Raw genomic sequence first — 57,671 nt, forward strand, 5'->3', positions numbered from 1 at the left:
ACGGAGCCGACCGAAAGCCCGTTGTTGGTCAACGTGCCGCTGTAATCGAAGACGCGGTAGATGCCGGGACCGAAGGTTCCGCCCGGCGAGACGGTGACATTGAGCGTGCCGGCGAGCGTCAGATTGCCGCCGACGGTGGTGAGGTCGTTGAGCGCTCCGCCGGCGACATTGGCCTGGCCGAAGCTGTAGTTGAGGATAGAGCCGCCCGAGAGCGAGAGGTTCCCTGCGATAGCCAGCGTGCCCGGCGTGCCGTCGGCCGATCCCGGCGACAGGGTGGCACCATCGGCTACCACCACATTGCCGCCGATAATGCCCTTGCCGCCAAGCGTGGCGCCGCTCCCGACCGAAGTTGGCCCCGTCGCCAGGCTGTTGTCGCCATCGACATAAAGCCCGCCTGCCACAACGGTGGTCGGCCCCGCATAGGCATTGGTGCCGGTCAGCGTCAGCGCCGCGCTGCCCGTCTTGGTGAAGCCGCCCGCGCCGCCGATTGCGCCGGAGAGCGTGAGATCGGCATCGGTCTGGAACGTGCCGCCGCCGGTTTTGAGCGTGACGTCACGTGCCGAGCCGAACGCAGCCGTATTTTGCAACGTCGCGCCATTGTCGAACGATAGTGCTCCCGCCGCGTCGCCGAGATTGGCATCGGCCGAGACGCGCAACGTGCCGCCATTGATCGCCGTGCCGCCCGAGTAGCTGTTGGCGCCGTCGAGCACCAGCGTGCCGAGATCGGCCTTCACCAGCTGGCTGGCGCCGGTGAGGTTCGAGGCAATCGTCGCCGTGTAGCCCGCGCCCGGCAAGGTGCCGTCGCCGACGCGAATCGTCGCCTGCGATCCAACCAGCGCGATGTCCTGTCCCTGGACGACATAGCCATCCGTGGCGAACTGCATGCCCGCGGCCTGAACCTGGCCGTTGGTGTTGTCGACCGTCACCGTCCCAGCGGTGCCTGCGAAGATGGCGAAGCTACCGTTCGAGAAGGCGGCATTTATGTCGCCGTCGGAGCCGGTCCAGTTGTTGTCGCCGGCCGCCCGCCAGGTGCCGTTGCCGCCGTCAACGCCATCATTGGCCTTCGGCCCGGCATCGCCGTCCCAGAAGTTGAGCGTCATCGCGCTGATATCGACAAGGTTCACCTGGCCTGCGACCGAGGTTTGCACGATGCGGTTGGGCGAGTTGCTGTCCAGCCCGTTGTCGGTGAGAGCGCCGTCATAGCTGATGACGCGGTAGATGCCCGGCCCAAAATTGCCGCCGGGGGTCTGCGTGACGTTGATCGAGCCGTCGAGCGTCAGGTTGCCATGCACGACCGTGAGGTCGTTATAGGCACCGCCAATGACGCCGGGGCGGCCGAACGAATAGTCGAGGTTCGAGCCGTCGGCCAGTTCGAGGTTACCGTTGATGGTGAGCGTGCCGGGCGCGGCGTGAAGGCCGCCGGGAGCGAGCCGGCCGGTCGCATCGACGAACACGTCGCCGCCGATGGTGCCGTAGCCGCCCAGCGTGCCGAAGTTGACATTGGTCAATCCAGTTGCGGCGCTCTGGTCGCCATAAATGTAGAGCCCGCCGCCCCCGGCAATCAGCGTCGTGCCAGTGTAAGTGTTGTCGGCCGTGAGCACGGTGTTGCCGGTGCCGTCCTGGGTGACGCCGCCGCTGCCGGAGATCGTGCCGCTGAACGGATAGAGGTCGGAACGGTTGAAGCTCAGCGTGCCGTTGTCGAGCACATCGCCCTGGATGGACCCGGTCGTTCCGCCGGTGCCCAGCATCAGGATACCGCTCGAGATCGTCGTGCCGCCGGCATAGCTGTTGTCGGCGCCGAGGATCAGCGCGCCGGGGCCGGTCTTGGTAAGCGCCCCTGCGCCGTCGATCGCGCCATCCCACTGCACAGTGCTGTCGAGCTGGAACGTTCCGCCGCCTGACTGAAGCGTCGCGTCGCGGCTGGTGATGAAGCTGGCCGGACCCTGTTGGTAGAGCGTGCCGCCATCGAAGGTGACCTTGCCGGCTGCATCGCCGAGATTGGCATCGGCCGTGATCTGGACGGTGCCGCCATTGATGAAAGTACCGCCCTGGTAGCTGTTGGCGCCGCTGAGCACCAGAGTACCGCCGCCCTCCTTGGTCAAAGGCCCGGCGCCGCTCATGGTGCCGTTCAATGCCAAGCTGGTCGCGCTATCGGTGTCGAAGGTGCCGCCGCCGGCATTGAGCGTCACGGCACGGGCAGAAGTGATATCGGCCGTCGTGTGCAGCGTGCCGCCGCCGAAGCTCAGGCCGCCCGCGGCAGCGCCTAGGTTGGCGTCCGACGCGATCTGCAGCGTGCCGCTGTTGATCGCCGTGCCGCCGCTGTAGCTGTTGGTTCCCGACAGTACCAGCGTGCCGAGATCGGTCTTCACCAATTGGCTGTTGCCGGTGAGGTTCGAGGTGATCGTCGCCACATAGGTTGCGCCGGCCGCAGTGCCGTCGCCGACGCGGATCGTCGATTGCGGCCCGACCAGGCCGATGTCGCCGCCCTGCACGAGATAGCCGCCGCTGGCGAATTGCATGCCTGCGGCCTGCACCGGGCCGTTGGTGTTGTCGACCGTGACGGTTCCGGCAGCGCCCTGGAAGATGGCGAAGCTGGCGTTGGCGAAAGGCGCGGCGAAGGTGCCGGTGGCGTCGGTCCAGTTCTGGTCGCCGGCGGCGCGCCAGGTGCCGTTGCCGCCATTGACGATGCTGTTGGAATGCGGACCGGCATTGCCGTCCCAGTAGCTGAGCTGCAGCCCGGCCGAATTGACCAGGTTGACCTGGTTGGCGACCGAGGTCTGCACGAAATAGTTGGGGTCGCTGACGTCGAGGGTATTGTTGGTCAGCGTACCGTTATAGTTCATGACGCGGTAGACGCCCGGTCCGAAGCTGCCGCCGGGCGATTGCGTGATGTTGAGTGTGCCGTCCAGCGTCAGGTTGCCGCCGACATTGATGAGGTCGTTGAACGCGCCGCCCGGCACATTCGCCTCGCCGAAGTTCACGTTTAGAATGGAATTGCCGAGCGCGAGATTCCCGTTGATGGTCAGCGTGCCCGGGATATTGCCTGCGCCGCCGGGCGCGAGCGTACCGCCATCGGCGACCGTGACGCTGCCGCCGATGATGCCGGTGCCGCCGAGCGTGGCGCCTGGAGCAACGGTGGTCGGACCTGACGCGGCGGTCTGGTTGCCGTTGATCAGCAGCGTACCGGCATTGACGTTCGTCGCGCCGCCATAGCTGTTGGCGCCGGTCAGCGTCGTGATGCCGGTGCCGAGCTTGTTGACCGAACCCGTGCCGGAGACGACGCCGTCGAAGACATAGTCGCTGTTCATGTTGAAAGCGAGCGTGCCGTTGTTGGCCACAGTCGGCGTGGTCAGCGCACCGGCGACTGCACCGTTGCCGATCTGCAGCGTGCCCCCGGAAACCGTCGTGCCGGCGCTATAGCTGTGATTGCCGGTGAGCGTCAGCGCGGCACTGCCCTGCTTGTTGAGGCTCTCGAAGCCGCTGACATTCACGCCGTCCAGCGTGCGGGCCGCATTGTTGTTGACCTGCAGCGTGTCGCCGGCGCCTGACTCGCCGCCGGTGCCGCCATTGACCGTTCCGGCGATCGCGCCGCCGTCATTGAGCGTCAGCGTGTCGTTGCCCGTGCCGAGGTTGAGCGCTCCGGCGCCCGTGTTCAACGTCCCGGTCAGGTTGAGGATGTCGCTGCCGCCGCCGAGGTCGCCAGCGGCCCTGAGCGTGCCTCCGCTTCCTACATTGATCGTCGAGGTGCCTGCGTCGCCGGCGAGCGCCGCGGCGGCGCCGCCTGCCGCACCGGCCATGCCGCTCACGCTCAGCGTCGAGCCGGCGTTCATGGCGATGGTCGGTGTCGTCAGCGTGCCGCTGGACGAGACCGCGAGCACGCCGGCATTGATCGTTGCCGAGCCGGTGGTCAATCCGCCGGCCACCTGCAACGTGCCGGCATCGACGCGCGTGACGTTGCCGATCGCGTTCGTGGCCGACGTCAGCACGGTGGTGCCCGGACCGATCTGGGCGATGCTGCCCGGGCCGCTCAATGTGCCGGCGAAATTGAATGTATCGCTGCGGTTGAAGGACAGCGTCGACGTCGGGTTGGCGACGATGACATTGCCGGTACCGGCATTGCCGCTGGTGCCGCCATTGCCGATCATCAGGTTGCCGTCGTTGATGACTGTGTTGCCGCTATAGCTGTTGTTGCCGGTCAGCACCCAGGTGCCGCTGTCGTTCTTGGCAAGCGTGGTCACGCCACCCGCCCCGTCGATGATGGTCCCGCCCATCGTGTTGAGGCCGGTGTTGGTGCCGCCGAGCGCCAGCGTGCGATTGCCGTTGCCGCTATAGGCGGCCGACCCCGTATTGCTGAAAACGATCGCGCCCGTGCCCGAGGATTCGATGAAGCTGGTGCCGGTCTGCAACGTGAACAGGCGGTCGGTGGTGTCGCCCGCGCCGGTATAGCGCAGGGTCGAGCCGCTGCCGATGATGAGGTTGGCCGCATCCTTGGCCGACATGCCGATCGAGCTCGCCTGGTTGCCATCGGCCAGCTTGTCGACGGCGAGGACGCCGCCCGAAATCGTCGTTTTACCCGTATAGGTGCTCGCCGCGTTCTTCAGTACCCAGGTGCCCGTCCCGGCCTTGGTGAGCGAGGTGATGCCGCCGGCGCCGTTGTCAGCGATCTGGGCCGACAGCGAATTATTGGCGGTGCTGATGCCGGTGAGAGTCAGCGTGCGGTTGCCGGCGCCTGTCAGCGTAATCGGCGCCGTGCTGGCGAAGTTGATCGCGCCGGTGCCGGAGGCATCGAAGCCGCCGCCGTTGGGGGCGAGCGTGAACTGCCGGTCCGTGCTGCCGCCCGCGCCTATATATTTTAGCGTGCCGCCGTTGAGGACGAGATTGGTCGCCGCGTTGCTCGAAGCGCCGATCGAACTGTTGCTGTTGCCATTGGCGAGGTTGGTCACGGCCAGGATGCCGCCGTTGACGGTTGTCGAGCCCGTATAGCTGTTGAGGCCCGACAGGGTCTGCGTCTGCGTGCCAGTACCGTTCTTCACCAGCCCGCCGCTGCCGCTGATCGTGCCGCTGAAGTTTTGGTTCACTCCGGGGTCCACGAATCGTGTGCTGACACCAGTCCTGAGTGTCAGGGTTCCGGAGCCGAGTGTGACCGTGCCGCTCCCATCTAGGCTCGCGACAGTATTGCTCAAATTGGCAAGGTCCAGCGTGGCACCCGCACCGACGGTCATCGAGCCGGTGCCGAAAGCGCTCGTCGATCCGGCCCGCAAGATGCCGGCCGAGACAGCCGTGCCAAGCGCATAGGTATTGGTGCCGGAGAGCACGAGCGTGCCGGGGCCAAGTTTTACAACCCCGCCTGCTCCGGTGACCGCTCCGCTGAAGGTCAGTGTGGTCTGGGCGTTCAGCACCCCGATGTTGCCATTGACGACCCCCGGCATCGAGAAGCCGCGATCGGTGGCGACGGTGCCACCCGTGTAGTTCAGCGTGCCATTGACCAAAAGGAGGTTGGACGGATCGCTGGTCGAGGCGCCGATGTCGCTCGCCTGGTTGCCATTGCGAAGACAGCCGACGGTCAGCGTACCGTTGATCCGCGTCACGCCCGTATAGCTGTTGCCACAACCGCTGAAGGTCTGGTTGGCGTTGGTGCCGACCCAGACGGTGCCGGCACCGCCGATCGTTCCTGAAAAGCTGGCGGCGGGGCCGCCTATCGTCAGCGTCGCGCCGCCCAGCAGCACATTGCCCGTGCCGTTGAGCCCTCCCACCGCATTGTCGAAGCCGGCGAGGTCCAGCGTCCCACCGGTGTTCACCGTCATCGGGCCCGGGTTGGCGGGGCCGAACACGCCGATGGCGCCCGCTCGCAAAATGCCGGCGTTCACGACAGTGCCGCCGGAATAGGGGTTGGCGCCCGACAGGATCAGCGTGCCCGCGCCGTTCTTGGTCAGGGAGCCGGCGCCCGTGGCCACACCGCTCATCGTCAGCGTCGTGGTGTTCTGCGCGACATCGATGGCGCCGCCGCCCGTGCCGAGCGTGAAGCCGCGATTGCTGGTCGCCGTGCCGCCGATATATTCGAGCTCGCCCCCGCCCTGCAGCACCAGGTTCGATGAAGCGCTCGACGCGGCGCCGATGCTGCTGTTGGCGCCGCCGTTGGTCAGCGTGCCGACGGCGAGCGTGCCCTGGCTGACGGTCGTGATGCCGGTATAGGTGTTGGCGGCGTTCGACAGGGTCAGCGTGCCCGCACCCGTCTTGGTCAGACCGGCATTGTCCGGGCTGGTCACGACGCCGGAGAACTGCAGGTTCGTTCCCGCCTGGGTCACGTCGATCGTGCCCGCCGTCACCGCGCCGTTGGTGGCCAGCATGAAGCCGCGATCGCTCGATGTGGTGGCGCCGGTATACTGCAGCGTCGCGCCCTGGATCACGAGGTTGGAGGAGGCATTGCTCGAGGCGCCGATCGCGCTGGGTGTCCCGCCGTTCGCGATGGTGTTGACGGCGAGCGTGCCGGCGCTCACGGTCGTCACGCCGGTATAGCTGTTGGCACCGGAGAGTGTGACGAGCCCGGTGCCCGCCTTGGTGAAGCCGGTCGCGCCGACATTGTCGACGATGGCCGAGGCGATCGCGAGGTTGCCCGTGCTGTTCTGCAGAACGCTGAGCGTGCCGCCGCCGGCGGGTCCGGTCAGCTGACCGCCCGTGATGGTGTCGGCGTTGTTGCCCACCGAGGCGGACACGATGATGGTGCCGTCGACGCCGAGCGTGTTGCCGGCCCCGATCGTCACCGTGCTCGGCCGCGCCACCGTATATTTGAGGCCGCCGAGCTGCACATTGCCGACGGTGCCGAAGTACTGCGTATTCGGCCCGACGCCACCTTCGTCGCTGACGACGTCGCCGCTCACCCAGGTGCCGGCATCATCCTTGTTCGCATAGGTGGTGCGCGCGATGATGTTGCCGGTGGCGTCGACCTGGGCATAGTCGGTCGTCGTGCCGCTGGTGACGGTCGCCCAGCCGCCCAGCACCGTGGTCGGCGTCGTCGTGATAGTGCCGCTGGTGGGCAGGACGAAATTGACGATGCCGCCGGTTCGGTTGATCGCACCGAGATTGACGGTGACGGTCCCCGCTCCCGTGATGGTGTTGCCGCCGGCGGTGATGTTGGTCGCCGCAAAGCCTTGCGTCTGGCCGGACGAACCGTTCACCGTCAGCGCGCCACCAGCCATGTTCAGGGTGGACGCGCTGGAGATAATGTTGCTCGCCGGGGCGCCGGCAGCCGTAAAGTCAAGCGCCAGCGTGCCGCCCCCCACCGTCGTAGCGCCGGTATAGGTGTTCTGGCCGGTCAGTCTCTGGGTCCCCGCGCCGAGCTTGGTGTATCCGCCCGAACCGGTGATGCTGCCGGCGAACACCGTCGTTCCGGATGCCGGACTGACCGTCAGGTTACCGCTCCCAAGCGCAACGGTTCCTCCGGTTCCGGCCAAACTTGTAGCCGCCAGATCGAAACCGTTGAGGTCGAGCGTGCCGCTGCTGATTGTGATCGCCGTGGTGGTGCCGAATGCCGAGGCGCTACCTGCACGTAGGGTGCCGCCATTGATTTGAATTGCCCCCGTGCGGGTGTTGGCACCGGTAAGCACCCAGGTGCCGTTGCCGCTGCTGGCGAGCGCGCCGGAACTGGAAATCGCGCCGGAGAACGTGTTGACGCCCGTATAGGTACCGCCGAAGGTCAATCGCGAATTGGCGTTGAATGTGGCGGCGCCGCTCAGGGTCAGCGCGCCGGTACCGTCGTTGTTGATGGTGGCGTCCCCGACCGACCAGGTCCGGTTGCTGGAGGCGCCGCCGCCCGTATAGCTCAGAATGCCACCGGCATTGATGGTCACGATCGTCCCGGCGCCCAGCGAACTGTTCACACCGGCGTTTGAGAGCGTAACCGCCTTGACGGTCACCGAGCTGATCGTCACGGGAGCATTGAAGCTGTTATTGTCGCCGAGCGTGATCGTGCGGGCGTTGCTGCTGCCTGTGAAAGACGCCCTGAGGATACTGCCGCTGGGCAGTCCTATCTGTCCTAGGAGCGCCATATCGGCGGAATCGGCCGAGAAGACGACAGCCGTGCCGGAGGTGCCAGCGAGCGCAATGTTTCCCCTCAGCGTCAGGGTTCCAGTGCCGCTGTTCGAGAACACCAAGTGGCCACCGGCAGCGGACAAAGCCCAGTTGCGGTTGGAGTCGTTCCCAGTCCCGGTGTACGCGAGATAGCTGGTGGAGCCGCCGGTGCGCTGGACGGAGATGGTTCCAAGCGTTGGATCACTGGCGGCTCCAAGCGCACTTGCTTCGCCGAGATTGCCGACCGAGCTGAAATTCAAGACCGTGTCAGGCGCGATTGAGAAGGTCGTCTGCCCGGTGTAGTCATTGGCGTTGTTGGTCAGCGATGCTCCGGACGCAATAAGGCCACCGGCGCCGGTATATTTTGCCGAACCCGCGCCCGTTCCGGTGATGGTGGTTTGCCCCCCACTGCCCAGCGACACGATGCGACTTGCAGCGAGTGCGCCGTTCGCCGTCAGGTTAGCGCCTGCGGTGGTCACGATACGATTGGCGGCCGCCCCGAGCGCCGCATCGTTGCCGACGGTAAGGGTTGCGCCGCTGGCGACGTTGACATCGCCGGTGAAGCTGCTGGCGCCATTCAGCGTCAATGTGCCGGCGCTGACGTTGATACCGCCCGAAAACGTGTTCGCGCCGCCCAGCGTCAGGGCGCCGGTGCCTGCCTTGGTGAGCCCCGCCGATCCGGCGATCGCCGAGTTGATCGTGGCGGTGAAGGGGGTGAAGGGAGCGGTGGATCCACTGCCAATCGAGATGGTCGGCGTCGTGCCGGTGAGCGTCAGCGTGCCGCCCGTGAGCGTATAGCCGTCGACATTGAACGTCAGATTATGGGCCGTGATCGGCCCGGCGAGATTCACCGTTCCAGCGCTGCCTTCAAAGATGGCATTGTCACCGGCAGCATTGTTCCAGGTGGAGAACGGACCGACCGCCGGATTGCCGCTCGAGTTCCAAAGGGCCGGCGTCGTGGTGTTCCAGGTTCCGGGACCGCCGATCTGGACCCCCGAGCCATCGGCGTCCCAGTAGAGATCGGCAGCGCCCGCAGGACCAGTAGCAAGGCCCATGAGGAGCGCTATGGCGGCGACGGCGGCATTCCGCTGACCGGCGAATGCCAAAGTGATCTGGGCAACATTTGGCGCATAGCTTGCCGCCTGGCCCTTCCACTTGGTCATGCGGCCGCCACGGACAAGGTGCGAACAGGCGCACGCCGAGCGGTTACCTCCCGCTTCGCTTTCCCGTCCACTTTTATTCGACTGGCGCTGGGTTCTGCTTGCCTTGTGCCCGGTCGCCTGCTGCATGGTCAATCGCCCCCCGTTGGCCTCACGGCCTGAACGGACTCCATATGAGAATGATGTTTGCTGACTCGCCATTACCGGGAAGGCACTCTGCCCAACTGGCCCCAGGCTTGCGCGATGGTAGAAAGGGAGTTGCCGCGGGACGCTTGTCCCGCTCGAAAGGCAGATTCGTCCTTTCGCATGACCATCCCCCGATTCACCGCTTGCGTAGGCATACCCCAAGAAGGCTAAATATCAATAAAAAAACATCGGACAGCGGTGTGTTTAGTTAGCGTATTCATAACGCCACAGCTCGACCTTTAGCTGAGACTCATTCTTCCCTGATCTAACATTAGCCAGAGCTGCTACAACCGAATGCCGACCGAATGCTTTTCAAGCTGAACCGATTGCCCGCGTTGAACATTTTGCGTAGCTAATACACTTCGCACCGCCGCTTGCCTCCAGTACGTCCATTTGGTGAAGCGACACGTTCAGAAAAGGTGCAGCACAGGGGTTGCCTCGCCGGCGTTCGGCGACATATTCGGACGGGCTTGCCACTCGGTTCGTAACGGGCATGCGAGCCATGAGACCTCGCTACAGGAAGGCTGAATGCACCATTCCGACAGCGCTTGATTGGTATGTGTCACTACGCGTCCGATCTTTGAAAAAGTGAGCTCAAAGGATTGGACAGATGAAGGGTCGGGGCTGGATCAGGAAACAGCGACTTGTCGATGCCCAAGAGGTCAGGGAACATATTGCCCGGCTTGAACAAGAGCTGATTGCAGCGCGCGCTCCCAACAAGCGCGCAAAGCTCCATGAAATCGGCCTTCAATTGCGGGCTCACAAGTCGCGGCTGGAGCGCTGCATCTCAGCGCTGCAACCTCCCCGATCGGCGCACGCGGAATGTCTGTTTTTGGGAACACTGAAAGAGAACCCAACGTCTAATATGAGGCGTTATCCAGACAGGCACCTTTTGCGGCATTCGGGCGCGCGAGCACCCGGGTCGGAGATGCGCTAGGGAAACTCAGCCGGCCCAGTTCGAAGACAGGATCGCGCTGCATATGTCGATGCGCCGGAAATGCGGATCCTTGAAAGCCAAAATGTCATCGTTGAAGGTGCCGAAGGTGGTCTCCGGGCGGTGCTTCATGCCCTCGTAGAACGCGTCTATGATGCCGAGCTTGAAGTTGGCTTCGCGCGGAAATGCAGCGGTCACGGCTTCGCGCTGTTCGATAGTGAACATATCGAAGTCGCGACCAGCCACGTCCATGCCGGCACCCGCCTGGACCAGCGCAATCTCGGGGCGCATGAATTCCGGAATGCCGGGTGTGGTGTGAAGTGCAATGGCATTCCAGACGGTGTCGACATCGCTATCCGAAATCCCACGCTGCCGCAGAAAGTCCCGTGCCGCGTTCGCACCATCGACTTCGAAACGCAAATGGCTGTGCCCATAATGCTGTGTGAGGCCGATATCGTGGAACATCGCAGCTGCGTAGAACAGCTCCGGATCGAAGCTCAGGCCCATCCGGTCCCCGGTCAGGGCACCCCAGAGATACACCCGCGCAGAGTGGTTGAAGAGGAGATCGCTCTCGGTATCGCGAATGAACTCGGTCACCTCGCGCGCGATCTTGCTGTCCGGGATCCGCACTCCCGAAATGATCGCGGCTGCGTTGATCTTGTCGGCCGTCACTTGAGCGATTCCGGCGTCTTGCGGAAGCTGATCGCCAAACGGTTATAGGCGTTGATCAGGCCGATCGCAATGGTCAGTTCGGTGAGCTGGCCCGGGTCGAAGACCTTGGCAGCGGCTTGGTAAGCGGCCTCCGGAACGCCGGTTTCGGCAACCCGCGTCACCGTCTCGGCCCAGGCGAGCGCAGCGCGCTCGGTCTCATCGAACAGGTTCCCGCCCTCATGCCAGGCGGGCACGAGTGCGATCTTCGCGGTACTGACCTTGTCCCCCATCAGATCGGCCGTATGCATGTCGATGCAGTAGGCGCAGCCATTGATCAGCGAGACGCAGAGGAAGAGCAGATCGATCAGTGTCTTGGAAAGGCCGCTCTGCAGGACATGGTTGTAGACGTTATCGACGGTCTTCATGCCCGCCGGGCTTGCCTGGTAAAAATCGATGCGTTCCATATTATCCTCGATGTGGAGAGGCACAGCTGATCGCCATTCCTGATCAGACTTTGTCGGCCCAGGGTGCATTCCGCATCAGGCTGCAGAAGTTCCGGCGGTGAAAATGAGGGACCTTGTCGGCAACGACGTCGGCGAGACCGGTGGCGTGCGTGCTGTCGTGCCTATGCGCCAAGCCGCCGTAGAGCGTGTCGAGGAATCGCTCGGTGAATCCGGGCGCATGCGGATAAGCGACCTCGACGGCATTCCGCTGCTCATCCGTGTAGCCTTCATAGCCGTAGCCGACGATGTCCATCATGACGCCTGCGGCCGTTAGCGTCCCAATAGGGTGAAGATGCTCCGGGATACCGGGAGTTGTATGGAGGGCGATCGCGAGCCAAACCTGTTCGGTGTCGGTCTGCGAGATGCCGTGATCCCGCAGGAAGTCGCGCGCGGCATTGGCGCCGTCAACCTCAAACCGAAGCTGGCTTTCGCGGAAGCCCTCCGTCAAGCCCAGGTCGTGGAAGAGCGAGGCGGTGTAGAAAAGCTCGGGATCGATGTTGAGGCCCAACCGCTCGCCCAGCAGCGCACCCCAGAGATAGACGCGAACAGAATGGTGGAAAAGGAACTCGGTCTCCCGGTCCCTGACGAACTCGGACGCCTCGCGCACCAGTTTGCTGTCCGGGATCTTGATCCCGGAGATCACGCTACCAATCATTGTTTTTACCCCATCAGTTCTCGAGGGCGGCCTGAGGCGTGTTCCGGAAGCTGATGGCCATGCGGTTGTAGCTGTTCATCAGGCTGATCGCGATCGTCAGGTCGACGATCTGCTTTTCATCGAAGACGGCGCGCGCGGCTTCATAGGCGGCATCCGGCACGCCGGTCTGAGCAACATTGGTCACGCTCTCCGCCCAGGCGAGCGCGGCCCGTTCGGTCTCGCCGAACAGGCTGCCGCCTTCCTTCCATGCCTGCACCAGCGCGATCTTCTCGATCTTCACGCCCTTCTTGACGAGGTCGCGGGTGTGCATGTCGAGACAATAGGCGCAGTTGTTGATCTGCGAGACCCGCAGAAAGACCAACTCGACCAATTCGACGGGCAAGCCGCTCTGAAGGACATAGCCGTAGACGGTGCCGAACGCCTTGGCGCCGTTCGGCGCGATTTGATTGTAATCCAGCCTCTTGGCCATTATTCCGATCCGTTCAATTGACAGGAGTAGTGAGGGCCTTGTCGTCAGAATCGACGACGAAGACCGCGAGCAGCTTCGCCGGCCTGGTCTTGCTGGCATTGCGGCTGACCGAATGGGTCGCGTTGGGCGGCTCCGACCAGCTCTCGCCGGCCTTGTAGATGCGGGCCTCGCCGTCATTCACCTTGGACTGGATCTCGCCCGAGACCACATAGGCGAAGATGAACGCGGATTTCGCGTGTCGGTGCGGCCGAGAGGCGGCACCCGGCGCGTAGTCAACCTCGACGACGAGCATCGATTTGCCGGGGATGTTCGGGATCACCTGCTCGAACTTCGGCGTGACCGTTTCTGAATGGCGGTCATGCGTCCAAGCCGGCCCGCTGATGGCCAGCGCGACGCAAGCGGTGGTGAGAATGGTGCAGATTTGTTTTGGCATTCGCATCTCCTTTGCACGGATAGATGCTCGGCGATCGGGTCAGAAAAAAGTACCGAGAACGCGAAGAAATCGTGTACCGTAGTGCCATGAGCAAACCGCTGAACCTGGATCTGAATCGCGCCGCGAAGATTCCTCTGGCGGAGCAAATTCGGAAGGGCGTGGCGGCTGCCATTGAAGAAGGCGTGCTGGAGCCCGGCGTGCGATTGCCTTCATGGCGGGATCTCGCGGCACAGCTGGGTGTTGCGCGCGGTACTGTCCGAACCGCCTATGAAAAGCTTGCGGCCGCGCAATTGATCGATGCAACGCCGGCTGCAGGCACGCGCGTCGCGCAGCGCCCCCGCGCCGTCGTGCGATCCGAGCCGGTGCCGGACGAAGGTTCTTTCATGCGGATCTACCAGGAGATGACGCAGGGACCGGGGATCTTCCAGATGGGGGTTCCGGCAAGCGACATCTTCCCCGCCACCTTGTTCGCGCGCATACGCGCGCACGCGATCCGTGCCGAAGCGATCGCGGCACCTCTGTACCCCGATCCTCGCGGTGAGCTCGAACTTAGGCGGGAAATCGCCGGCTATCTCGCTGTCGCGCGGGGGATTACCTGTCTGCCCTCGCAGGTTGTCATCACCGGAGGTTTCGGTGCGGGACTCGGCCTGGCGCTCTCCGTCCTGAAGCTGGCAGGGCAGACCGGCTGGATCGAGGAGCCCAGCTTCCCATGGACCCGAAAGGGGCTCGAACTCGCCGGTTTGTCCCTCGCTCCTATCCCGGTCGATTGCAACGGGTTCGATCTGGACGAGGCGCTGCGCCATCATCCGGCAGCGAAGCTAGCGCTTGTGACGCCGGGCCAACATGCGCCGCTCGGCCCGACTTTGTCGCTCGAGCGCCGCCTGCGCCTGCTCGAATGGGCAGCGGCTAACCAGGCCTGGGTGATCGAAGACGATTATCTGAGCGAGCTGCAGCTGACGGGCAGGGCCGCGCCGGCGCTTGCGTCGCTCGACCGCCTTGGACGCGTCATTCACATTGGGTCCTTCAGCAAGACGATTAGCCCGACACTTCGGCTGGGGTTCGTGATCGTGCCGACCGACCTTGTCTGTCGCTTCGCGGAAGTCGCAGCTTGCCTGGCCCCGGCCCCGGGACCGGCGGTGCAACTCGCGATCGCCGAATTCATGCGGGAGGGTCATTATATTCGCCATCTCCGCCGCACGAAGCGCGCCTATATCGCAAGACGCGAGGCGCTGATCGAGCAGCTTGAAGCGAGGGTTAACGCCGAACAGATCGCAACGCCGGGTTTGGCCGTGCTGCTGAAGCTGCCCAGAGAAACATCGGACATCGCAGTGGCGCGCGAGGTCTCCGCCTTCGGTATGTCTCCCGCACCGCTCTCCGCATGGTACGCTTCGCCAGCCAGGGCCGAGACCGGCCTCTTGCTCGGAATCGCCACCGCGCCGAGCAAGAACCTGGGAAAATCCTGTGACCGGCTCTTCGAGGTCCTCCGTCGGCTCGAAGGCCGGGGCCGATCTGCACCCATCCTCGCTAAGCGACGGCGCTCGACAACTTGAGCGCCCCCTGAACCAGGCCATCTATGGTCACGCGTATCTTCGCCGGCAGCGTCCTCGTGTGCGGCCAAAGAATATTGATCGGCAACTCGCCGCCTGACAGCCCATCCAGGACGATCTCCAAAGCGCGGCCGCGGACATCGTCCTCGACCATCCATGATGGGAGCTGGGTTAGGCCGTGTCCTGCTTTCACGGCCATCAGCACCGTCTCGAAATCCTGCAGTTCATGCTTGACGGGGACAGGCTGCCGGGCAGTCGAGCCGTCCGGTTGTCGCATCAGCCAGGCGATGCGATTGCCCTCCCGTCGTCCGACGATGCAATCATGTTGAGCAAGATCGCTCCAGGAACGAGGAACGCCGTGCCGCGCGAGATAGCTGGGCGCTCCAACGATCACCATATGCTGGACGCCGATCTGGCGCGCGAGCAAGTCGGTCGAATCGTCTAGGTTGCCGATGCGCACGGCGAGGTCGATATTTTCGCCAATTAAGTCGACCCGGCGGTCGGTGAAGCTGACGTTGAGGTTCAACGCCGGATAGCGTTCCGCCACATCGAGCAGCACAGGCATGATGTGCAGCCGGCCGAACGCCGTCGGCAGATCGATGCGGACTTCGCCGCCGGGTGTGTCCCGCGCCAGCGTCAGAGCGCTCTCGCCGCGCTCGAGTTCGTCGAGCGCCGCGATGCAGTGTTCGAGCCAGGCCTCTCCGGCAGGCGTCAAGGTCAGGCGGCGAGTGGTCCGGTGCAGGAGCTTTGAGCCTAAGCGCGCCTCCAGCCGCGACACCGCTCGGCCGATCGCGGATTTGGCCATCCCCATTTGCGCAGCGACCGCCGTGAAGCTACCGAGCCGCGTCACGGCGACAAATTCTGCGATGCCATCGAAACGGGTGCCCATCCGCTTGTTGTAGCTCCAGACGCACCAGTGAGTCTACTCGTTGGGCACTAATTGGCCTCATCGCGCCGGTTTATATGCTTTGAAGCGTAAATTCTCCACAGGAGCCCTCCCATGCCTTCTCTATTCGATTCCTTCGATCTAGGCCCCGTCCACCTCACAAGCCGCATCGTCATGCCGCCGATGACGCGCACCCGCACCTCCGAAGGCCCTCTTCGGACCGACGGCGACCTCCCCAACGAACTGACAGTCAAATATTACGGCCAGCGCGCGAGCGCCGGTCTGATTATATCCGAAGTCAACGACGTGGATCAGTCCAGTCACGGCTACGCGCGGATCCCCGGGATTCACTCCGAGGCTCAGAAGCAGGCCTGGCGCCCGGTGACCGAAGAGGTTCATCGTCAGGGCGGCACCATCTTCATGCAGCTGTGGCATGTCGGCCGACTGGCGCATTCCTCGCTTCTGCCGAACGGCCAGGCGCCAGTGGGCGTGACCGCGGAACAGGCCGTCGGCTCAGAGGTGTTCGCCCATGGCCCGGACGGCCGGTTGCGCTTCATGGCGGCAGAGATGCCGAGGCCGCTCAGCACCGAGGAAGTGACGGCCATGGTGGGAACCTTCGCCAAAGCCGCCGCCAACGCCCGGGAGGTCGGGTTCGACGGCGTCGAGATTCATGCCGCCAACGGCTACCTGATCGAGCAGTTCATGAACTCGGTCCTCAATACCCGCACCGACCGCTATGGTGGCGGCAGCATGGAAGATCGCACACGGTTCCTGATGGAAGTCGTGGAGGCGGTGGTGGCTGAATTCGGCCCAGGACGCGTCGGTGTTCGCCTCTCGCCATTCGGCAAATATGGTTCAATGCCTGCGGACCCGCTTGTCGAGGAGACGTTCCTGTACGTCGTCGAGCAGCTCGGGCGCCGCGGCGTCGCCTATATCCATCTGCTTTACGAGCTGCTGCCCGACGGCAACATGGAATCCGCCACGTTCGAGGCGCGCCATCTCGACCACGACATGCTCGCCACGGCTCGGGCTTCGTTCCCCGGCGCTTTCATCTGGTGTGGTGGCTTCGATGACGTCGAGCGAGCCCAGGCCTCTCTTGATACCGGCCTGGTAGACCTGATTGCCTATGGCAGGCCGTATATCGGCAACCCAGACCTCGTCGAGCGCCTCAGGAACGGCTGGCCTTTGGCCGTAGCTGACCGGTCCGTCTACTACACCCGCAATGGAGAAGTGGGATACACGGACTTCCCCGCATATTCGGACGATAGCGCCGCAAGCAGAGCCGCTTGATACGACAAAGGCCGAATAGGAGTCCGAGACCCGAATGCCGGACTCCTACCGGTCGAGTAGCCTGCCCGGCATCCGGTGAAGTCGCCCACTCCCGCAACATCCCGGGTCACGTGGGCTGGCGGTTCTTCCACAACAGTAGAGCATTATGACAAAGCGAACATTTCTCGTCACCGGAGCCAGCAAGGGCATCGGCCGCGCGCTTTCAACGCGGCTCGCCGCCGCCGGCCATCACGTGGTCGGCATCGCTCGCGGTGCGGATCCGAGCTTTCCAGGCACGCTGGTGCCGATCGACCTCTTTGATAGCAAGGCCGCGGCGGAAGCCCTTGCCGATCTCGCTCAACGCTATTCTTTCGATGGCGTCGTCAACAACCTCGGTATGATCAAGATGCATGCGTTGGGCGAGATCGATCTCGCAGATGTGGATGATATCATGCCGGGCAACATCCATCCGACGATTGCGGCAGTGCAGGCGGTCCTGCCGGCTATGCGTGAGAAGGGCTGGGGCCGCATCGTCAACCTCTCCAGCATCGTCGTCGTGGGCATTGCGCGTCGTAGCGCCTATGCGGCAGCCAAGGCGGCGATCGACAGCTTGACACGAACGTGGGCGCTGGAGCTGGCCCAAACCGGCATCACGGTCAACGAGGTCGCGCCGGGCCCGGTGGAAACAGAGATGTTTCGCGAGAATACGCCGGCGGGCAGCGAGGCAGAGACGCGCTTCCTTTCGATGATCCCGATGCGTCGCCTCGGCAAGCCGGAGGAACTCGCCGCTGCCATCGCCTTTTTGCTCTCGGAAGAAGCCGGGTACATCACCGGGCAGACATTGTTCGTCGATGGTGGCGGATCGACCGGCCGAATCGCCATTTGATTCGAAGAGACTGGCGATCAAAGCCGCAGCGACGGCCCTATCGCAGCCCGGTCGTTCTCGCAGCGAGCCGTTGCTCGATATCGGGAGCATCGTGGAATGCTATGGCTTCCGTTTATGAGGAGCGCTTCCCTGTTCCCCGTTCGATGAACCGGCCACGCCCGGGCTTGCCCACGAACGACCCGCCATCTGCGACGACCTCGCCGCGGCTGATCGTCATTTGCGGATATCCACGCACCGATATGCCGTCGTAGGAGCTGTAATCGATGTCGGAATGGAGCGTCTCGGCCGAGAACGTGAATTCCTTGTTCGGATCGAACACCACCACATCCGCGTCGTAGCCGGGCAGGAGCTGACCCTTTTTGGGGAGGCCGAAGATTTTCGCAGGGTTGGTGCAGCACACCTCGACCCACCTGTTGAGGCTGAGCCTGCCTGCGTTCACGCCGAAATGATGAATCAGCGCCAGACGGGCCTCGATACCCGATATCCCATGGGCGGGTTGGCCCGGGGGCCGCTTGCGCGGACCATGGTCGGTGGACACGATGTCGAGAGTGCCATCCGCGAGAGCCTGCCAAAGCGCATCTTGATGGCGCTTCTCCCGTATCGGCGGGCTGGTCTGGATGGAGAAACCGTTGGCCAGGGTTCGCTCATAGTCGTCGCTGGTGTAAACCAGATAGGCCACGCAGACCTCGCCATACACGCTCTGACCACGTGCTTTGGCGTGCCTGATCTCGCGCACGCCTTCCTCGCAGGTCTGGTGATAGAGGATCAGGCGGGCGCCGGTGTGCGCCGCGAAGGCTATCACGCGATGGACGGCCTCGCCTTCGGTCGCGGAAGGAAGTGCCGACAGATACCACTCCGTGCCGGTCTTGCCTTCCTTCGCCAGACGGGCCTTCAGCATCCTGATGATGTCGTCGTTTTCGGCGTGGACCACCGCGAGGCCGTCGCGTTCGGCGATGACTTCCATCGCGCTGAAGATGGTGGCGTCGTTCAGCCGGTAGCCGTCATAGGCCATGAACATCTTGATGGAGGTGACCCCGCGATCGAAGATGTCGTGCAATTCTCCAATTCGCGACGGGTCGGTGTCGCGTATCGTGAGGTTGAACGCATAGTCGATCACCGCCTCGCCTTCGGCCTCCTTTTGCCGGACATCCAATTCCTTGACGAGATTGACGCCGGCATAGGGCGACGCGAAATCGACGAATGTCGTCACGCCGCCGATCGCAGCGGCCCTGCTGCCGACCCCGAACGAATCCGCACCCGGCGTATAGAGCGGGGCGTAGCGCGGGTCGGTCAGATGCACATGCGCATCGATGGCTCCGGGAAGCACATAACGACCCCGCGCGTCGATTTCCCTCTGCCCGACCAACCCCTGCCCAATGGCAGCGATCTGTTCGCCGTTTATGGCCACATCGGCAAGAAACGTATCATTGGGGGTGATCACCGTGCCGTTTTTGATAACCAGATCGTAGCTCATGGAGTTTCCACCTTCAGCTTGGTGAGAATTCAGAGGGGCGCACCGCGTGATGCGACGCCGATAGGGGCAAGGTCCCTGCCCTCCCAGAGATTTCGGGAGGGCGTGAACCGTCTTCCAGTCGACGGCGAGCCGGCGCTGTCTAGGCCGCCACGACTGCGTAATCCTTGGCGAAGATGAACTCCGACGGGTGCTTCTCGAAGCCCTTCACCTTCTTGTCCATCACGGTCTGCTGGTCGCGCCAGTAAGGCTGGATGATCGGGCTTTCGTCCTGCAGGATCAGCTCGATCTTCTCCATCACCTTGGAGCGCTCCTTCGGATCGAGGATGCCCTCGGCTTGGGTCAGCAGCTTGTCGAATTCGGCGTTGGAGAAATGCGACTCGTTCCATGCCACGTTCGAGCGGTAGGCCAACCCCAGCGTCATGATGCCGAGCGGCCGATGGCTCCATCCCGTGATAGAGAACGGAACCTTGGTCCATATGTCCCAATATTGGGCATTCGGCAGGGTCTTGATGTTGATCTTCACGCCGATGTCCTTGAACTGCTCGACCAGCGTCTGAGCCATGGCGACCTCATAGGCCGGTTCGGAGCGCGTGATCATGTCGTGCTCGAACCCATCCGGGAATCCGGCGTCGGCCAGAAGCTTCTTCGCTTTCTCGACGTCTCGATCGATCTTGGGCAACGGAGCATACTCCGGATGCGACGGGGCGACGTGGTGATCCTCCCCTTCCGCTCCACCGCCGAGCAGGGCCAATTGAATGATCTTGTTGCGATCCACGGCGAGCCTCATCGCCTGGCGCACGCGCTTGTCGGCGAACGGACCTTCCGGGTGCATGCGCGCGACCGTCGTCTGGGCCGACGGGACGCTGTAGACGGCAATATGCGGGAAACTCTTCATCGAGTTGATTTCGACGCGATCCGCAGTCGACAGGCCATCGACCTGTTTCGAGGCCATGGCGGCGATGCCGGCCCCGGCGCCGTCACCAAGATCGACGAAGGCGAACGTGTCGAGGTACGGGCCTCCGCCCCAATAGTCCGTCCTGGCCTTGAACTTGGCGTTCTTTCCGATGTTGTACTCGATGAGTTCGAACGGCCCGGTTCCGTTCGTGCCGACGCCGAACGCACCATTGTCGTTGGGATCGATGATCGGCATCGCGTAGTGGAAGAAATGTTCCGCCACCGCCACCTGGGGCGACTTGCAATTCAGCCTGACAGTATGATCGTCGACCTTCTCGATGGCATTGTCGGACCACAGGCGGCTCGACATCTTTGCTTTGCCCTTGTCGTCCTTCTCGCCGGTATCGTACTGTTCGACGAGGTAACCCGTCATCAGGCCCAGCATCGAAGAGCCGACCTTGGGATCGCAGACACGCTTGAGGTTCCATACGACGTCGTCGGCGGTGAAGTCCCTGCCGTCGTGCCATTTCACGCCCTTGCGAACATGCAGCGTCCAGGTTTTCAGGTCGTCGCTGACATCCCATTTCTCCAGAAGGTAAGGACGAGTGATGTTATCGCGATCGGTGAAGGTCAGAAATTCGCAAACCTGGCGGATGACGTTGGACTTCTCGTAGAAGTCGATGGTGTGGGGATCCTTGATCTCCTGGCAACGCATGCCGATCCGCAGATTTCCACCTTTCGGCCTATCCTCGGCGCGAGCCTGGGACATAGGCTCGGGCAGCCCCGCCATGGCATAGGCGGCCGTCGCCGAAAGCCCAAGGAGCGTTGCCTTCCTGAGAAAGTCGCGGCGGCCGATCCGGCCGTCCTTCATCTGGTCGAGAAGCGTAGGAATATAGGGATGCGATGCTTTTTCCACGGTAGTACCTCCCAGTTGCCGCAGGTCTAGATCATGCGATAACCCTTTGGCGCGCCACGATTTTCATAATCAGGCCCGCAGTCTCTTGCCATCGGGGTCGAAAGGCGGCCGGTCGAGCAACACGGCCTTGTGCGGGTGGCCGAGGATCGCGACCGTGACCGCTTCTCCGGACTTGACGGAGCCCGCCTTCACGTAGCCAAGCGCCAGCGACATGCCGACATGGTAGCCATAGGCGCCGGACGTGACCTGGCCGACCGGCGTGCCGTCCGGCAGGAAGATCGGCTCGCCGCCCGTGGCATCGGCATCCTCCGCCTCGATCGAGATCATGATCAACTCGTCGCGCGCCGGCTTGGAGGCCAGCGCAGCATAGGCGCCCCGATTGAGGAAGTCGCCCTTGTCCATCTTGACCAGCCGGTCGAGCCTGACCTCCTGCGGCCAGTATTCGGGCGAATATTCGCGACCCCAACTGCCGTAGCCTTTCTCGACCCTGAGTGACATCAGCGCGCGCGAGCCGACCGGCCCACCGCCTTCCTGCCGCGCGGCGTCGAGCAACGCGCTGTAAAGGGCAGTCTGGTCCTTCTCTTCGCAGTAGAGTTCCCAGCCGAGGTCTCCGGTGAAGGAGACGCGCAATGCGATGACATCGACGCGTGCAACGGTGATGCGGCGCGATGCCATGAAGGGGAAGGATTCGGTCGTTAGATCGTCATTGGTAAGTCGCTGCAGCACCGCGCGCGACTTCGGTCCGGCAACATTAAAGCCGCACATCGCCTCGGTCAGCGAGCGGAACGTGGTGTCTGGAGGCAACGGCACCATCTTGAAGAAGCGCTGATGGTAGCGTTCGGCCATGCCGGAGCCGAAAATGCGATATTCGTCTTCGCCGAGCTTGGTCACCGTGAAGTCGCCGGCAATGCCGCCGCGCTTGCCGATCAGCGGCGTCAGGCAGGATTTGCCGACCTTGGCAGGGATCTTGTTGGCGAAGAGTGCGTTCAGCCAAGCCTCGGCACCCGGCCCCTTGACCTCGTATTTGGCGAAGTTGGAAACATCGATAACGCCGACGTGGTCGCGCAGCATGCGCGCCTCGCGGCCGACGGGATGCCACCAATTCTGCCTGGTGAACCCTATCGTCTCTTCTCGAGGCTCGCCGTCGGTCGAGAACCACAGCGGATGCTCCCAGCCGAAATTCAGGCCGAAGACCGCGCCCTTATCCTTCTGCATGGCATAGGCCGGTCGCGTCCGCACCGGCCGCCCTGCCGCGCGCTCCTCATTCGGGAAATGGATCTTGAAACGGTGGCTGTACTGATCCTGCACCCGCGCCTTGACGAAGGCCTTGCTTGCCCAGTGGCCGAACCGGGCGAGATCCCAGCCGAACATGTCGAGCGTCGGCTCGCCCTCGATCATCCACTCTGCGGCGAGTTTGCCGAGTCCGCCGGATTGCGAGAAGCCAGGGATGAGGCCGTTGCAGCAGAAATAGTTCCTCAACTCCGGCACGGGACCGAACAGCGCCGCGCTGTCCGGCGACCAGATCATCGGCCCGTTGATGACCTTCTTGATGCCCGCGGCGCCAACCGCCGGCACGCGGGCGATGGCGCGCATCATGTTTTCCTCGATGCGCTCCAGATCGTCGGGGAAGAGCTCATGGCCGAAATCCAGCGGCGTGCCGTCCTCCGCCCAGAATTTCATCGCCCGCTCATAGGCGCCGATCAGCAGGCCAAGGCCCTCCTGGCGGAGGTAGTATTCGCCGTCGCGGTCGGCGACCGAAGGCAGGCGCCTGCCCATATTGGCGATTTCCGGGATGGTCTCGGTCACGAAATACTGGTGCTCGGTGGGGATCAGCGGAAGTTCCAGCCCGGCCATGGCGGCGACCTCGCGTCCCCACAGGCCGGCGGCGTTGACCACCCATTGCGTGTGCACGTCGCCTTTGGTGGTGCGCACGATCCAACTGCCGTCCGGCTGCTGCTCCGTTCCTGTCACAGGGGTAAAGCGGTGGATCTCGGCGCCGCGCTGGCGCGCGCCGGCGGCATAGGCCATCGTGACGCCCGAAGGATCGACGTTGCCGCCCTCGGGTTCGTACATGATGCAGCGTATGCCATCGAAATCCACCAGCGGGTGCAGCCGCTCAGCCTCGGCCCGGTCGACCTCGTAGAAATTCATCTTGTAACGGCGGGCCTTGGCCTCCTGCAGCCTGAGCTGATGTTCCCGCGCCTCGGTCTGGGCAAGGTAGAGCGATCCCGGCTGGAAGACGCCGCAGCCCTGCCCCGTCTCCTTCTCCAGCTCCTTGTAGAGCGCCATCGTGTAATGCTGCAGGCGGCTGATGTTGGTGGAGTCGTGCAGGCCGTGGATGTTGGCCGCGGCGTGCCAAGTCGAGCCCGAGGTCAGTTCATCGCGCTCGAATAGCACGACATCGGTCCAGCCATGTTTCGCGAGATGATAAAGGATGGAGCATCCGATCAGACCGCCGCCGATCACAACAGCCTGGGCATGGGTCCGCATTTCACGTGTTCCTTTTGGCTCTAGGTCCCGAGGGCAGGCAGATTTGCAATTGGTATGATGGTGACTGAGGGCTGGGCTCGGCTTACGCTCGCCGGCATGACCTCACTTTTTCGACTATCGGCAGTGTAGAAAGCCCGACAAATGGCTGTAAAGCCTGCAATTGGGCGCCAATCCCGGTTTCGGCTATGATTTTGGCCAAAAAAAACGAGGTCATAGCCACATTAATCTTCGTTTGTGGACAGGGGTGCCCGGTGTAGCTTCTAGTGGGGAAATGAGCAGCTGTATCAACGGCGCCACGAATGGGAGCCACCGCTATGGACATGCATCCGCGGCATGGGGACAGGCCGGTTTTCCGGCAAGCCTTTTCGCCGACCACGCATTGTCACCACGGGCCTTGGAGTTGCGCGTCCGCCAGCGAATTCGGTTCCTTGTCTACCGAACGGCAGCGCCGAAACGCCCATCCAACCAGCGCATTGTGACAACTCGGAGGTCAAGATCTTGGATAAGGCTCCACACGCGTATATCCCGACACTCGTCGATCAGCTCAACGACGGCGCGATCAGCCGCAGGGACTTCCTGCGCAAGTCGACGCTGCTCGGTCTTTCGGCCGGAGCGGCCTATGCCATGGCCGGTCTCGTCGACCCGTCGACGCAGGCCCGCGCGCAGGATTTGCCGAAAGGCGGAAACCTGCGCATCGGCATGCGCTGCATGGAGATCAAGGACCCGCATCTGGCCGACTTCGCCGAGAAGTCGAACATCATTCGCCAGGTCTGCGAATATCTGACCTTCACCGACCGCAACAACATCACCCGTCCCTATCTGCTCGAAAAGTGGGACGTCAGCGACGACCTGAAGACTTGGACGCTGCACATCCGCAAGGACGTGAAATGGCGCGACGGCAGAGCGCTGAACGCCGACGACGTGGTCTGGAACCTGAAGCGGGTCAGCGATCCGGCTGTCGGGTCCTCCGTGCTCGGCCTGTTCACCGGCTACCTGGTCGAGGAATACGACACCGGCGAAAAGGACGACAAGGGCAATCCCAAGAAGTCGAGCCGGCTGTGGTCCGACAAGGCGATCGAGAAGGTCGACGACAGCACGGTGCGGCTCAACCTGTTCTCGCCGCAGATCGCGGTCGCCGAACACCTGTTCCACTATCCTATGTTCATTCTCGACCCGAAGGACAACGGCGCCTTCGGTCCGAGCGCCAATGGCACCGGAGCGTTCGAGATCGTCGAATACACGGTCGGCAAGGGCGCGAAATACAAGGCGCGAGCTGATTATTGGGGCGGCGCGCCGCATCTCGACACGTTCGAGTTCGTCGACCTCGGCGACAATCCGGGCGCCGGCATCGCGGCAATGGCCTCCAAGCAGGTTGACGGACTGTCGGAAGCCGACGCGGTCCAGATCAATTCGATGAAGGCTTTCCCCCACGTCGCGGTCCATAAGGTCGAAACCACGCAGACCATCGTGATGCGCATGCATCCCGACGTCGAGCAATTCAAGGACAAGCGCGTGCGCCAGGCCATGCGCTACGCGATCGATCGCGACAAGATCATCCAGACGGTCCTGCTCGGCGCCGGCACGCCGGCGGAAGACCACCACGTGGCGCCGTCGCATCCCGAGTACGCTGCGCTGCCGAAATGGCCGCGCGACATCGAGAAGGCAAAGAAGTTGATGGCCGACGCCGGCCAGGGCGATGGCTTCGAGATCGACGTCGTGACAAGGCCCGATCCGATCTGGGAACTGAACACGACACAGGCGATGGCCGAGCAGTTGAAGGACATCGGCATCAAAGCCAACATCAAGTCGCTGCCGAGCGCCCAGTATTGGGAAGTGTGGACCAGCGCGCCGTTCAGCCTGACGGCATGGGGGCATCGCCCGCTCGCCATCATGACGCTCGGCCTAGCCTACCGCACCAATGGAGCGTGGAACGAGTCGCATTTCTCCAATGCCGAGTTCGACAAGCTGCTCACCCAGGCCGAAGGCATCCTCGACCCGATAGAGCGTTCCAAGGTGATGGAGAAGATCGAGCTGATCATGCAGGACGAAGGGCCGATCGTGCAGCCATTCTGGCGCATCTTCTCGACCGTGATGGACAAGAAGGTGCAGGGTTTCGGACTCCATCCTTCGCAGTATATCTTCGCCAAGGATTACGCGGTCGTCGCCGCCTGACCAATTTGCCCGGCCGCCTTCGAGGCGACCAGTCATTCAACCCCGTTTGCATCAGGAGCGGACATTCCGGCCGATGGCGAGATTCGTTGCGAGACGACTGGCGATGATGCTGCTCACCATGGTGGCGGCTTCGTTTCTTGTTTTTGCCGTCTGTGAATTCACGCCGGGCAGCGTCGCGCGCAAATCCCTCGGGCCTTTCGCGACCCAGGAACAGGTCGATTTCCTCACCAGGAAGCTGAAGGCGGATGATCCGCTGCTGGTGCGTTACGGCCGCTGGGCGGGCATACTGCTCGGCGTCATTCCGGACCCGCTTCAGGACCCCAGCACCGGGCTCAATTTCACGGACCCGCGAGGCGCCCAGTACTTCGGCAATTTCGGCTATTCGACGCTCAACAAGCTGCCCGTCAACGATGTGATCTGGGACCGGCTCGGCAATACGGCGATCCTGGCCGGACTGGCCTTCCTGTTGATCGTGCCCTTGTCGATTGTCTTCGGCATCCTGTCGGGCCTCAAGGAAGGCGGCGTGCTCGACCGGGCATTGTCGGTCATATGCATCACCTTCACCTCGATTCCCGAATTCGCTTCCGGGGTTTTCCTGGTTACCCTGTTCGTCATCCTGTGGCCGGTGCTGCCGGGCACCAGTCCGCTGGATTCCGACGGCGGCTGGTCCATTCCATCTCAACTCGTGCTGCCGGTCGCGGTGCTCGTCATCTACGACTTCGGCTATGTCGCGCGCATGATCCGAGTCTCGATGATCGGCGTGATGGAAAAACCTTTCATCCGCACCGCGGTGCTGAAGGGCATGAGCACGCGCCAAGTGGTGATGGGCCACGCCCTGCGCAACGCCATGATCGCGCCTTTCACGGTGCTTCTGCTGCAGATCAACTTCCTCATCAGCGGCGTGGTGGTGACGGAACTCGTCTTCGCCTATCCCGGCTTCGGTCGGCTGCTGCTCGACGCCAGCCTGTTCGGCGACATCGCGACCATCGAAGCCGCCACGCTGATCACCGTCGCCATAGCGGTCACGACGCAGTTCCTCGGTGACCTCGGTTACATGCTGCTTGACCCACGCATAAGGTTGAAATGAACGCAGTGGCCGAACAGAGAGCGATGGACGGGACGGCTGCCAAGCCGACGGGCAGGACGCGCCTGAAATGGGCGCGGATGCTGCGCTCGCCGACCGCGATGATCGGATTATTCCTGGTGGGCTTCTGGGTACTGGCAGCGATCCTCGCGCCGGTCCTGCCGCTCTACTCGCCGACCGAACAGGACGTGATGGCGCTCGCCGACCCGACGCCTTCGGCCGCGCATTGGCTTGGCGTCGATATCCTCGGCCGCGATGAGCTGTCGCGGCTGATCTTCGGCGCCCGCACCGTGCTGGTGGTGGCGCCGCTCTCCGTCGCCGTCGCCATGATAGTCGGCATCACGCTGGGAATGATCGCTGGTTATTACGGGGGCTGGATCGATGTCCTCATCAGTCGGCTGTCCGACATCATCCTCGCCTTCCCGGTGCTGGTCCTCTACGTCATACTGATCGCCAATATCGGCCCGTCCGTCTTCAACATCGTCATCGCCTCGACCGTCGCTTCGGCCCCGGGCATCGGGCGAATAACGCGAGGGCTGGTGCTCGGCCTGAAGGAGCAGGAATACATCGCCGCGGCTAGGCTGCGCGCCGAAAGCACGCTCTACATCATGCTGGTCGAGCTGCTGCCCAACTGCCGCGGCATGCTGATCGTCGATGCCTGCCTGCGCATCGGCTACACGATCATCACCATCGGCATCCTCGGCTTCCTCGGCCTCGGCTTGCCGCCGCCCAACCCCGATTGGGGCGGCATGGTCAAGGAAAGCACGACCGTGCTCAACGTCTGGCCGCTGATGTCGGTGCTGCCGTCGATTGCAATCGTCAGCCTGGTGCTCGGCTTCAACCTCCTGGCCGACGGCCTGCGGGAAGCCTGGAAGCCATGATTCCGACTGCTGACATATTGGCGCCAGCGTCGAAGGGGCAAGCCGCGGACGCCCCGCTGCTCGAGGTCCGGGACCTGCGCATCGAGTTTCGCGCCAAGGCGGAGACCGTCGTTGCCGTGCCAAGCTTGTCGTTCGAGGTCAGACCGGGCGAAAGTTATGGGCTGGTCGGCGAATCCGGCTGCGGCAAGAGCACGACCGCGATGGCCATCATGGGCTATCTCGGCGCCACCGGCCTGATCGCCGGCGGCAGCATCCGCCTCGAAGGCGAGGATCTGGTCGGCGCGCCGGCACACAGACTGCGCTCCATGCGCGGGCGGCGCATCGCCATGGTCTATCAGGATCCGATGAGCGCGCTCAATCCGGTCAAGACCATCGGCGCGCAGCTTGCCGAAGTGCCGATGCTCCATCTCGACGCCAGCCGAACCGACGCGCTCGACATGGCGGCAGCCATGCTGAAGGACGTGCGCCTGCCAGACGCCGGCGACATGCTGAAGCGGTATCCGCATCAGCTTTCCGGCGGCCAGCAGCAGCGGGTCGTGATCGCCATGGCGCTTCTGGGTAGGCCTTCGCTGCTGCTGCTCGACGAGCCGACCACCGGCCTCGACGTCACGGTGGAATCGGCGGTGATCGACCTGATTGGGGAGCTGCGCCAGCGCTACGGCACCAGCCTGCTGTTCATCTCCCACAATCTCGGCCTGATCGCCGAGAGCTGCGACCGCGTCGGCATCATGTATTCCGGCGAACTGGTCGAAGAAGCGCCGACAGGCGAGCTGTTCGGCCAACCGCGGCACCCCTACACGCAAGGGCTGATCGACTGCATTCCCGACATCGACCACGGCAAGCACAGCCGCACGCTGGCTGCCATTCCGGGTCACATCCCGCTGCCCTCGGAGCGGCCGCGCGGCTGCCTGTTCGGGCCGCGCTGCGCCGGTTTCAAGGCCGGCCTGTGCGACCAGCCCGGAATCATCCTCGAACCGGCGGGAGAGCAGCATCTGGTGCGCTGCGTGCGCTGGCCTGAACTCGACCCAGATCGCCGCGACCTGCCGACGCTGGCCGAAGAGAGAACGGCGCCGGAGGCCGCAATAGCCGTATCGGATGTCACCAAGCTCTACCACCTCAGCAACCACAGGACGCTGAAGGCCAACGAGCATGTGTCTTTCGAGGCCGGCAAGGCCGAAATCGTAGCGCTGGTCGGCGAGTCCGGTTGCGGCAAGTCGACCCTTGCGCGCATCGTCACCGGCCTCGACCGCGCCACGTCGGGTGAAATCCGCATGGCCGGCGAAAACATCGCAAAGATCGAAGCAGCCTCTCGGCCTAAACAATTGCTGCAATCGATCCAGATGGTGTTCCAAAATCCGGATTCGACGCTGAATCCCTCGCACAGCGCCGGCTTCTCCATCCGCCGATCGTTGAAGAAATTCGGCGTTCGCACGGGCAAGGCAGCCATCGACCAGCGCATGCGTGAACTGCTCGAGATGGTGCGGCTTTCGCCGGACTTCGCGGCGCGTAAGCCAAGCCAGTTGTCGGGCGGACAGAAACAGCGCATCGCCATTGCCCGCGCCTTCGCTTCCGACCCGTCGCTGATCGTCGCCGACGAGCCGGTATCGGCGCTGGACGTCTCGGTGCAGGCGGCGGTGGTGACGCTGCTGCTCGACATCCAGCGGACCCGCCACGCGACGATGCTGTTCATCAGCCACGATCTGGCGCTGGTGCGCCATATCGCCGACAAGGTCGTGGTCATGTACCTCGGCAAGGTGATGGAGAAAGGCACGGTCGATGAAATCTTCGGCGGCGCCACCCATCCCTACACCGAGGCACTGATTTCGGCGATCCGCAGCACGAAAGCGGAAGGCGCCGGGCGCAGGCGGATCACGCTGACCGGAGACACGCCTAGTCCCGTCAACGTTCCTGCCGGCTGCCGCTTTGCCAGCCGATGCCATCGCAAGGTGGGTCCTATTTGCGACAGCGAGCCGCCGCCGATCCGCACAATGTCCCCCACGCACGAGATCGCCTGCCATATCCCGAAGACGGATCTGGCCGCGCTCACCCTCATGGACGAGGCGCGTGGCCCTCAATGAGGACATGGTCGCTGGCCCGTCTCTGGCGTCAGGCGGAACGATCGCGCGCCATCCTGCCTATCATGGCGCTCATCTGCCTGGCCGGCATCGGCAGCTCCATGCTGACGACGGCCGTGTCACTGGCCTTGAGCGCGCCGGGCATCGCGCCCCGAAACGTGCAATTGGTGCTCACCGCCTACCCGTTCGGGTTCCTCGTCGGTTGTCTCATTGCTCGTCCACTGGTGTCGCGGGTAGGCCACGAGCGCGCCTTTTTCATCATAACCGTGATCGAGGCGATCGGCACATCAGGCTTCGTGTTCACCGATCTGCTGCCGGCATGGTTCTGCTTCCGCCTGCTCGGAGGGCTGGCCATGGCGGCCATGTTCGTCGTGTGCGAAAGCTGGATCAACCTTTATGCTGACCAGCACAATCGCGGCAGGCTGTTTTCCGTCTACATGATGACAACAGCGATCGCCGTGCTGCTCGGCCAGGTGCTTTTGGAGATCGTCGGGGCGCACTCGCCCCATCTGTTCGGGGTCAGCGCGGCCACGGTATTAATGGCAGTGCTTGCACGCTTCGTCTCAAAGCCATGGCCTGCCCTGCCCGCTCCGCAGTATGAACCGTCCGTGCCGGACATCCCGGCGAAGGAAGAGCGTTACGGCGTCATCCAGTTGCTGCGGCTGGCGCCCGTTACGGTGGTCAGCGTCTTCCAGGCCGGCGTCACCAACATGAACGTTTTCGTTCTGACCCCGATCTATGGCGCCAAGATCGGGCTATCCGCCAGCGCGACCGTCGGCCTGGTGACGACCGTCAGCATCGCCGGGATGCTGGCGCAAACGCCAGTCGGATGGCTCTCGGACCGGTTCGACAGGCGTGTGATACTGCTCATCCAGGGCCTGCTTTCGATGTCGCTCTGCGCATCGATCGCCTGGATCGGAACCAGGCCGCTGCCATTCCTCTTCCTGCTGTTCTTCCTCTATGGCGCCACGGCGCTGACCGTGTATCCGGTGGCGATCGCCTTCGCCAATTCGCGAATGCACAGCCGTCATATGGTTGCCGCTTCCGGCACGTTGCTGCTGCTCTATTCAATCAGCAATATCCTGACGCCCGGCCTGTCCGCGGCGCTCATGGAGCACACCGCCCCGCAGGCCATGCTGTTCGTGCTCGGCACCGGCGGCATTCTGGTGGCAATCGCGGCTTGCATCAATTTGCGGCAGCGCTCGGTGGGGATTGTGGTCGTGCAGCCCTCGGGAGGCGAGCCGTGACAGCCGCCGCATCCCCCCTGCCCGGCCGCCTGACCGGCAAGGTCATTCTGATCACCGGCGCCGCAAGCGGAATCGGCGCCGCGATCGCACGCCGATGCGTCGAGGAGAACGCTCGCGTCGCCTGCGCGGATCGCGACATGGCGGCAACGCAGGCGCTTGTCGCCAGTCTCGGATCGAACGCCTTGGCGGTCGGCTGCGACGTCACCGATCCGGATTCGGTCAAATCCGCGGTCGCCACTACAGGCCGGGCATTCGGTGGGCTGGACGGTCTGGTCCACAATGCCGCCGCCCCATCGACCGACGGCACGGTCGCCGATCTCGCGCTCGACAAATGGCGGCTGGAACTGGACGTCAGCCTCACCGGCGCCTTCCTGGTCTCCAAATTCGCAGTGCCCTTGATGGCGGCTGGCGGCGGCGGCTCGATCGTCCTGATCGGCTCGCAATTCGCGCGCGTCGCCGTCGGCAAGGCGGTGGCCTATTGCGCGGCCAAGGCCGGCGTCATGCATCTCGCCAAGGCCATGGCCGTCGACCATGCCGGGCAACACATCCGCGTCAACAGCCTGTCGCCCGGCGCTGTCGCGACCGCGCGCCTGCTGCAACGCTGGCCGGACCTGAAGGCGGCCGACGAGGGTCTCGGGCCGGCGCATCTGCTCGGGCGCATTGCCCAACCTGAAGAGATCGCCGCCGCCTGCGCCTTCCTGCTTTCGTCCGATGCCTCATTCGTAACCGGCACGGACCTTCTCGTGGATGGCGGCTATGCCGTACGCTGAACCCCTTTCCGGTATTGGAGGTTGATCCGATGACCCTGCTCGTCACTGGCGGCACCGGCTTCGTCATGAGCGTCGTCGCCCGCGCCTGGCTCGACCGCGACCCGACCGCGCGGGCTGTGATCCTGGACCGGTCCAATCTCGACGCGGCCGCCGAAAAGCATTTCGCGCCGGTGCGCGATAGGCTCATCGTCGTCAGCGCCGATATTCTCGACCCGAAGACATGGTCCGCCGCGCTGGACGGGCAGAACATCTCGGCCATCGTGCACGGTGCGACCATCACCTCGATCTCGCGCGGCAGCGCTTCGGAAGCCAAGCGGCAGCCTGAGGCCGAGGACCCGGCGCGCATCGTCGACGTCAATCTCATGGGCACGGTGCGCATGCTGGACTGGGCGCGCACGCGGCCTGCCCTGAAGCGCTTCGTCTATGTCAGTTCCGGCTCCGTCTACCGGCACAACGGGCCGGACTGGAGCGGCGAGCCGCTGCCAGAGGACGGCTATGTCGCGCCGCTCACGCTCTACGGCATCTCCAAATTCGCCTCCGAAATGGTGGCCAATCGGTACGCCGACCTGTTCGGTCTGTCGGCGATCTCGGTGCGTCTCGCGTCCGTCTACGGGCCGATGGACCGCGCCACGGAGAGCCGGAATTTCCGCCATGTTCCAAACCGCGTCGCGCACATGGCATTGGCCGGTGAGACGATCAGGCCGAACAGCCTTGAATCGGTCGGCGACTACGTCACTTCCACCGATGTCGCCGCTGCCATTCTGGCGCTGATCGACGCGCCGCGCCTCAATTATCGCCACTACAATATCGGTTCCGGCGGCAGCCAGACGATCGGCGACATCATCGGGTGGACGCGCGAGCGGGTTCCAGGTTTGAAGGCCGAGGTCAGCGCCGGCGACGATGCCAATATCGTCCAGGACACGTCACTGAAAGGCGGTATGTGGGGGGCCTACGATATCGCCCGGATCATGCGCGACACCGGGTGGCGGCCGCGCCCCGGCAAGGAAGCCTTCCACGCCTATATGGATTGGATTTCCGCCAACGAGACGAATTGAGAGGGATTGCCATGGCGCCGAACGCTGCTTCACATCCGGCGAACGCCCAGCCGCGCGACTTCGTAGGCTATGGGGCGAACCCGCCCTATGTGATCTGGCCGGGTGGCGCGAAGGTCGCGATCAACCTCGTGCTGAACTACGAGGAAGGCTCGGAATACAACTGGCTGGACGACGGCCGCAACGACAATTGGGGCGAGTACAACAACAACGGCACATCACCGCACCGCGACCTCGGCACCGAGACGCATTTCGAATATGGCAGCCGGGTCGGCGTCTGGCGGCTCGCTCGGCTTTTCGACCGCTACAACGTGCCGATCACGGTTTCGGCCTGCGCGGTGGCGCTGGAGAAGAACCGCGCCGTCGCCGAATGGATGAATGCGCGCGGCCACGACCTGCTCGGGCATGGGCTGCGCTGGACCGACTATCCCGGCATGCCGCGCGAGGAAGAGGAACGGCAGTTGCACGAGGCGATCACGCTCTACCAGAAGGTGCTTGGCCGCCGGCCGCTGGGCTGGAATTGCCGGTCGTTCCCGAGTGTCAACACACGTGACCTGCTGGTGCGAGAGGGCGGCTTTCTCTATCACTCCGACCCCTGCAACGACGAATTGCCCTATTTCGTCGACCATGGCGGCCAGCGCATCCTGGTCGTGCCCTATTCCAAGACGCTCAACGACAGCCGCTTCCTCATCGCGCCGGGCTACAGCAACCCGCACGACTTCGCCGAGGATTGCCGCTCGGCGATCGACTACATGCTTTGGGAAGCCGACGAGACCGGCGGGCGCATGCTGAACATCTGCGTGCACGCGCGCTGGATGGGTCAGCCGAACCGGGCTGCGGGCCTGCGGGCGGTCATCGAGCATATACAGAAAACGCCTGGCGTTATCTTCATGCGCCGGGCCGACATCGCCCGCTACTGGATTGACAATCAGGACAGTTTTACCCGCAGACAGGGCCGCTAGCAGCGCGGAGATGCTTCATGTTTGAGACGCTCATCACAGGCGCCACGATCATCAATGCCGATGGAGAAGCGCGCCGCAACGTCGCGATCCATGGCGGCAGGATCGCCGCCCTGGTCCAGCCCGGAGAATCCGCCGAGGCGCGCACCCTGATCGACGCCGCCGGCTGTTTCCTGTTGCCTGGGCTGATGGATGCGCATGCGCATCTCAGGGAACCGGGACTGACCCACAAGGAGGACTTTTCATCCGGCACGCATGCGGCCGCACTCGGCGGGGTGACGACCGTGCTCGACATGCCGACAGACGAGCCCTGGACGGCGACGGCGGATCAACTCGCCGACAAGATGGCGCTGACGACCGGAAAACTGAATGTCGATGTGGGTTTCCAGGCCGTGCTTACCAAGGATTTTGGCCTGATCGCCGCCGTGGCCGAAATGGCGCCGGTCTCGTTCGAGCTTTTCACCGCCGACGTCCCAAAGGATTTTCTGTTCCAGACGACGGATGCGGTGCTGCAAGCCCTGAAGGTGATGGTGCCTTTCGGCACGACAATCGGGGTGTCGCCCGGCGACCAATCGCTGCTCGAAGGCAGCATGGCACGTGACCATGACGGCCACATAGCGGCGTTCCTGAAGAGCAGGCCACCGGCGGCGGAGGCCAACGGCATTGCCCGCGCCGTGCTGGCAGCGACCGAGGCCGGCGCCCGTATCCATGTGCGGCAGATCAATTCGGCGCTCGGTGTCGAGACGTGGCACCGCCTGCGGGATCTGGCCGATGCCAGCGTCGAGACAACGCCACAAAGCCTGTTTTTCACGGCGCACGACTATGAGACCCAGGGAGCCGCGCTGAAGGGCTCGCCACCGTTGCGATCGCCGGAAGATGTCCGACGCCTGCGCGAGGCCGTTGCCTCTGGCATGATCGATGTCATCGGCACAGACCATGCGCCGCACAGCCCACGGGAAAAGGCCGCCGCCTATCCCGCATTCGCCGATATTCCAGGTGGCATGCCAGGTTTGCAGACGCTGCTGCCCGTGATGCTGAAGCTGGCAGACGAAGGCCTGATCGGCATCTCCGATATCGTGCGGATGTGCGCGGCCAACCCCGCCGACCGTTTCGGGCTGGGCAAGCGCAAAGGCCGGCTCGCCGTCGGGTTCGACGCCGATATCCTGCTTCTCGACCCCAAGCGGACTTTCACCGTGCGCAACGCGGACCAGAAATCCAAAGCGAATTATACACCGTTCGACAGTTGGAGCGTGTCGGCAACTTTGCGGCAGGTATTTCTTCGAGGCGTGGAAATCGTCCGCCACGGCATTTTGACCCGGCCGGGGCAAGGCCAGGTGGCGCGGCGGGAAGGCTAAGGCAGCGACATGGGTATTATGGAAGGCAAGGTAGCAATCGTCACTGGCGGGAGCTCCGGCATCGGCCGGGCCATCGCGCGGCGCTATGCGCAGGAAGGCGCGCGGGTCGTCGTGGCCGATGTGCGCGAAGAGCCTATCGAAGGCGGAGAGCCGACCGCTCAGGCCATCCAATCGGCAAGCGGCGAGGCGATCTTCCTGTTCGTCGACATTTCGGACAACGGCGCGGTCGAAGACATGACGCAGCAGGCAATCCGCCATTTCGGTCGGCTCGACGTGCTGGTCAACAATGCAGCCATCTACACCTCGACGACTTTGACCCAGACCACGCTAGAACAGTGGGCGAAGGTCATGGCGGTCAACGTCACCGGCTTCTTCTACTGTTCGAAGCACGCGGTATTGCAGATGCTCAGGCAGGAGCCGGTGAACGGCGTGCGCGGCCGCATCGTCAACATATCCTCGCAGCACGGCATGGTGGCTTGCCCCGGGGACTTCCCCTATTCGGTGAGCAAGGGGGCCATCGTCCAGATGACGCGCCAGATCGCTGTCGACCACGCCGAAGACCTGGTCGTCTGCAACGCCGTGGCGCCCGGCAAGATCATCACCGGCAAGCCGGGCGTCGCCAACGATCCCGACGCCCTCGACTATTCGCGCCTTCGCACGCCATGGCCGCGGCTCGGCCAGCCGAACGACGTCGCCGGCGCAGCCCTGTTCCTCGCTAGCGACCTGTCCACTTACATGACCGGCGTCAATCTGATGGTCGACGGCGGCTGGATGGCGGGTTGACCGGCCATCCAGCCTGCATGTCGCGAACCGATAAGTCGTGCTCGATAACGGCTACTTGTTCGGTATCTCATAGACCTTGCCGTGCCATGGCGCAGCGTCGATCTGGTCCAAGGCCATGACGTAGAGTTCCTTCTCGTCCGGACCGAATGCGAAGTTCGGCATCGACGGGGACGGCACCGACAGCGTGCGAAGAAACTTGGCGTCCTTATCGACGACGATGATCTTGCCGGGTGCGTCGAGCGAGCGCGGGCTCTGGCCGATATACATCTCGCCGGCGTTGTCCATCTTGATGCCGTCCGGCCAGATATGCGGCTGGTCCGGGAACAGGTCGTCCAGCCGCAGGAAGACGCGCCTGTGCTCAGGCTATGGTCGGCGGCGACATCGAATTCGATGATGCGGTTGTCTTCCGTTTCGACCAGATAGAGGATCTTGCCGTCGTTCGACATGACCAGGCCGTTGGCGTTGTGCAGGTCGTCCGCGACCTTCGCCACGCTGCCGTCCTTGCCGATGTAGTAGGCCGATGCGTCGATCGCAGCGCCGCCCTTGCCCGAGCCGGTGAAATAGATTCCGCCATCCTTGTCCGGCGCGAAGTCGTTGGGGCCGCTGAACGGCTTGCCGTCCTTGTCCTTGTCGTAGGCATCGAGGGTCTTGCCATCGGCCGAAATGCGGCCGATCGAGTTGCTGTCGTAGCAGGTTACGACGAACTCGCCCTTGGCGGTCGGCAGGACCGCCGAGGGCCCGCAGCCGTCCATTTTCCAGAAGATTTCGTTCTTCTTGCCATCCCACACATCGACGGTGTTGCGCCCGTATTCGACGTAGAACAGCTTGTCCTGGTACCAGATCGGGCCTTCCGCGAACCAGGCGTCGTCGTTGATGACCTTGACGTCGGCGGCTTGCGCAGACGCCGTCAGGGCAAGAGCGATCGCGGTACCGAGCAGATGCAGTTTGGTCATGCCAGTCCACTCCGTCTGTTTGAAGTCGATCAGGGCTCCTGGTCGCCGATCTCAAGTCTCCGGCGCGCCACGTAGTCATCCAGTTCCTCACGGACCGCGGGGTCCAGGACGGGCTCTTCATATTCGGCCAGCGCCTGCTGCCAGAGCTGGGTCGCCCGTTCCAGCGCGTCATGGCCACCGGCTTCCTGCCAGGCGCCGTAGTTCTGCCAGTTCGACAGCATCGGTCGGTAGAAAGCGGTCTCGTAGCGCGCCATGGTGTGCTCGGAGCCGAAGAAATGGCCTCCGGTCGGCACCGACTTGATCGCCTCGAAGCCAAGGTCGTCCTCCTCGAAGGGCATCGGCCGCAGGAACTCCATCATGTTCTGCAGGATCTCGACATCGAGGATCAGCTTCTCGTAGGAGGCCGTCAGCCCGCCCTCGAGCCAGCCGGCGGCGTGATAGATCAGGTTCGCGCCGCCGAGCACCGCGCCCCAGGTCGCCATCTCGGTTTCGTAGGCGGCCTGCAGGTCGACGACGTTCGACGCATTCGCATTTGAGGTGCGGTACGGCAGATTGTAGCGGCGGGCCAACTGGCCGGCGACGATGTTGGCTTTGGCATTTTCGGGCGTGCCGAAGGCAGGCGCGCCGGAGCGCATGTCGACGTTCGAGGTGAAGGCGCCGTACATCACCGGCGTGCCGGGATTGATCAGTTGCGTCAGCGTCACGCCGAAAAGTGCTTCGGCATTCTGCTGCGCCAGGGCGGCGGCCAGCGTGACCGGGGTCATCGCGCCCATCAGCGTGAACGGCGTGATTGTCACCGGCTGGCCGTGCTCTGCCATGGCGATCAGTCCCTCCGCCATCGCCTCGTCGAACAGGCGCGGCGAGTTCACGGAGATGATGGTTGTGACGCCCGGCGAAGACCTCATCTCCTCAACCGGAATGCCGCGCGTGATCGCCATCATGTTGATGCTGTCCATGGCGCGGCCACGTCCTATCGCGGAGGCGTGGAAGCCCAAATCGGAAAGCGTCAGGTTTGCGCGGTAGGTGTCGAGATGCCGGGAGTTTGCCGGCAATTCCATCGGCGCCACGACCTGGTTGCCGATGATGTGGATGGCATTGAAGTGGTGCGCGAGGCGGATGAAATTCTCGTAATCCGCGAGATTGCCTTGCCGCCGGCCGTTGATGCGATCGTGCACGTTGGGCGGGCCGGCAACGAGGCCGAACGCCAGCGAATTGCCACCGAGCCTGATCCTCTTCTCCGGATTGCGCGATGTGATCGTGAAGCACGACGGCGCGCTCTTCAGCGCTTCGGTCACGATGCTCTCGTCGATGCGGATCGTGCTTTCCTCTCGGTCGACTATGGCTCCCGCGGCTTCGAAGATGCTCATCACCTTCTCGCCCATCACCCGGATGCCGAGCTCGGAAAGTATCCGCATCGAGGTGCGATGCAGCTTGTCCATCTGCTCCTCGTCCAGCATCCGCATCGGCGCGTAAGGGTTCGTCACGCTCTGCCAGGGCAGTTGCGCGATGCCGCCGCCGCTGCGCCCCGCTGCTCTGGTGCGCCGTCCACCGCTTCGCCTGTCATGCGTTGTCATCGGCCTGTCCTCCTAGTAACCGCGTTTGGGATCGACGACATTGTTCAGCGGCTCGCCACGCCGGTAGCGGGCCAGATTGTCGGCGAACATGCGCACCGACTTCACATCCCAGCCGTCATAGACCGAAGAGCAATGCGGCGTGACGATCACGTTGTCGTAGCCCCATAGCGGGTGCGATTGCGGCAGCGGCTCTGTCGCAAAGACGTCGAGCGCCGCGCCCTTGATCCGTCCGGCATCGAGCACCGCGAGAAGCGCCGCCTCGTCGACGACGAAGCCACGGGACACGTCGATCAGCACGACCGAAGGTTTCATCGCCGCGAAGGCTTCCTTGCCGACAAGGCCGCGGGTGCTGTCGAGCAGGGGCACGGCACACAGGATGAAATCGGCACGGCCCCAAAGTCTGGGCAGATCCGCTATGGCGTGCACTTCATCGATATGGTCGGTCGGTTTCGGGTTCGCGCGTACACCCAGCGTCGTCATGCCGAATGCCTTGGCACGGGCGGCGACCGCCTGCCCCGTCTTGCCGAGGCCGAGGATAAGCAAAGTCCTGCCCAGGATCGGCTCGACCTTGGCCGCGGTCCAGTTGCCGGCCGCCTGGTTGCGTGCGAAGCCACGCAGGCCAAGCGAAAACGACAGCATCGCGCCAAAGACGTATTCCGCCATCATGTCGGCGGCCACGCCGGCCGAATTGGTCACCATCACCTTTGCGGGATCCCAGGGGCGCAGGTGATCGGTGCCGGAACCGCCCACCGAAACCCAGCGCACGGTCGGATTCTCAACCACCGCCTTGCGCGGATAGAGTGAGCGCTGGCCAAACCTGATGCTGAAGACCACTTCGGCGCCGGTTTCCGAAATCAAGGCCGGAAGCGCCTGGTAATTGTCGCAGCCATGCACCGTGATGTCGGGATGGGTTTCGGCAAGGACGGCCATCGGCCCTTCCAGCGAGTCGGCACTGACGATTACGGTCGGCCGCGCGGACATCTCAGCCTCGCCTCGGGCCGGGAATGTGATCGGCAAGAGGCCCCAGCGCGTCGAGCAGGGCCTTGCCCGCCAGCACGGTGGCGTTCTCGTGCGGCGCCCTCAAATTGAGCCAGCGGTGATCGCCGGAGCGGACGGCAAGGGCAGCCTTCATGCCGGGGATCAGCCCGGCATCCTGCACCGCCTTGCGAAACGCCTTTATGGAGACATTGGCGGACGCGATGTCGCGCCCTGCGCGCGCATTGTCGTAGAGCGCACGGATCGCCTTCGCGTTGAGATTGACGGAAGCAGAGATGCAGCCCGCCGCGCCGGCGGCTAGTCCCTGGGTGAGCTGACCTTCGGAACTCGGGAACACCGAGAGGTTCGGCGCCGCCGCGATGACGGCGGCGGTATTGTCCCAGCTTCCGCCGCTGTCCTTGTACGCGACGACCGTGTCGGGAAAGGCTTCATTGAGCCGCGCCGCTAGCGCCGGCGAGACCGGCACGCCCGAGTTCTGCGGGATATGGTAGAGGATCAGCCTGAGCTTCGGGTCGGCGACCCTGTCGGCTAGTTCCGAATAGTAGCGCGCCTGTCCATTGTCGCCGGCCGCCGTGTAGAAGAACGAGGGCAGCACCATGACGCCGGCGCAGCCGAGTTCCAGCGCATGCCTGCTAAGTTCGACTGTCTCAGGCAGCGCGGTAACGCCCGTGCCGGGCATCATCTGGTCCGCCGAAATGCCGGCCTCGACTAGCCATTCCAGCGCCTCCATGCGCTCAGGCAACGACAATGACAACGCCTCACCGGTCGTCCCAAAAGGCGACAGGTAATGTGCGCCTTGGGAAAGCACCCATTTCGCATGGCTTACCCACAGATCGCGGGCAACTCTGCCGTCCTTTTCGAAGGGCGTCAGGATCGGTGCAATTACGCCTTGGACGCTGTTCATCAATGGCTCCCCCCGGTCATCGTATCGCCGGCGGCAAGCTTTGCCGCCATGGCAACTGTCCTGATGAAATAAACCGTCGATGCGATGTCGAAGAAGACGTCAAAGCCTCCCTCACCCCGCACCAGCACAGCCTCGATATGCGCGACCCGCGTCTGCGCGATCGCGTCGTCAGCGAACCGGCCGGTCCGCAAATCCAGCGCGCATAGCCGCGCCATCACGGGTTCCGTCAGCGGGCCAGAGAGCCTTATCCAGCTCCAGCTTTCCTCTCGCCAGGACCAGTAACCACGTGCGCCATCGGCAGCCTGCCACGCGTCGGTGAGTTTTGCGACGGCGTTGCCGGCTCTATCGTCAACCGCCAGAAAATCCTCAGTTCCCAGGCGCAGCAGCCTGATGCCGTCTGGCGTGGCAACGCGATTGATCGGCGGCAGGGACAGGCCATGTGCTCCCAGCCATCTGGCGCTTCCAGGCCCCTTGATGCCGAAGCGCGGCTGCGCCGTCAGGTCCGTCAACGTCAGCCGTCCCTTTGGCAAGCTGCACTCTGCCGCCGAGCCGTCTGGCGACAAGGGAGATGTGCGCGATCCGGGAACGGCCATGGCTACAACTCCTGCCGAACGTTCTGCGGATCGAAGAAGGCGTGTCCAACGACCGGCGCCTCGACCAGTTCACCGTCGCGGCACTTGACCGCAACCCTGCTGCCGGGCGCCGCATCGTCTATGTGGACATAGGCAAGCGCGATGTGATGGCCGAGCGTCGGAGAGAAGCCGACCGAGGTGACCTGCCCCACCGGCTCGCCGCCACGCAGCACGAGGCAGGATTCGCCCGGTATGTTGCGCAAGCCTTCAAAGGAAAGACCGACCAGCCGGCGCGATTCTCCGAGATTGGCACGCATCTCGATCGATCGCTTGCCGATGAAGAACGGCTTCTTCTTCGAAACCGCCCAGCCGAAACCGAGTTCGTCGGGCGTGGTCAGTGCATCCGTGTCCTGGCCGATCAGGATATGTGCCTTCTCCAGCCGCATGATGCGAGAAGCTTCCAGCCCGTATGGGCGCAAACCATAGGGTTCGCCCGCCGCGACCAGCGCGTCCCAAAGGGCGATGGCGTAGCTCGAGGGGCAATGCAGCTCGAAGCTGACTTCTCCGGTGAAGCCGATGCGCATAACGCGCACCGGAACGCCGGCCAGGCGACCCTGACGGCCATGCAGATAGGAAAAGGCGTCGCGCGCGAAATCGATGTCACCGTCGAGCGCCTGCAGGACTTCCCGCGCCTTGGGGCCGGTGACATTGATGCCGGAAAAGCCGGCGGTGACGTTGAGCACATCGACCTTCAGCCGCCATTGCGCGTTCCAAAACAGCATGTCGGCCTGTACCCGGCCGACCGCGCCGGTCGTCGCCGTCACGTAGAACTGGTCATCCGCGAAGCGATAGGCGACGCCATCGTCGATTACGGTGCCCATCTCGTTCAGCATCAGGCAATAGCGGACGCGGCCGACCGGCTGGTTTGCATGGGCCATGGTGTACATGCGATCGAGGAAGGCGCCGGCATCCGGACCGCGGATCTCCAGCTTGCCCAGCGTCGAGACATCGAGCATGCCGACGCCGTTGCGGACGGCCTCTATCTCGTCGCGGATCAGGCGTTCGCTCCGGCTTTCCGGCCCGTAGTAGTACGGCCGCCACCAATTGCCGATCGGCTTCATGCGGGCGTCTAGTGCAAGATGGCGGAGATGCAGCGCGGTGCGCCGCTCCAGCGGCTCATGGTGGCCGGCAAGGACGCCGAGCTTTTCCGGTCCGGTCGGCGGCCTCGCCGTGGTCACACCGACTTCGCCGACCCTGCGATCCGTGGCGTCGGCAACGATGCGCGCCGTGGCAAGGGCCGAATGCCTGCCTTGGCTCGGCCCCATGCCGACGGTCGAAAAGCGCTTCACAAGCTCGAGCTCGCGATAGCCTTCCTTTATCGCGTTCTGCAAATCCTTCACCTGCAGATCCTCGTCGAAATCGACGAAGTCGCGGCCCTTGTCATGGCCCGTCAGCTTCTGTGCCCAGGCCACGGCTTCGGGTTCGAATTCACTTGAGGGCTCGGCCAGACCAGCGTGCCCGAGCCGACAAAGCGCCTCATGCGCGGCGCGGCGGCCATCCGCCATCGCCGAGGATAGTCCCGTCCTGCCGGCAACGGCGCCAGCCAGGTGGACGGCGCCGTCCGGCAGCGTCAGCGTCATGCGCGCGGTCGCTTCGTCGTAGCCGACCTTGGCGCCCGCATGACAGGGCACCTGCCACGCCGGCGCCGAGCCGGCGGCCATCACGACGAGGTCGCAGTCCATCCAGCGGCTTCCGACGCGGACCCGTCTGACATGCTTGTTGCCGCGGGTTCCGGCCGCTTCATCGATCTGGGCGCCCGTGATGATTTCCGCGCCCCTGGCCCGAAGCTCGCCAGCGCTGCTGCCCGCTCCCTGTCTCGGATCGACGACGGCCGCGAGTTCGACGCCTGCCTCGATCAAGTCGAACGCGGCATCATAGCCGTCGTCATTGCCTGCCAGCACGACGGCGCGGCGGCCGGGTTTCACCGCATAGTGCCGCATCAGCCTCTGCACGGCGCCGACGGTCATGATCCCCGGCAGGTCGTTGTTGCGGAACACCGCCGGCTGCTCGATGGCACCTGTTGCCAGGATCACCTCGTGAGCCCTGGTGCGGTAGAGCCGGTTGTCTTGGATCAGCGGCAGCCAGTTGTCCTCGTACCAGCCGTTGCAGACGGTGGCGGTCATGACGCGCAGATTGGCCAATCCCGCCGCGGCAGCCCTCAGGCTGGCGAGCACGCCCGGATCGCAGCGGCGATAGATCAGTGAACCGCCGATTTCCGGGTTCTCGTCGCACAGGACGACGTCGGCGCCGATTTGCGCGGCGGCGATCGCCGCCGCCAGGCCTGCCGGTCCGGCCCCAACGACCAGCAGGTCGCAGTGAAGATCGATCTTGTCGAAGCTTAAATGCGGGGCGCGAGTATCGACGATCCCGAGCCCGGCCTTGCGCCGGATCATCGGCTCCCAGAAGCGAAGCCAGCTATCCTGCCTCGGCCCCATGAAGGTGCGATAGTAGAAGCCAACCGGCATGAACCGCCCAAGCCGATCTATGATGGCGTCGCGGTCATTTCGCAGCGAGCCGTTGACGTTCTGCGCCGTCACCGTCATGCCTTCCCAAATCGGCGTCAGGTCGGCGGGGACATTCGCCTCCGACGGAAGCTGCACCAAAGTGTTCGCTTCCGCGCCGGCCATGGTCATGATGCCGCGCGGTCGATGGTACTTAAATGAGCGGGAAAGCACCCACTGGTCCGAAGCGGCGAGCGCGCTTGCAATGCAATCGCCGGCAAAGCCCTCATAGGACTTGCCCTCGAAGGTAAAGCGCATCGGCTGCGTGCGATCGATGCGCGAGCCATAGGGTGCCGCAAGCCGGGTCATGCCTGATTGCCCTCGCCCGGCGCGTAGGTGCGGATGATCTCGTTGGTGACGACGTCGCGCTCCGCCAGGAAAAAGAAATTGCTCGGCACGTGCTGCCACCACTCGGTCACGACGCCCTTGCGATTGTCCGCGCGAAACAGATGTTTCGCCCAGTCGGCGTCGGCGGTCGCATCGGCATCGAGCGTCTGGCGCACCGGACCGAAAGACCGGAATTCGTCGATGTTGCGCAGGCCGTTCATGGGGCAATCAAGCTGCTTCATGGTCAATGGCTCGCCGCCGTTGCGCCCATTTCATTGAGCAGCCGGAAGGTCTCGAAGCGCTCCAGCGCGAAGGGCTTGAGCAGGTCTGGCGCCCGGCCCTTGGCGATGGTCTCGGCCATGCGTTTTCCGGCCACGGCCGTTGCCTTGAAGCCCCAGGTGCCCCATCCGCAGTCGAGCCAGAGATTGGCAAGCGGGCTGGCGCCCATGATCGGGCTGTAATCCGGCGTCATGTCGGTGATGCCCGCCCACTGCCGCAATAGCCGAACCCCTTGCAGGAAGGGGAAAAGATGCACAGCGCCCTCGGCCAGATGTTCCTTCATGCCCAGCGTCGAGCGAGTCGAATAGAGCTGGTACGGATCCGAACCACCGCCGATGACGACCTCGCCGCGCGAGGACTGCACAAGATAGGTGTGCAGCGAAACCGACGAGACCAGCGTGTGCAGCCACGGCTTCAGCGGTTGCGTCACCATCGCCTGCAAAGGATAGCAGCGGATCGGCAGCTCCACCCCAGCCATCATCGCGACATCGTAGTTCATGCCGCCAGCGGCGATGAGCACCGCGCCGCATGCGACGCGCCCGCGGTTTGTCATCACCGCCCGGACATTGCCACTCTCGACCTCAAAGCCCTGGACCTCGGTGCGCTGGTGAATCTCCACACCGCGGCGCGAGGCCTGCGCCGCGTAGCCCCAGGCGACCGCGTCGTGGCGCGCTGTTCCGCCGTCGGCGTGCCACAGGCCGCCAAGAATCTCGAGCGCGTTGCCGCGATCCATATTCAGTTGCGGCACCAGCTTTTCGACTTCCTTTGCGTCGATGACTTCGGTGCGGGTGCCCATGTGCTTGCCCATCTCGGCGCGCAGATCGAAGGCGCGCAGCGTGGCCTCCGTATGGGCAAGCGTGAGCTGGCCGCGCTGCGAGAACATGACGTTGAAGTCGAGCTCCTGCGACATCGTCTCGAACAGCGAAACGCCTTCCTTGTAGAAGGCGATGCCTTCCTGGGTGATGTAGTTGGAGCGGATCGTCGTGGTGTTGCGCGCCGTGTTTCCGCCAGCCAGATAGCCCTTCTCGAGCACCGCGATGTCGGTGATGCCATGATATTTCGACAAATAGTGCGCGCACGCCAGGCCATGCCCGCCGCCGCCGACGATCACCACGTCATAGGACGGCTTGAGCTCGGGCGTCCGGGGAATGTCGCCAGTCACCGGATAATCGCGGCTGAACCCGTATTTGAGGAGCCTAAGCGGCATGGCCACCCAGACCGCCTGGAGGTTCGTAGATGAGCGCCGACAGGTCCGAGAACCGGCTTTCCGTGCCGGTCAGGCCGAGTATAGCATCGCGGATCGCGGCCGCCCTGGCTTCGCCCAGAACCGGCGCCGAGAACTCCATGTATTTGGCGACGATATCAGCCTCGCTGATGGGCGCTTCAGGACCGCCGCGTGCGTGGACGTCACCGGAATCCAGCAAGCGTCCGTCTGTCGTCTCGATCTGCACGTCAGCCCAGCGCCCTTCCGGGAAACGAGCGCTGTGCCTCGCCGATTCGCTGACCTCGACGCGCCCCAGCATCTCCCCAACCGCGCCGTCGCACAGCCCCTGGCCCGAAATATGCTCCACCGCTATCCGACCGTACAGGATCATCGTGGCCACGGCGAAGGCCAAGCTGTATTGCGCCTTGGAAGTTGTGTCGGGCATGCCGTCGAACAGCGTCGCCGCGTAGTGGAAGCTGTTGACGTTGATCCTGCCTATATCCTGCGGCCGCAGGCCATGCTGCAGGCATAGCGCCCGGGTCGCGTCGATCGCGGCGTGAGCCCAGCGGCAGATGGGATAGGGTTTGACGTATTGTAGCGGCATCTGCCAGAAATCGCCGAGATCGGCCCAATATCGGGCCACTTCCGGCGCCTCGACAGTGATGGCCGGAGCGCCGGCGAACCCGGCTTGCGCGAGTACCGCGGCCGACAGGCCGACCTGTGCGCCCATGCCGGAGCCGTCGTGCAGCATGGTCGGCGTCGCGATCTCACGCATCATCTGGCTGCGCGGCCCATGATATTCGGCAATGCCGAAGGCGTCGCGCAACTGGGTGTCGTTCAGCCGCAGCAGGCGGGCCGCGACAGCAGCGACGCCAAGGGAGTTCCAGGCGCCCGAGGTGTGATAATCCGAAACGGTCGCGTGCAACGCGATGCCGGCGCGGCCCGCGACTTCGTAGCCGACCACGATCGCGGCGAGCGCTTCGATCCCGCTCAAATCTGGCTTCTCCTCTGCCAGCGCAAGCAGTGCCGGGATGACCGCAACCCCGATATGGCCCTTGGTCGGCGGATAGCCATCATGGCCGTCGAGATTGTCGGTCTGGGTCGCGGCGGCGAAAGCGGCACCCGCGATGCTGACCCGCCTGCCGTCGAAGATCATCCTTGCGGCGTGCCGGTCCGTTCCGCAACCGTAGAGCAAAACGGCGGCATCCCGCGCAATGCGGCCGGCCTGCATCGGCCCGGCAGCTATGGCGATGCCCATCGTATCGAGGAACTGGAGTGAGGCCGCCTTCAGGACATCGGCTGGAAAGAAATTCTCCGGGGAGCGCAGCACGAACTCCGCGACACGCCCGAACACGGTGCAAGCAGGCTCGCCCCGTTCCAACCGCAGGTCCATGATGCCCACCTCTCGCCAACCGCGCGCTTCCAGATAACTACGAATAATTTGGTCTCGCAGGCCGATCACGTGATTAGTTTGGCGCCATGATACAAAAAAAACGAGGGCAAGCGATTGCGAAACCCGTTCGCGACAGTCTAGTTTTCGGCTCGATCAGGAGCGATGCCATGAAGCCACCTCCGCCATTGAACTACATCCGCTCGTTCGAATGCTCGGCGCGACACCTGAGCTTCACCCTCGCCGCCAGCGAGCTTGGCTACACACAGGCAGCCGTCAGCAACCATGTCCGGGGGCTGGAACATTATCTCGGCCGCCAGCTCTTCGTGCGCTATCCGCGCAGCCTGAAACTGACGGAGATGGGCGAAGCCTTCCTGCCCACCCTGCGCCAGGCGCTCGACCAGATCGACCACGCCACGGAGGCGATCGTCGCCTCGTCACGCAACCGGACTGTCGTCATCTCCTGCCCGATGAGCCTTGCCGAAAACTGGCTGGCCGGATGTATGGGCGCGTTCCGCCAGGTCCATCCCGAGATCGAGGTCGTTCTGCACGGCACGATCTGGGAGGACCTCAGCGAGCAGATCGCCGACATCACCATCTCGACCCGCCGCTTCGACGACTTGCCGCCGGGCGCCGTGCAACTGTGGAGCGACCAGCTTGCCATCCTTTGCGCGCCAAGCCTGCTGTCCGGCCCCAAGGCGCTGAAGGCGCCGAGCGACATACTCGGCGTCGACTGGATCTTCGTTCATGGACGCCAGGAATACTGGCAGTGCATGGGCGACGCGCTGCAGATCGACATTTCCGACTATGAGAAAGGCATCACCACGAATGCCTCCAACATCGCGCTGGAACTCGCGGCGATGGGCGCGGGCTGCGTCGCCACGCAATATTCGCTCGCCAGAACCTACATAGCTCGCGGTCTCTTGATCGAGCCCTTCCCGGTGCGCGCCGCCAGCCCGTGGACATACTACCTTTCGGAAAGCCAGCTCTCCAAAGGCAACGTCGTCAAGATCGTCAGAAACTGGACCCTGGAACAGGCCGCCCTGCATATGCGGGAGCCGGTGGGTTAGTCAAGATCCGGACAGGCCGCACCCTGCCGGCGCTGCCAGACGCCGACTGAGGTTGCGGATTTCCGTGCAGGTCTCCCGCTTCAGTTCAATATGCTCCGGATCGCGTGCTCGACGACCTCGTGCAGGCCGCTGGCCTGGAAGGACAGGCGGTTGCCCGATCCGACATTGCTTGTCATGGCGATCGTCAGGCCGCTGTCCGAATCGTGCTGCATGACGCAGACATAGCCCGGGATACTGCTCTGGTGGCCGTAGAAAGCGCGTCACCATAGCTGCTCTGGAACAGGCCGGCGCCGGTCTCGCGCATGCGCGTGCCGGGGAAAGAGACGGTCGCGCGCGAGCCGAACATTTCCTGGAACCAGCGCGGTGAAATGACCTTGCCAGCGAACAGACCGCGCATGAAGCTCACCGGATCTGCTTCTGAGCCAACGCTCTGAAAGTAAGGCATACATGACATTCTCAGCTCACAATATGCTCTATGTCGCTATCAGCCGAGCCAGATACCGGATGGCTATGCTGGGGACTACGGAGAGAGGGGCAAGTTCGATTCTTAAGCCCGCCTTCGCCACCGGAGCTCTCACAAAAACTGCTGAGTGAGGCGGATCTGGCATGGTGACAGCGCTAGATGAGCGTCCTCGCGAAGGCCGGCGCTGCCAGTCCGCTGCTGAACGCGGGGGGCCGGCGCCACCGAGATATCACCGCCTTTAAAACGCAAAAAACCGTAAGGAGCGCGCGTCCTGCGAGATATGCGTCAGCATTCTGGATCACCAGTCGTCCCATGGCCAAGCGTGTCTCTTGGGTGAAGCTGCCGATATGAGGGGTGAGCACGACGTTTTCCAGCCTCAGCAATTTCGCCGGTAAGTTGGGCTCGTCGGCGAACACATCGAGTGCCGAGGCGCCCAGCCTGTTCGACTCGAGTGCTGCAACCAGGGCAGTCTCATCCACGACGCTGCCGCACAAACGCCGCTGATGACGCTACTCGCCCGCCAGGGCAGCCGTTGCCTCATCCACGATGGATCCGGTGGGCGAACGGTCCGCTCGGCTCAGCCGGTTCCTTGCTTGGCAAGCGTCCCGATCACTTTTGCCGCGCCTCAAGCTCGGCGACCCAGCCTTGCATCCAGCCGCCGCACCGTCAGCCCTTTTGTCAGGAACACCAGTTTAGCCGCCTCCTCCAGTTCCTCGGCGGCGAAGACGGCGTCACGAAAACTGCGGCCCGAAACCGCCGGACCGTGATTGGCCAGCAGCACTGCCGCATAGTCGCGCGCCTTGGCCAGCACCAGCGGCCTGACATCCACCGAGCCGGGTTGTGTGTAGGGTTAAAGCGGCACGCGGCCGACGCGCATCACCATGTAAGGCGTAATCGGCGGGACGGTGTCGTCGGGGTCTATGTCTTCAAGGCAGGACAATGCCGTGGCGTAGGTCGAGTGAAGATGCACGATACCCGCCGCCTGCGGCCGCGCTTCGTAGAATGACATGTGCAGGGGTATCTCCTTGGTCGGGGCATCACCGGACACCGCCACGCCTTGGGTATCCAGCTTCGACAGCCTGCCAGGTTCGAGATAACCCAGACAGGAATTGGTTGGCGTGACCAGGAACCCATCTGGAAGCCTTGCCGACAGATTGCCGGACGAGCCGGCAGTATAGCCGCGCATGAACAGGGACTCGCCCAGCGGCAAAACTCGTCGCGGAGCTGCTGTTCTTCCAGGGTCATGAGGCCCTACCTTTCAGAGTATCGAGTGCACGTTCGAAAAAATCGTCGGCGCCGAAATTGCCCGACTTCAGCGCAAAGGCCAGCCTCGGCTTTCCGTCGAAAATGAGTACCGGCACTCCGGTGTCGATCTCCGTCCCGACCTCGAGGGCCGCCGCTCCAAACGCCGAGGCAACCGCGCCGGACCGACGCCGGCCACCGATATGCCGCTCTCGAGCCACGTGCCCTTGAGCGCCACGGCAACGCCGGCCAGCCATTCGTCCTCACGTCGCTCTGCCACGTCGACGGCTCGCCGCCTAGCGGCCAGATCCTCTTGCCGTGTGCCAACAACGGTCTTGAGCGTCTCGGTACGCTCGGCGTCCACCTTGAATTGCCTGTCAAGGAACAACTCTGCCACGGCCATGACCGTCTCAAGGCTGTCGGCGGGATCGGAACCGACGCCGACGCTGGCCAGAGCCCCGCTCAGTTCCAGGCGTATTTGGTCTCTCTCATCAACCGCCCGCTCGGCTTTCTTGCGGGCAAGCTCGATCTCATCCCAGGCCGCGAGCGCTTCGACCCGGGCAGCAATGCGATTCTCGATCAGCTCAATCAGCCGTTCGGAGGAAATTTCCAGGCACTCTCCGAATAGCTCTCTTGCCGCTGCGCGAATTTCCGAGAGTACGGCCTCCAGTCCAGCGGTGAATGGTCGTGTGGTCGACGGCAATGCGCCGCTCGGCCATCATCTCTTCAAGATCCCGCCGGCTCAGATTGTAAGCAAGATACCAGCACACGCACAGGATCACCGATCGGTCGAACTGGCGGCCTTGAACATTTGTTCCTCCGAAGATGTCGAAGGGTCTCCATAGCGCCGGTAATCAAAACGTTGCAACACATCCGTTCCGCGAACCTGCGGATGACAGCAATACGGTCGACCACCGGCATGCGCGGCCAAGCGCCCTCATCGAATGCCTCACGCGCCGTTGCGACCGCGAGATCCACGTCGGCCTGCGCTGCCGGCGGCACCGCTCCGACCTGGCTTCCGTCGTAGGGCGAGCGGACCTCGATGAAATCGGCACCCAGGGGATCCACGCGCCTGCCGCCGACGAAGTTCTGCGTGAAATTCCGCATCATGATAACCAGTTCTCCGCTACGGATGGATGAGGTCGGCCGCACGCTCGCCAATCATGATCGCCGTCGCGTTCGTGTTGCCGGCGATATGACGCGGGAAGATCGACGCATCCGCGACCCAGAGCCCTTCGGTGCCATGTACGCGAAGCTCCGGGCTGACGACCGCGCTTTCGTCCGGTCCCATCCGGCAAGTGCCCACCGGATGCAGGAACGGCACCGCGGCCTTGCGCGCATAGGCTTCGTCCGCGGCAGGCCCCGCGCCTTCAGCCGGCACGTCGATGAGCTCGCGCACATGGCTGCCGAACGGGGGCGTCGAGGCCAGCTTGCGTATCCAATCCAGGCCGCGCAGCACGCAGGCAATATCGTCTGGATGGTCGAGCAGGCGCGGATAGATCGCCACCGGCTGTCGCGGGTCGCTGGAACGAAGCTCGAGGTGGCCGGTGCTCTTGGGATAGTTGACGTTGGCCAGGATGGTAACAAGGTTGCGCGTCGGCACGTGCAAACGGCCGTTGTCGTTGAAGTATCCGAAGGGGAAGAGATGGAACTGGAGGTCCGGCATCTCCCTATCGGGCGTGGATTTCAGGAAGGCGAGCACCTGGGCGGTGGGCACGCTCAAAACACCGTTGCGCAAAAGGATCCATTCAGCGAACGCTTTTGCCCGTCCGATCGGCGATGCATAGGCATTCCCCGTCTTGACGTTCATCTCCGCACGGACATAGAGGCCCGGATGTTCCATCAGGTTGCGGCCGACCTCGGGACTTGCGACCCGCACGCCAATCCCATGGCGGGCTAGTTTGTCCGGATCGCCGATGCCCGAGAGCATCAGTATCTGCGGCGAGTTGATGGATCCGGCCGACAAGACCACGCCGCGCCGTGCCTTGGCTCGTACCTTCTGGTTGCCGCGCAGGATGTCGACGCCGGTAGCCCGCTTGCCTTCCAGCACGATGCGCTCGACCAACGCATCGTCCATGAAAGTGAGCTTGGCGTCACCGAGGCGAGGCAGGATGAACGCGTCGAATGCCGACTGACGAACGCCGCCTCTGGTGGAGCCCTGATTCCAGGCGACACCCTCGTGGGAGCTGCCGTTGAGGTCGGGATTCAGGGGCACGCCCGCATTGACGAAGCTGTCGATGAACTTGGTCGATATCGGGTGCTTCCAGCGTAAGGCCGACACTCGGAGCGGTCCCATGCCGCCGCGATAGGCATTGTCCTTGTCGTTATCGGCGGTCTCCATCCTGCGGAAATAGGGAAGCACCGAATTCCATCCCCAACCCTTGTTGCCCATCGCCTCCCAGGCGTCGTAGTCGGCCGCGGCGCCACGAATGAAGATCATGCCGTTGATGGCGGACGATCCGCCCGGCACGCGCCCCCGCGGCCACGATTCCTGCAGACCATTGCGACTGGGATCCGGCTCGGTCACGTAATTCCAGTCGTAGCGGACGTTGCCGATCGTGTGCATCAGCGCGGCCGGCACGCGCGTCAGATGCAGCTTTTCGCTTTTGCCCGCCTCGAGGAGAAGGACACTCGCGCCCTTTTCGACGAGGCGCGCCGCGAGCGGTGAGCCGGCGCTGCCCGACCCTACGACAATGTAATCGAATTCCATCGTGGACGTGCTCATCAGAAGTTTGAGGCGGGCGCGGCAAGCCGCATCGCGCTGCCGGACGCGGTTGGAAATCTAGCTATCCTCACGACGCCCTCACCTCCACGGCGGGCATCCTCACCGGGGCGGCGGCTCCGGCGGTGACAAGATGGCAGGCAGCATAGTCGTCGCCGCTGCGCTTCATCAGCATGGGGTCCTCGCTCACGCAACGTGCGAAGGCGAAGGGGCAGCGTGTGCGGAAACTGCAGCCCGGGGGGATGTCGATCGGATCGGGCGGTTCGCCTTCCAGCAGGTAGGTCCCGGTATCGTACGGCTTGTGCTCGATGGCTGGGACCGCGCTGAGCAATGCCCGCGTATAGGGGTGCGCGGGATCGAAAAACGTGGCCCTGTTGCCGGCAAGTTCCGCTATGCGCCCGAGATACATGACGGCTACGCGGTTGCAGACGCGGCGAACCATGCTCAGGTCGTGGGAAATATAGACATAGGTGATGCCGTGCCGGTTCTGCAGCCCCTCGAACAGGTCCAGCAACTTGCCCTGCTCGACCTGATCGAGCGCGGACAGGGTCTCGTCGAGAATGAGCAGTTCCGGCTCCAGCACCATGGCGCGGGCAATGTTGACACGTTGGCGCTGACCGGCGCTGAGGCCCACCGGCAGTCTGTCCGTAAGATCGGACCGCAGGCCGACCTCGTTCATCGTGGCCGCCACGCGTTCTCTGATCTCCTTCGCGGCCAACCCGCCATGGATACGCAGCGGCTCCGCGATTGTGCGACCGATGGCCAGGTGTGGCGGGATCGCGTTGTAGGGGTCCTGAAGCAGCAGTTGGAACCGGTGGCGCAAGTCCATCAGCTTGCGGCCGCCCAGACGAGCGATGTCTTGTCCCTTGAACAGTATCTGGCCCTTGTTCGGAGCCTCGAGGCGGCTGAGCAACCGCGACAACGTCGATTTCCCGCAGCCGGATTCGCCCACGATACCGAGATTGTCACCCTTGTAGACATCGAACGAGACGCCGCGCACGGCCTGCACGACGCGATGCGCGAACAGCCTCTGGCGATCCTTCGTGGCGTAGGAGCGATAGACGTCACGCACTGAGAGGATGACTTCGCGCTTATCGTCCACAGCTTCTTCCGGCGCGGCTGCAGTCGGTTGGGCATCCCATATGCGAGGCAGGCTCTCGATGAGATTGCGAGTGTAGCTGTGTTCCGGTTTCTCGATGAGGCCGCGCGTGTCCTGACATTCGACGACCCGGCCATCGGCCAGCACAAGAATGTTGTCCGCAATCTCGTTCAGCACCCCGAGCGCCGAGGAGACGAAGATGATCGCTGTCGAGAAGTCGCGCTGCAGATCGCGCAGGAGGCGCAGGATCTGGGCCGCCACCGTCACGTCGAGCGGCTGCGTGATGTTATCCGCCACCAGCAGGTCCGGATTTGTCACGAGCGCGTCGACGATCAGCACACGCTGCATCATGCCACCGCTGAACTGGAACGGAAATTCATGGAAGCGCAGCGCCGGCGAGGGAATGCGCACCGCATCCAGCACCCGCAGCACGCGAGCCCTCGCGTCGGCGGTTGAGATATCAGGCTCCACGGCGCGAAGCTTCTCGATGATCTGCTGGCCGACCGGAATCGTGGGATCGAGCGCGCTGCCTGGATCGGAGCCGATATAGGCTACCTTGCGGCCGCGCAGCTTCTGCATCTCGGCGGGCGGAAGACCGAACAGATTGCGCCCACGGTAGGCGATACTTCCACCCGTCGGCAGAAGCGGTGGGCTTATCCAGTTCACCAGTGCGCGCGACAGGACCGTCTTGCCGGAGCCGCTTTCGCCGATGATGCCCAGGACTTTGTTCTTCGAGACCGAAAGATCGACGTTGCGCAGGATCGCGCGCCGACCACCGTCAGGCGTGGCGAGATCGATCGAGAGGTCCGAGACCTCAAGGATTTTGGCACTTTCCGCGCTCATAGAACCCCCTGCAGGAATTTGTTGCGGGAGCGTTCGAGAGCGCCACCCATCAAGTTGATGCCGCACAGCGACGCGGCCAGCAGCAAGCCGGGGATGGTGGTGATCCACCAGGCATTCATGAGATATTTCGTGCCGTCGGCGATGATGGTGCCGAAGGTCGGCGTTGGCGGCTGGATGCCGATGCCTATAAACCCCAGGATCGCCTCGAATATCATCATGCGTGCAACGTCGAGCACGGCCACGAAGGCTATGGGCGGCAAAGTGTTGGGCGCGATGTGCACAAGCAAAATGCGAAGGTCCGACGCGCCCAGTATCTTGGCGGCGCGCACATATTCCTTGCGCCTTTCCGACATGGTGGCGCTGCGCGCTATGCGGGCGTAGCCCGGCCAGCCCGCGAGGATGAACACCAGAATCACCGACATCGGCGTCGGCCGCGTCACGCCGAGGATCGTGATTGCCAGAATGATGACCGGGATGGACATCTGGGCGTCGGTGATGCGCATCAGGATGAGATTGGTCCAGCCGCCGGCATAACCCGCCAGCATCCCGATCGCCGAACCTATGACGAACATGCCAATGACGCTGGCTATGCCGATCATCAATGCGTTCCGCAGCCCTATCAGCGAACGTGCAAGAAGATCGCGGCCGAGCTGATCCGTGCCGAATATGTGCGGCCATACCCAGCCCTGCTCCGGGAAGGGCGGTGAGAATTTCAGCCCCACGCTGAACTTTGTCGCGGAAAGCCCAAGCAATGTGGGCGCGACGACCGACAGCAGTATGAGGCCAAGGAATATCACCGCACCCACCCTGAATTCCGCCGTCCTTGCGGCATTCAGGAAAATGCTGGCGCCCAAGCTGCGTGACTTCGCCGGCTGGCTGGCAGCGGTTTCGACGATGGCTTGCTCTGACATCAGTACTGCAGCCTTCTGTCTATCGTGGTCGAGGCGAAATCGACCAATATGTTCACAAGCACGAGCGCGACGCAGGAGAAGATTGCGATCGCCTGGATGATGGGAAAGTCGCGCTGGAACACCGCGTTGATCATCAGCAGACCGATGCCTGGATAATTGAAGAGATACTCAATGACGAAGAGACCGCCGAGGATCAGACCCACCGCCTGAATCCCGAGAAGGTTGAGCAACGGAATGGATGAGTTGCGCAGCACGTGCGCCGCGATCATCCGCGCACGCGTCAGGCCGCGTATCTGACCTACGGAAACATAGGGATCGAGCAGGTTCGACGACACCGAGACCGACAGGGAGCGCACAATCACCGGAATGAGTTCAACCGCGAGCACCAGCGCCGGCAGTATGGCATAGGTCCAGTTCTGGTAGCCGATCGCGGGAAGCCATCCGGTTTTGGCTGACAGCAGGAAAATGAACACCAGTCCAAGCCAGACATTGGGCAATGAAACCAGCACCGAGCTCAAATAGAGCGCGAAGCGATCCGGCCATCGCCCGGCATTGAGCCCCGCCCAGACGCCGAGCGGCAAGGCGACAGCCAGCGAGATCAGAAAAGCGAGGCCGGCCAGCAAGAGGCTATAGGGCAAGGTTGTGACGATAAGCTCGATCACAGAGGCTCGGTTGCTCGCATCGAAAGTCGATTCACCGCGAGAACCGCCGGTGCTGCCACCTTGAGCGCTTCGCACGAAGGAGCGTCCGAAATCGCCTTGCAGCACGTGTCCCATATAGCGCCCGAACTGAACGATTATCGGGTCGCGCAATCCAAGATCCTTGGCGGTTTGCTCCGCGACCGAGGGCGACACCATCGGCCCCAGCATGAGCCGCACGGGATCGCCGGGCACGACACGCAGCAACGTGAAGATCAGCAGCGCGATGGCAACAACGATGATGGCGCCCTGGGCCAGGCGGCGGATGAGAAAATCTATGGCAAACAGCATGGAGTCCGTCTCGTGCGGGAGGATGGCGGCGTCGGCAAGTATGGATCCGGCGCCGCCTGTTCCTTGCGTCAGACCAGATCGGCTTTGGACAAGTCGATCGGCCCGTAGGGGAGATAGACGGCGCCCTCAAGGCTCTTGGATGCACCATGGAAGGTGAGCGCGGAGAACAACGAGAAGCTTGGAACCTTCTTCGCCATCGTCGGGAAGGTTTCCTTGGTAAGGATCTTCAGGCGCTCTTCCGGATTGGGTGCGTTGCGCTCCTTGTCGAGCGCCGCATCGATCTCGGGATCGTTGATGCCGCTGATGAGCGCGGCACTCGAATGCCAGTTCGGCCGCAACACAAGGTCCGGCTCTGGCGAAGGCGTCATCCAACCCACGTCGCACATGTGGCCCTGACCCTGCCCGTCCGCCCGCCGATAAATGGCGACTTCCCACGCGGCCGGCTCAAGCACGGTAAGCTGGACATTAAAGCCCTGCTCCTGGAGCATCGCGGTGATCAGCTCGCCGTATTCCTTCGTCTTCGGATAGAAGCCGATCGACGTGATGTATTCGAGCTGCGGCAGGCCTTCGCCTTTCGGGAAGCCGGCTTCCGCGAGCAGGCGCTGCGCCTCCTCCGGATTGTAGTCGGGATAGCCCTCGATATCCTTGAAGCCGAACTTCATCGGCGATACGTAGGAACTCGTGGGGAGGGCCGCCTCCCCCATCAGTTCGAGGATCTGCTTGCGGTCGATCGAATGGCACGCCGCAAGCCGGATGCGGGGGTCATCGAACGGCGGCTTGTTGCAACGGAAGTGCAGATACTTGTTCTCTGTCGTCAGGCCCTTGCGGGTAACGACCTTCGGGTTGCCCTGAAGCGAGGCATACTGCTCTGGCTCGAGGCGCTCGGCAATATGATACTGGCCGTTGAGCAGCCCCAGGACACGTGTATTGGCGTCGGGCACGTAGGCGTAGATCACTTCATCGACTTTCGGACGACCGCCGAAATAATCGTCATTGGCCGCCAGCACGTTCTGGTCACCGTTGGTGGCAACATATTTGAACGCGTTGGTGCCGTTCGGGCGCTTTTCCAGGATCTTGGGGTCCGCCACATCCTTGACCGAGAGGATCGGGATCACGCTTGAGATGAACCACCAGGCAGAAGCCGGATAGTCGTATTTCTCGGTGTGCAGTCGAACCGTGAGGCGGTCGATGACTTCGACATCGACCTTGCCCGGACAGAAAGATGCCGCCGGACGCTTGGGGTCGGAAGAATATTCATAGGTGGCCTTCACATCCTCGGCGCCGAATTCCTTGCCGTCATGGAACTTCACGCCATCGCGCAGCTTGAACTCGATCGTGTTCGTGTCGATCAGGGACCAGCTTTCGGCTAGCGCCGGCTCCAGAACGTCGGCCTCGCCGTCGCGCATCGGAGCCCGGGTCAGCGCATTGAACACGAACTTCTCGAAATTGCCCTGCCCGAGCGTGGTGTGAGAGGTTGGGTCCCAATTGCCAGTAACCGGCCCCATCGAGGCAAGCACGACACTTTTCTTGCCATCAGCGCGCACAGGCAGCGGCAGGCCGCCTACCATGCCGGTCACGCCAATCGCGCCAGCCCCTACAATAAGATCTCTACGCGTAACCATTGATGTTCCCCTTTGCTTGCATGCGCGCCTTCCTGGAACGCGCGACTTCGTTATCAATTGCCAGGCCGATCACGGTCCCACTCCGCCACCGGTCCGGAACACTCCATCCGTCTCTGGATGCGCAGGAAATGCACGTCATCACAGCCACGCCC

General features: G+C 63.5%; 44 protein-coding genes and 2 pseudogenes (1 of these 46 running past the window's edge). 15 read left to right on the forward strand and 31 right to left on the reverse strand.

The genetic code is table 11. The features are described 5' to 3' along the window. From LB533_RS28030 to LB533_RS28055, 6 genes are all read right to left on the reverse strand, one after another. Positions 1-9,230 (reverse strand): beta strand repeat-containing protein (locus LB533_RS28030; protein WP_224678698.1); only part of this gene is annotated, 9,230 nt, incomplete at its 3' end. Between the two features lie 1,126 nt (positions 9,231-10,356). Beyond that, complete coding sequence (locus LB533_RS28035; protein ID WP_224678699.1) at positions 10,357-11,019, reverse strand: HD domain-containing protein; 663 nt, start codon at positions 11,017-11,019, stop codon at positions 10,357-10,359. Further along, on the reverse strand, positions 11,016-11,462 hold the full coding sequence (locus LB533_RS28040; RefSeq protein ID WP_224678700.1) for a carboxymuconolactone decarboxylase family protein: 447 nt from the start codon (positions 11,460-11,462) through the stop codon (positions 11,016-11,018). Before LB533_RS28040 ends, LB533_RS28035 begins: the two co-directional genes overlap by 4 nt. Before the next feature lie 43 nt (positions 11,463-11,505). Further along, a complete protein-coding gene (locus LB533_RS28045; protein WP_224678701.1) occupies positions 11,506-12,156 on the reverse strand; it encodes an HD domain-containing protein in 651 nt (216 codons plus the stop codon). A 13-nt stretch (positions 12,157-12,169) separates the two neighbouring features. Further along, on the reverse strand, positions 12,170-12,625 hold the full coding sequence (locus LB533_RS28050; protein WP_224678702.1) for a carboxymuconolactone decarboxylase family protein: 456 nt from the start codon (positions 12,623-12,625) through the stop codon (positions 12,170-12,172). 13 nt (positions 12,626-12,638) lie between these two features. Next, positions 12,639-13,058: a cupin domain-containing protein gene (locus LB533_RS28055; protein WP_224678703.1), complete on the reverse strand. Its 420-nt coding sequence runs from the start codon at positions 13,056-13,058 to the stop codon at positions 12,639-12,641. 86 nt (positions 13,059-13,144) lie between these two features. Between LB533_RS28055 and LB533_RS28060 the strand changes: the two genes are divergently transcribed. Continuing rightward, complete coding sequence (locus LB533_RS28060; protein ID WP_224678746.1) at positions 13,145-14,608, forward strand: PLP-dependent aminotransferase family protein; 1,464 nt, start codon at positions 13,145-13,147, stop codon at positions 14,606-14,608. Here the strand turns inward: LB533_RS28060 and LB533_RS28065 are convergent. Beyond that, positions 14,583-15,494 (reverse strand): LysR family transcriptional regulator, encoded by a 912-nt coding sequence (locus LB533_RS28065; RefSeq protein ID WP_224678704.1) that lies wholly within the window; start codon positions 15,492-15,494, stop codon positions 14,583-14,585. The genes LB533_RS28060 and LB533_RS28065 overlap by 26 nt on opposite strands. A 111-nt stretch (positions 15,495-15,605) precedes the next feature. Here LB533_RS28065 and LB533_RS28070 point away from each other — a divergent pair, with 111 nt between their 5' ends. Next, complete coding sequence (locus LB533_RS28070; protein ID WP_224678705.1) at positions 15,606-16,781, forward strand: alkene reductase; 1,176 nt, start codon at positions 15,606-15,608, stop codon at positions 16,779-16,781. Between the two features lie 145 nt (positions 16,782-16,926). After that, on the forward strand, positions 16,927-17,646 hold the full coding sequence (locus LB533_RS28075; protein ID WP_140639589.1) for an SDR family oxidoreductase: 720 nt from the start codon (positions 16,927-16,929) through the stop codon (positions 17,644-17,646). Between the two features lie 112 nt (positions 17,647-17,758). Here the strand turns inward: LB533_RS28075 and hydA are convergent, their stop codons facing one another. From hydA to LB533_RS28090, 3 genes are all read right to left on the reverse strand, one after another. Further along, on the reverse strand, positions 17,759-19,120 hold the full coding sequence (hydA, locus tag LB533_RS28080) for a dihydropyrimidinase (protein ID WP_140639590.1): 1,362 nt from the start codon (positions 19,118-19,120) through the stop codon (positions 17,759-17,761). A gap of 139 nt (positions 19,121-19,259) precedes the next feature. Next, positions 19,260-20,930, reverse strand: coding sequence for an ABC transporter substrate-binding protein (locus LB533_RS28085; RefSeq protein ID WP_224678706.1), 1,671 nt, complete (start codon positions 20,928-20,930; stop codon positions 19,260-19,262). Positions 20,931-20,999: 69 nt separating this feature from the next. After that, on the reverse strand, positions 21,000-23,420 hold the full coding sequence (locus LB533_RS28090; protein ID WP_140639592.1) for an FAD-dependent oxidoreductase: 2,421 nt from the start codon (positions 23,418-23,420) through the stop codon (positions 21,000-21,002). Positions 23,421-23,918: 498 nt separating this feature from the next. Between LB533_RS28090 and LB533_RS28095 the strand changes: the two genes are divergently transcribed. The 10 genes from LB533_RS28095 (at position 23,919) to LB533_RS28140 (ending at position 35,798) form a co-directional block, all read left to right on the forward strand. Next, positions 23,919-25,592 carry an ABC transporter substrate-binding protein gene (locus LB533_RS28095; protein WP_140639593.1) on the forward strand — a complete coding sequence of 558 codons (1,674 nt, stop codon included), beginning with the start codon at positions 23,919-23,921 and terminating at the stop codon, positions 25,590-25,592. A 73-nt stretch (positions 25,593-25,665) separates the two neighbouring features. Next, on the forward strand, positions 25,666-26,679 hold the full coding sequence (locus tag LB533_RS28100) for an ABC transporter permease (RefSeq protein WP_140639594.1): 1,014 nt from the start codon (positions 25,666-25,668) through the stop codon (positions 26,677-26,679). After that, positions 26,676-27,557: an ABC transporter permease gene (locus LB533_RS28105; RefSeq protein WP_224557100.1), complete on the forward strand. Its 882-nt coding sequence runs from the start codon at positions 26,676-26,678 to the stop codon at positions 27,555-27,557. The genes LB533_RS28100 and LB533_RS28105 overlap by 4 nt, the downstream gene beginning before the upstream one ends. Beyond that, positions 27,554-29,635: an ABC transporter ATP-binding protein gene (locus LB533_RS28110; protein ID WP_140639595.1), complete on the forward strand. Its 2,082-nt coding sequence runs from the start codon at positions 27,554-27,556 to the stop codon at positions 29,633-29,635. Before LB533_RS28105 ends, LB533_RS28110 begins: the two co-directional genes overlap by 4 nt. Beyond that, a complete protein-coding gene (locus tag LB533_RS28115) occupies positions 29,632-30,879 on the forward strand; it encodes an MFS transporter (RefSeq protein WP_140639596.1) in 1,248 nt (415 codons plus the stop codon). Before LB533_RS28110 ends, LB533_RS28115 begins: the two co-directional genes overlap by 4 nt. After that, the gene (locus tag LB533_RS28120) at positions 30,876-31,649 is read left to right on the forward strand and encodes an SDR family NAD(P)-dependent oxidoreductase (protein ID WP_140639597.1); all 774 of its coding nucleotides are present in this window, start codon (positions 30,876-30,878) and stop codon (positions 31,647-31,649) included. Before LB533_RS28115 ends, LB533_RS28120 begins: the two co-directional genes overlap by 4 nt. 29 nt (positions 31,650-31,678) lie before the next feature. Continuing rightward, on the forward strand, positions 31,679-32,704 hold the full coding sequence (locus LB533_RS28125; protein ID WP_140639598.1) for an NAD-dependent epimerase/dehydratase family protein: 1,026 nt from the start codon (positions 31,679-31,681) through the stop codon (positions 32,702-32,704). A gap of 11 nt (positions 32,705-32,715) precedes the next feature. Beyond that, complete coding sequence (locus LB533_RS28130; RefSeq protein ID WP_140639599.1) at positions 32,716-33,663, forward strand: polysaccharide deacetylase family protein; 948 nt, start codon at positions 32,716-32,718, stop codon at positions 33,661-33,663. Between the two features lie 17 nt (positions 33,664-33,680). Further along, positions 33,681-35,015 (forward strand): dihydroorotase, encoded by a 1,335-nt coding sequence (locus LB533_RS28135; RefSeq protein ID WP_140639600.1) that lies wholly within the window; start codon positions 33,681-33,683, stop codon positions 35,013-35,015. Positions 35,016-35,024: 9 nt separating this feature from the next. After that, positions 35,025-35,798 carry an SDR family NAD(P)-dependent oxidoreductase gene (locus tag LB533_RS28140; RefSeq protein ID WP_140639601.1) on the forward strand — a complete coding sequence of 258 codons (774 nt, stop codon included), beginning with the start codon at positions 35,025-35,027 and terminating at the stop codon, positions 35,796-35,798. Here LB533_RS28140 and LB533_RS28145 read toward each other — a convergent pair. The 9 genes from LB533_RS28145 to LB533_RS28185 are packed head-to-tail and all read right to left on the reverse strand — an operon-like array spanning position 35,747 to position 46,561. Then, positions 35,747-36,751: an SMP-30/gluconolactonase/LRE family protein gene (locus tag LB533_RS28145; RefSeq protein ID WP_140639602.1), complete on the reverse strand. Its 1,005-nt coding sequence runs from the start codon at positions 36,749-36,751 to the stop codon at positions 35,747-35,749. The genes LB533_RS28140 and LB533_RS28145 overlap by 52 nt on opposite strands. A gap of 29 nt (positions 36,752-36,780) precedes the next feature. Further along, positions 36,781-38,325, reverse strand: coding sequence for a trimethylamine methyltransferase family protein (locus LB533_RS28150; protein WP_140639603.1), 1,545 nt, complete (start codon positions 38,323-38,325; stop codon positions 36,781-36,783). Between the two features lie 12 nt (positions 38,326-38,337). Next, positions 38,338-39,306 carry a D-2-hydroxyacid dehydrogenase gene (locus LB533_RS28155; RefSeq protein WP_140639604.1) on the reverse strand — a complete coding sequence of 323 codons (969 nt, stop codon included), beginning with the start codon at positions 39,304-39,306 and terminating at the stop codon, positions 38,338-38,340. Position 39,307: 1 nt separating this feature from the next. Beyond that, positions 39,308-40,225: a dihydrodipicolinate synthase family protein gene (locus tag LB533_RS28160; RefSeq protein ID WP_224678707.1), complete on the reverse strand. Its 918-nt coding sequence runs from the start codon at positions 40,223-40,225 to the stop codon at positions 39,308-39,310. After that, positions 40,225-40,818 (reverse strand): hypothetical protein, encoded by a 594-nt coding sequence (locus tag LB533_RS28165; RefSeq protein WP_140639606.1) that lies wholly within the window; start codon positions 40,816-40,818, stop codon positions 40,225-40,227. Before LB533_RS28165 ends, LB533_RS28160 begins: the two co-directional genes overlap by 1 nt. Positions 40,819-40,820: 2 nt before the next feature. Then, a complete protein-coding gene (locus LB533_RS28170) occupies positions 40,821-43,667 on the reverse strand; it encodes a 2Fe-2S iron-sulfur cluster-binding protein (RefSeq protein WP_140639607.1) in 2,847 nt (948 codons plus the stop codon). Continuing rightward, a complete protein-coding gene (locus LB533_RS28175) occupies positions 43,664-43,927 on the reverse strand; it encodes a sarcosine oxidase subunit delta (protein WP_140639608.1) in 264 nt (87 codons plus the stop codon). The genes LB533_RS28170 and LB533_RS28175 overlap by 4 nt, the downstream gene beginning before the upstream one ends. A 2-nt stretch (positions 43,928-43,929) precedes the next feature. Further along, positions 43,930-45,171, reverse strand: coding sequence for an FAD-dependent oxidoreductase (locus LB533_RS28180; RefSeq protein WP_140639609.1), 1,242 nt, complete (start codon positions 45,169-45,171; stop codon positions 43,930-43,932). Continuing rightward, positions 45,161-46,561 carry an MmgE/PrpD family protein gene (locus LB533_RS28185; protein ID WP_224678708.1) on the reverse strand — a complete coding sequence of 467 codons (1,401 nt, stop codon included), beginning with the start codon at positions 46,559-46,561 and terminating at the stop codon, positions 45,161-45,163. The genes LB533_RS28180 and LB533_RS28185 overlap by 11 nt, the downstream gene beginning before the upstream one ends. Before the next feature lie 167 nt (positions 46,562-46,728). On the opposite strand from LB533_RS28185, the gene LB533_RS28190 reads away from it, so the two are divergent. Then, positions 46,729-47,628: a LysR substrate-binding domain-containing protein gene (locus tag LB533_RS28190; protein ID WP_224678709.1), complete on the forward strand. Its 900-nt coding sequence runs from the start codon at positions 46,729-46,731 to the stop codon at positions 47,626-47,628. Positions 47,629-47,708: 80 nt separating this feature from the next. On the opposite strand, the gene LB533_RS29970 is transcribed toward LB533_RS28190, so the two are convergent. The 4 genes and pseudogenes from LB533_RS29970 to LB533_RS28205 form a co-directional block, all read right to left on the reverse strand. Continuing rightward, complete coding sequence (locus LB533_RS29970) at positions 47,709-47,840, reverse strand: hypothetical protein (RefSeq protein ID WP_263487743.1); 132 nt, start codon at positions 47,838-47,840, stop codon at positions 47,709-47,711. A gap of 406 nt (positions 47,841-48,246) precedes the next feature. Next, positions 48,247-48,570: an NAD(P)-dependent oxidoreductase gene (locus LB533_RS28195; protein ID WP_224678710.1), complete on the reverse strand. Its 324-nt coding sequence runs from the start codon at positions 48,568-48,570 to the stop codon at positions 48,247-48,249. A gap of 146 nt (positions 48,571-48,716) precedes the next feature. Beyond that, a pseudogene (gene otnC / locus LB533_RS28200) lies at positions 48,717-49,277 on the reverse strand (3-oxo-tetronate 4-phosphate decarboxylase). A 55-nt stretch (positions 49,278-49,332) separates the two neighbouring features. After that, on the reverse strand, positions 49,333-49,590 hold the full coding sequence (locus tag LB533_RS28205; protein ID WP_224678711.1) for a nucleotide-binding domain containing protein: 258 nt from the start codon (positions 49,588-49,590) through the stop codon (positions 49,333-49,335). A gap of 113 nt (positions 49,591-49,703) precedes the next feature. Here LB533_RS28205 and LB533_RS28210 point away from each other — a divergent pair, with 113 nt between their 5' ends. Further along, positions 49,704-49,961 carry a hypothetical protein gene (locus LB533_RS28210; protein ID WP_224678712.1) on the forward strand — a complete coding sequence of 86 codons (258 nt, stop codon included), beginning with the start codon at positions 49,704-49,706 and terminating at the stop codon, positions 49,959-49,961. A gap of 43 nt (positions 49,962-50,004) precedes the next feature. Here LB533_RS28210 and LB533_RS28215 read toward each other — a convergent pair. The 8 genes and pseudogenes from LB533_RS28215 to LB533_RS28250 form a co-directional block, all read right to left on the reverse strand. After that, a pseudogene (locus LB533_RS28215) lies at positions 50,005-50,112 on the reverse strand (IS6 family transposase); the annotation flags it as partial. Further along, the gene (locus LB533_RS28220; RefSeq protein WP_224678713.1) at positions 50,060-50,443 is read right to left on the reverse strand and encodes an aldehyde dehydrogenase family protein; all 384 of its coding nucleotides are present in this window, start codon (positions 50,441-50,443) and stop codon (positions 50,060-50,062) included. The pseudogene LB533_RS28215 and the gene LB533_RS28220, both read right to left, overlap by 53 nt. Positions 50,444-50,459: 16 nt before the next feature. Next, entirely contained in the window at positions 50,460-52,058 is a 1,599-nt protein-coding gene (locus LB533_RS28225; protein WP_318012513.1) for a GMC family oxidoreductase, read from the reverse strand. Positions 52,059-52,125: 67 nt separating this feature from the next. Then, entirely contained in the window at positions 52,126-53,997 is a 1,872-nt protein-coding gene (locus LB533_RS28230; RefSeq protein ID WP_224678748.1) for an ABC transporter ATP-binding protein, read from the reverse strand. Beyond that, on the reverse strand, positions 53,994-54,908 hold the full coding sequence (locus LB533_RS28235; protein ID WP_140642323.1) for an ABC transporter permease: 915 nt from the start codon (positions 54,906-54,908) through the stop codon (positions 53,994-53,996). The genes LB533_RS28230 and LB533_RS28235 overlap by 4 nt, the downstream gene beginning before the upstream one ends. After that, positions 54,908-55,894: an ABC transporter permease gene (locus LB533_RS28240; RefSeq protein WP_140642439.1), complete on the reverse strand. Its 987-nt coding sequence runs from the start codon at positions 55,892-55,894 to the stop codon at positions 54,908-54,910. The genes LB533_RS28235 and LB533_RS28240 overlap by 1 nt, the downstream gene beginning before the upstream one ends. A gap of 71 nt (positions 55,895-55,965) precedes the next feature. Continuing rightward, positions 55,966-57,519: an ABC transporter substrate-binding protein gene (locus LB533_RS28245; protein ID WP_411970909.1), complete on the reverse strand. Its 1,554-nt coding sequence runs from the start codon at positions 57,517-57,519 to the stop codon at positions 55,966-55,968. Further along, on the reverse strand, positions 57,506-57,671 hold the 3' portion of the coding sequence (locus LB533_RS28250; protein ID WP_224678714.1) for a hypothetical protein. 98 nt of this gene lie beyond the right edge of the window; 166 of the gene's 264 nt are visible here — the last part of the coding sequence; its start codon lies off the right edge, out of view — the gene reads right to left on this strand; it ends in the stop codon at positions 57,506-57,508. Before LB533_RS28250 ends, LB533_RS28245 begins: the two co-directional genes overlap by 14 nt.

Source organism: Mesorhizobium sp. BR1-1-13 (assembly GCF_020165515.1).
GTDB lineage: Bacteria > Pseudomonadota > Alphaproteobacteria > Rhizobiales > Rhizobiaceae > Mesorhizobium.

Coding starts and splice junctions, on each gene's coding strand:
- LB533_RS28040 (WP_224678700.1), bottom strand. CDS start 11,462: ATGGAACGCATCGATTTTTACCAGGCAAGCCCGGCGGGCATGAAGACC.
- LB533_RS28045 (WP_224678701.1), bottom strand. CDS start 12,156: ATGATTGGTAGCGTGATCTCCGGGATCAAGATCCCGGACAGCAAACTG.
- LB533_RS28050 (WP_224678702.1), bottom strand. CDS start 12,625: ATGGCCAAGAGGCTGGATTACAATCAAATCGCGCCGAACGGCGCCAAG.
- LB533_RS28055 (WP_224678703.1), bottom strand. CDS start 13,058: ATGCCAAAACAAATCTGCACCATTCTCACCACCGCTTGCGTCGCGCTG.
- LB533_RS28060 (WP_224678746.1), top strand. CDS start 13,145: ATGAGCAAACCGCTGAACCTGGATCTGAATCGCGCCGCGAAGATTCCT.
- LB533_RS28065 (WP_224678704.1), bottom strand. CDS start 15,494: ATGGGCACCCGTTTCGATGGCATCGCAGAATTTGTCGCCGTGACGCGG.
- LB533_RS28070 (WP_224678705.1), top strand. CDS start 15,606: ATGCCTTCTCTATTCGATTCCTTCGATCTAGGCCCCGTCCACCTCACA.
- LB533_RS28075 (WP_140639589.1), top strand. CDS start 16,927: ATGACAAAGCGAACATTTCTCGTCACCGGAGCCAGCAAGGGCATCGGC.
- hydA (WP_140639590.1), bottom strand. CDS start 19,120: ATGAGCTACGATCTGGTTATCAAAAACGGCACGGTGATCACCCCCAAT.
- LB533_RS28090 (WP_140639592.1), bottom strand. CDS start 23,420: ATGCGGACCCATGCCCAGGCTGTTGTGATCGGCGGCGGTCTGATCGGA.
- LB533_RS28100 (WP_140639594.1), top strand. CDS start 25,666: ATGGCGAGATTCGTTGCGAGACGACTGGCGATGATGCTGCTCACCATG.
- LB533_RS28105 (WP_224557100.1), top strand. CDS start 26,676: ATGAACGCAGTGGCCGAACAGAGAGCGATGGACGGGACGGCTGCCAAG.
- LB533_RS28110 (WP_140639595.1), top strand. CDS start 27,554: ATGATTCCGACTGCTGACATATTGGCGCCAGCGTCGAAGGGGCAAGCC.
- LB533_RS28115 (WP_140639596.1), top strand. CDS start 29,632: ATGAGGACATGGTCGCTGGCCCGTCTCTGGCGTCAGGCGGAACGATCG.
- LB533_RS28125 (WP_140639598.1), top strand. CDS start 31,679: ATGACCCTGCTCGTCACTGGCGGCACCGGCTTCGTCATGAGCGTCGTC.
- LB533_RS28130 (WP_140639599.1), top strand. CDS start 32,716: ATGGCGCCGAACGCTGCTTCACATCCGGCGAACGCCCAGCCGCGCGAC.
- LB533_RS28135 (WP_140639600.1), top strand. CDS start 33,681: ATGTTTGAGACGCTCATCACAGGCGCCACGATCATCAATGCCGATGGA.
- LB533_RS28140 (WP_140639601.1), top strand. CDS start 35,025: ATGGGTATTATGGAAGGCAAGGTAGCAATCGTCACTGGCGGGAGCTCC.
- LB533_RS28145 (WP_140639602.1), bottom strand. CDS start 36,751: ATGACCAAACTGCATCTGCTCGGTACCGCGATCGCTCTTGCCCTGACG.
- LB533_RS28150 (WP_140639603.1), bottom strand. CDS start 38,325: ATGACAACGCATGACAGGCGAAGCGGTGGACGGCGCACCAGAGCAGCG.
- LB533_RS28155 (WP_140639604.1), bottom strand. CDS start 39,306: ATGTCCGCGCGGCCGACCGTAATCGTCAGTGCCGACTCGCTGGAAGGG.
- LB533_RS28160 (WP_224678707.1), bottom strand. CDS start 40,225: ATGAACAGCGTCCAAGGCGTAATTGCACCGATCCTGACGCCCTTCGAA.
- LB533_RS28165 (WP_140639606.1), bottom strand. CDS start 40,818: ATGGCCGTTCCCGGATCGCGCACATCTCCCTTGTCGCCAGACGGCTCG.
- LB533_RS28170 (WP_140639607.1), bottom strand. CDS start 43,667: ATGACCCGGCTTGCGGCACCCTATGGCTCGCGCATCGATCGCACGCAG.
- LB533_RS28175 (WP_140639608.1), bottom strand. CDS start 43,927: ATGAAGCAGCTTGATTGCCCCATGAACGGCCTGCGCAACATCGACGAA.
- LB533_RS28180 (WP_140639609.1), bottom strand. CDS start 45,171: ATGCCGCTTAGGCTCCTCAAATACGGGTTCAGCCGCGATTATCCGGTG.
- LB533_RS28185 (WP_224678708.1), bottom strand. CDS start 46,561: ATGGACCTGCGGTTGGAACGGGGCGAGCCTGCTTGCACCGTGTTCGGG.
- LB533_RS28190 (WP_224678709.1), top strand. CDS start 46,729: ATGAAGCCACCTCCGCCATTGAACTACATCCGCTCGTTCGAATGCTCG.
- LB533_RS29970 (WP_263487743.1), bottom strand. CDS start 47,840: ATGCAGCACGATTCGGACAGCGGCCTGACGATCGCCATGACAAGCAAT.
- LB533_RS28205 (WP_224678711.1), bottom strand. CDS start 49,590: ATGGCTGGCCGGCGTTGCCGTGGCGCTCAAGGGCACGTGGCTCGAGAG.
- LB533_RS28220 (WP_224678713.1), bottom strand. CDS start 50,443: ATGATGCGGAATTTCACGCAGAACTTCGTCGGCGGCAGGCGCGTGGAT.
- LB533_RS28225 (WP_318012513.1), bottom strand. CDS start 52,058: ATGAGCACGTCCACGATGGAATTCGATTACATTGTCGTAGGGTCGGGC.
- LB533_RS28230 (WP_224678748.1), bottom strand. CDS start 53,997: ATGAGCGCGGAAAGTGCCAAAATCCTTGAGGTCTCGGACCTCTCGATC.
- LB533_RS28235 (WP_140642323.1), bottom strand. CDS start 54,908: ATGTCAGAGCAAGCCATCGTCGAAACCGCTGCCAGCCAGCCGGCGAAG.
- LB533_RS28245 (WP_411970909.1), bottom strand. CDS start 57,519: ATGGTTACGCGTAGAGATCTTATTGTAGGGGCTGGCGCGATTGGCGTG.